The organism is Actinomadura sp. NAK00032 (assembly GCF_013364275.1).
Classification (GTDB): domain Bacteria; phylum Actinomycetota; class Actinomycetes; order Streptosporangiales; family Streptosporangiaceae; genus Spirillospora.
In genome coordinates this window covers 3,558,613-3,613,224 of the sequence record NZ_CP054932.1, presented here as the reverse complement: position 1 = coordinate 3,613,224, position 54,612 = coordinate 3,558,613, and the positions used below count along the sequence as shown (strand labels likewise).

At 73.3% G+C, this 54,612-nt stretch carries 54 protein-coding genes and 3 tRNA genes (2 of these 57 cut by a window edge); 28 read left to right on the top strand and 29 right to left on the bottom strand.

Translation table 11 applies throughout. The features are described from left to right. Positions 1 to 516: the 3' portion of an SAM-dependent methyltransferase gene (locus HUT06_RS16940; RefSeq protein WP_368406972.1), read on the top strand. Its footprint begins 345 nt before the window's first position; the window shows 516 of its 861 coding nt (coding positions 346-861); its start codon lies beyond the left edge, outside the window; it ends in the stop codon at positions 514 to 516. A gap of 3 nt (positions 517 to 519) precedes the next feature. On the opposite strand, the gene HUT06_RS16935 is transcribed toward HUT06_RS16940, so the two are convergent. Next, entirely contained in the window at positions 520 to 1,107 is a 588-nt protein-coding gene (locus HUT06_RS16935; protein WP_176196615.1) for a TetR/AcrR family transcriptional regulator, read from the bottom strand. Positions 1,108 to 1,156: 49 nt separating this feature from the next. Here HUT06_RS16935 and HUT06_RS16930 point away from each other — a divergent pair, with 49 nt between their 5' ends. The 3 genes from HUT06_RS16930 (at position 1,157) to HUT06_RS16920 (ending at position 5,859) form a co-directional block, all read left to right on the top strand. Beyond that, on the top strand, positions 1,157 to 1,945 hold the full coding sequence (locus tag HUT06_RS16930; protein WP_176196614.1) for a bifunctional 2-polyprenyl-6-hydroxyphenol methylase/3-demethylubiquinol 3-O-methyltransferase UbiG: 789 nt from the start codon (positions 1,157 to 1,159) through the stop codon (positions 1,943 to 1,945). 122 nt (positions 1,946 to 2,067) lie between these two features. Beyond that, a complete protein-coding gene (locus tag HUT06_RS16925; protein WP_176196613.1) occupies positions 2,068 to 4,020 on the top strand; it encodes a WD40 repeat domain-containing serine/threonine protein kinase in 1,953 nt (650 codons plus the stop codon). A 3-nt stretch (positions 4,021 to 4,023) separates the two neighbouring features. After that, positions 4,024 to 5,859 carry a WD40 repeat domain-containing serine/threonine protein kinase gene (locus HUT06_RS16920; protein WP_176196612.1) on the top strand — a complete coding sequence of 612 codons (1,836 nt, stop codon included), beginning with the start codon at positions 4,024 to 4,026 and terminating at the stop codon, positions 5,857 to 5,859. 102 nt (positions 5,860 to 5,961) lie between these two features. On the opposite strand, the gene HUT06_RS16915 is transcribed toward HUT06_RS16920, so the two are convergent. Both HUT06_RS16915 and HUT06_RS16910 read right to left on the bottom strand, forming a co-directional pair. Beyond that, positions 5,962 to 6,237, bottom strand: coding sequence for a DUF397 domain-containing protein (locus tag HUT06_RS16915; protein ID WP_176196611.1), 276 nt, complete (start codon positions 6,235 to 6,237; stop codon positions 5,962 to 5,964). Continuing rightward, positions 6,234 to 7,058 (bottom strand): helix-turn-helix transcriptional regulator, encoded by an 825-nt coding sequence (locus HUT06_RS16910; RefSeq protein ID WP_176196610.1) that lies wholly within the window; start codon positions 7,056 to 7,058, stop codon positions 6,234 to 6,236. Before HUT06_RS16910 ends, HUT06_RS16915 begins: the two co-directional genes overlap by 4 nt. Positions 7,059 to 7,269: 211 nt before the next feature. Between HUT06_RS16910 and HUT06_RS16905 the strand changes: the two genes are divergently transcribed. The 4 genes from HUT06_RS16905 (at position 7,270) to HUT06_RS16890 (ending at position 13,814) form a co-directional block, all read left to right on the top strand. Next, entirely contained in the window at positions 7,270 to 7,665 is a 396-nt protein-coding gene (locus HUT06_RS16905) for an ATP-binding protein (RefSeq protein ID WP_176196609.1), read from the top strand. A gap of 118 nt (positions 7,666 to 7,783) precedes the next feature. Beyond that, positions 7,784 to 11,008, top strand: coding sequence for an NACHT domain-containing NTPase (locus tag HUT06_RS16900; protein WP_176196608.1), 3,225 nt, complete (start codon positions 7,784 to 7,786; stop codon positions 11,006 to 11,008). A gap of 4 nt (positions 11,009 to 11,012) precedes the next feature. Then, positions 11,013 to 11,876, top strand: coding sequence for a viomycin phosphotransferase (gene vph, locus HUT06_RS16895; protein ID WP_176196607.1), 864 nt, complete (start codon positions 11,013 to 11,015; stop codon positions 11,874 to 11,876). Between the two features lie 399 nt (positions 11,877 to 12,275). Further along, positions 12,276 to 13,814 carry a DHA2 family efflux MFS transporter permease subunit gene (locus HUT06_RS16890; protein WP_254715228.1) on the top strand — a complete coding sequence of 513 codons (1,539 nt, stop codon included), beginning with the start codon at positions 12,276 to 12,278 and terminating at the stop codon, positions 13,812 to 13,814. A 77-nt stretch (positions 13,815 to 13,891) separates the two neighbouring features. On the opposite strand, the gene HUT06_RS16885 is transcribed toward HUT06_RS16890, so the two are convergent. Both HUT06_RS16885 and HUT06_RS16880 read right to left on the bottom strand, forming a co-directional pair. After that, entirely contained in the window at positions 13,892 to 15,427 is a 1,536-nt protein-coding gene (locus HUT06_RS16885; RefSeq protein WP_176196606.1) for an AMP-binding protein, read from the bottom strand. 56 nt (positions 15,428 to 15,483) lie between these two features. Continuing rightward, a complete protein-coding gene (locus tag HUT06_RS16880; RefSeq protein ID WP_176196605.1) occupies positions 15,484 to 15,714 on the bottom strand; it encodes a DUF397 domain-containing protein in 231 nt (76 codons plus the stop codon). Between the two features lie 192 nt (positions 15,715 to 15,906). On the opposite strand from HUT06_RS16880, the gene HUT06_RS16875 reads away from it, so the two are divergent. Beyond that, positions 15,907 to 16,596 (top strand): ATP-binding protein, encoded by a 690-nt coding sequence (locus HUT06_RS16875; RefSeq protein ID WP_176196604.1) that lies wholly within the window; start codon positions 15,907 to 15,909, stop codon positions 16,594 to 16,596. On the opposite strand, the gene HUT06_RS16870 is transcribed toward HUT06_RS16875, so the two are convergent. Beyond that, positions 16,523 to 17,962, bottom strand: coding sequence for a trehalose-6-phosphate synthase (locus tag HUT06_RS16870; protein WP_176196603.1), 1,440 nt, complete (start codon positions 17,960 to 17,962; stop codon positions 16,523 to 16,525). The genes HUT06_RS16875 and HUT06_RS16870 overlap by 74 nt on opposite strands. Positions 17,963 to 18,258: 296 nt before the next feature. Next, entirely contained in the window at positions 18,259 to 18,717 is a 459-nt protein-coding gene (locus HUT06_RS16865; RefSeq protein WP_176196602.1) for a DoxX family protein, read from the bottom strand. 117 nt (positions 18,718 to 18,834) lie between these two features. Between HUT06_RS16865 and HUT06_RS16860 the strand changes: the two genes are divergently transcribed. Beyond that, positions 18,835 to 19,299: a MarR family winged helix-turn-helix transcriptional regulator gene (locus HUT06_RS16860; RefSeq protein ID WP_176196601.1), complete on the top strand. Its 465-nt coding sequence runs from the start codon at positions 18,835 to 18,837 to the stop codon at positions 19,297 to 19,299. An 11-nt stretch (positions 19,300 to 19,310) separates the two neighbouring features. Next, the gene (locus HUT06_RS16855; protein WP_176196600.1) at positions 19,311 to 20,375 is read left to right on the top strand and encodes an FAD-binding protein; all 1,065 of its coding nucleotides are present in this window, start codon (positions 19,311 to 19,313) and stop codon (positions 20,373 to 20,375) included. On the opposite strand, the gene HUT06_RS16850 is transcribed toward HUT06_RS16855, so the two are convergent. Both HUT06_RS16850 and HUT06_RS16845 read right to left on the bottom strand, forming a co-directional pair. Then, positions 20,351 to 20,938, bottom strand: coding sequence for an HD domain-containing protein (locus tag HUT06_RS16850; RefSeq protein ID WP_254715227.1), 588 nt, complete (start codon positions 20,936 to 20,938; stop codon positions 20,351 to 20,353). The two genes, HUT06_RS16855 and HUT06_RS16850, sit on opposite strands and share 25 nt — an antisense overlap. Next, positions 20,935 to 21,453: a YbaK/EbsC family protein gene (locus HUT06_RS16845; protein WP_176196599.1), complete on the bottom strand. Its 519-nt coding sequence runs from the start codon at positions 21,451 to 21,453 to the stop codon at positions 20,935 to 20,937. The genes HUT06_RS16850 and HUT06_RS16845 overlap by 4 nt, the downstream gene beginning before the upstream one ends. A gap of 122 nt (positions 21,454 to 21,575) precedes the next feature. Between HUT06_RS16845 and HUT06_RS16840 the strand changes: the two genes are divergently transcribed. The 3 genes from HUT06_RS16840 to HUT06_RS16830 are packed head-to-tail and all read left to right on the top strand — an operon-like array spanning position 21,576 to position 25,449. Beyond that, positions 21,576 to 22,271: a FadR/GntR family transcriptional regulator gene (locus HUT06_RS16840; RefSeq protein ID WP_176196598.1), complete on the top strand. Its 696-nt coding sequence runs from the start codon at positions 21,576 to 21,578 to the stop codon at positions 22,269 to 22,271. After that, positions 22,268 to 23,644, top strand: coding sequence for a hypothetical protein (locus HUT06_RS16835; protein ID WP_217711319.1), 1,377 nt, complete (start codon positions 22,268 to 22,270; stop codon positions 23,642 to 23,644). Before HUT06_RS16840 ends, HUT06_RS16835 begins: the two co-directional genes overlap by 4 nt. 5 nt (positions 23,645 to 23,649) lie before the next feature. After that, positions 23,650 to 25,449, top strand: a complete 1,800-nt coding sequence (locus tag HUT06_RS16830) for a GMC family oxidoreductase (protein ID WP_176201418.1) — start codon at positions 23,650 to 23,652, stop codon at positions 25,447 to 25,449. A gap of 22 nt (positions 25,450 to 25,471) precedes the next feature. Here HUT06_RS16830 and fdhA read toward each other — a convergent pair whose 3' ends face one another. From fdhA to HUT06_RS16810, 4 genes are all read right to left on the bottom strand, one after another. Beyond that, positions 25,472 to 26,686: a formaldehyde dehydrogenase, glutathione-independent gene (gene fdhA / locus HUT06_RS16825; protein ID WP_254715226.1), complete on the bottom strand. Its 1,215-nt coding sequence runs from the start codon at positions 26,684 to 26,686 to the stop codon at positions 25,472 to 25,474. A gap of 162 nt (positions 26,687 to 26,848) precedes the next feature. Then, positions 26,849 to 27,505: a response regulator transcription factor gene (locus tag HUT06_RS16820; protein WP_176196596.1), complete on the bottom strand. Its 657-nt coding sequence runs from the start codon at positions 27,503 to 27,505 to the stop codon at positions 26,849 to 26,851. Beyond that, positions 27,496 to 28,653, bottom strand: a complete 1,158-nt coding sequence (locus HUT06_RS16815; RefSeq protein WP_254715225.1) for a sensor histidine kinase — start codon at positions 28,651 to 28,653, stop codon at positions 27,496 to 27,498. Before HUT06_RS16815 ends, HUT06_RS16820 begins: the two co-directional genes overlap by 10 nt. A 4-nt stretch (positions 28,654 to 28,657) precedes the next feature. Continuing rightward, positions 28,658 to 29,377, bottom strand: a complete 720-nt coding sequence (locus HUT06_RS16810) for a DedA family protein (RefSeq protein ID WP_254715224.1) — start codon at positions 29,375 to 29,377, stop codon at positions 28,658 to 28,660. A gap of 392 nt (positions 29,378 to 29,769) precedes the next feature. Between HUT06_RS16810 and HUT06_RS16805 the strand changes: the two genes are divergently transcribed. Both HUT06_RS16805 and HUT06_RS16800 read left to right on the top strand, forming a co-directional pair. Beyond that, on the top strand, positions 29,770 to 30,267 hold the full coding sequence (locus HUT06_RS16805; RefSeq protein WP_176196595.1) for a hypothetical protein: 498 nt from the start codon (positions 29,770 to 29,772) through the stop codon (positions 30,265 to 30,267). A 158-nt stretch (positions 30,268 to 30,425) separates the two neighbouring features. Further along, the gene (locus HUT06_RS16800; protein WP_176201415.1) at positions 30,426 to 30,614 is read left to right on the top strand and encodes a DUF5999 family protein; all 189 of its coding nucleotides are present in this window, start codon (positions 30,426 to 30,428) and stop codon (positions 30,612 to 30,614) included. On the opposite strand, the gene HUT06_RS16795 is transcribed toward HUT06_RS16800, so the two are convergent. After that, positions 30,611 to 31,249, bottom strand: coding sequence for a YdcF family protein (locus HUT06_RS16795; protein ID WP_176196594.1), 639 nt, complete (start codon positions 31,247 to 31,249; stop codon positions 30,611 to 30,613). The genes HUT06_RS16800 and HUT06_RS16795 overlap by 4 nt on opposite strands. 125 nt (positions 31,250 to 31,374) lie before the next feature. Here HUT06_RS16795 and HUT06_RS16790 point away from each other — a divergent pair, with 125 nt between their 5' ends. Beyond that, the gene (locus tag HUT06_RS16790; RefSeq protein ID WP_176196593.1) at positions 31,375 to 31,644 is read left to right on the top strand and encodes a hypothetical protein; all 270 of its coding nucleotides are present in this window, start codon (positions 31,375 to 31,377) and stop codon (positions 31,642 to 31,644) included. Positions 31,645 to 31,737: 93 nt separating this feature from the next. On the opposite strand, the gene HUT06_RS16785 is transcribed toward HUT06_RS16790, so the two are convergent. From HUT06_RS16785 to HUT06_RS16770, 4 genes are read right to left on the bottom strand one after another with little or no spacing between them, the layout of a single operon-like run. Further along, entirely contained in the window at positions 31,738 to 32,682 is a 945-nt protein-coding gene (locus tag HUT06_RS16785; RefSeq protein WP_176196592.1) for a ribose-phosphate pyrophosphokinase, read from the bottom strand. A 33-nt stretch (positions 32,683 to 32,715) separates the two neighbouring features. Beyond that, positions 32,716 to 33,192 carry an SRPBCC family protein gene (locus HUT06_RS16780; protein WP_176196591.1) on the bottom strand — a complete coding sequence of 159 codons (477 nt, stop codon included), beginning with the start codon at positions 33,190 to 33,192 and terminating at the stop codon, positions 32,716 to 32,718. A gap of 20 nt (positions 33,193 to 33,212) precedes the next feature. Continuing rightward, positions 33,213 to 34,010 carry an SAM-dependent methyltransferase gene (locus HUT06_RS16775; protein ID WP_176196590.1) on the bottom strand — a complete coding sequence of 266 codons (798 nt, stop codon included), beginning with the start codon at positions 34,008 to 34,010 and terminating at the stop codon, positions 33,213 to 33,215. Positions 34,011 to 34,050: 40 nt separating this feature from the next. Continuing rightward, positions 34,051 to 34,659 (bottom strand): PepSY domain-containing protein, encoded by a 609-nt coding sequence (locus HUT06_RS16770; protein ID WP_217711317.1) that lies wholly within the window; start codon positions 34,657 to 34,659, stop codon positions 34,051 to 34,053. A gap of 115 nt (positions 34,660 to 34,774) precedes the next feature. On the opposite strand from HUT06_RS16770, the gene HUT06_RS16765 reads away from it, so the two are divergent. Then, positions 34,775 to 35,455 (top strand): response regulator transcription factor, encoded by a 681-nt coding sequence (locus HUT06_RS16765; protein WP_176196589.1) that lies wholly within the window; start codon positions 34,775 to 34,777, stop codon positions 35,453 to 35,455. A 1-nt stretch (position 35,456) separates the two neighbouring features. Further along, on the top strand, positions 35,457 to 36,881 hold the full coding sequence (locus tag HUT06_RS16760; RefSeq protein ID WP_176196588.1) for a HAMP domain-containing sensor histidine kinase: 1,425 nt from the start codon (positions 35,457 to 35,459) through the stop codon (positions 36,879 to 36,881). On the opposite strand, the gene HUT06_RS16755 is transcribed toward HUT06_RS16760, so the two are convergent. Then, complete coding sequence (locus HUT06_RS16755; RefSeq protein ID WP_176196587.1) at positions 36,874 to 38,040, bottom strand: acyl-CoA dehydrogenase family protein; 1,167 nt, start codon at positions 38,038 to 38,040, stop codon at positions 36,874 to 36,876. The genes HUT06_RS16760 and HUT06_RS16755 overlap by 8 nt on opposite strands. An 86-nt stretch (positions 38,041 to 38,126) precedes the next feature. Continuing rightward, complete coding sequence (locus HUT06_RS16750) at positions 38,127 to 39,002, bottom strand: LysR substrate-binding domain-containing protein (RefSeq protein ID WP_176196586.1); 876 nt, start codon at positions 39,000 to 39,002, stop codon at positions 38,127 to 38,129. A gap of 75 nt (positions 39,003 to 39,077) precedes the next feature. Here HUT06_RS16750 and kdgD point away from each other — a divergent pair, with 75 nt between their 5' ends. Both kdgD and HUT06_RS16740 read left to right on the top strand, forming a co-directional pair. Then, a complete protein-coding gene (gene kdgD, locus HUT06_RS16745) occupies positions 39,078 to 39,992 on the top strand; it encodes a 5-dehydro-4-deoxyglucarate dehydratase (protein WP_176196585.1) in 915 nt (304 codons plus the stop codon). Position 39,993: 1 nt separating this feature from the next. Beyond that, complete coding sequence (locus tag HUT06_RS16740) at positions 39,994 to 41,148, top strand: mandelate racemase/muconate lactonizing enzyme family protein (protein WP_176196584.1); 1,155 nt, start codon at positions 39,994 to 39,996, stop codon at positions 41,146 to 41,148. A 7-nt stretch (positions 41,149 to 41,155) separates the two neighbouring features. On the opposite strand, the gene HUT06_RS16735 is transcribed toward HUT06_RS16740, so the two are convergent. The 5 genes from HUT06_RS16735 to HUT06_RS16720 all read right to left on the bottom strand — a co-directional run bounded on the left by HUT06_RS16735 (position 41,156) and on the right by HUT06_RS16720 (position 42,757). Next, positions 41,156 to 41,227: transfer RNA gene (locus tag HUT06_RS16735), tRNA-Gln, on the bottom strand. A 90-nt stretch (positions 41,228 to 41,317) separates the two neighbouring features. Further along, positions 41,318 to 41,391 (bottom strand) — tRNA-Gly (locus HUT06_RS16730). Between the two features lie 30 nt (positions 41,392 to 41,421). Beyond that, a tRNA-Ala gene (locus HUT06_RS16725) sits at positions 41,422 to 41,494 on the bottom strand. A gap of 304 nt (positions 41,495 to 41,798) precedes the next feature. Next, entirely contained in the window at positions 41,799 to 41,921 is a 123-nt protein-coding gene (locus tag HUT06_RS44590) for an LPFR motif small protein (RefSeq protein WP_254715223.1), read from the bottom strand. Between the two features lie 53 nt (positions 41,922 to 41,974). Next, positions 41,975 to 42,757 (bottom strand): putative protein N(5)-glutamine methyltransferase, encoded by a 783-nt coding sequence (locus HUT06_RS16720; RefSeq protein WP_176196583.1) that lies wholly within the window; start codon positions 42,755 to 42,757, stop codon positions 41,975 to 41,977. A gap of 110 nt (positions 42,758 to 42,867) precedes the next feature. Between HUT06_RS16720 and HUT06_RS16715 the strand changes: the two genes are divergently transcribed. From HUT06_RS16715 to HUT06_RS16705, 3 genes are all read left to right on the top strand, one after another. Next, positions 42,868 to 43,692, top strand: coding sequence for a pentapeptide repeat-containing protein (locus HUT06_RS16715; RefSeq protein ID WP_176196582.1), 825 nt, complete (start codon positions 42,868 to 42,870; stop codon positions 43,690 to 43,692). Positions 43,693 to 43,774: 82 nt separating this feature from the next. After that, positions 43,775 to 44,332: a hypothetical protein gene (locus HUT06_RS16710; RefSeq protein WP_176196581.1), complete on the top strand. Its 558-nt coding sequence runs from the start codon at positions 43,775 to 43,777 to the stop codon at positions 44,330 to 44,332. Then, positions 44,329 to 45,414: a PrsW family glutamic-type intramembrane protease gene (locus HUT06_RS16705; RefSeq protein ID WP_176196580.1), complete on the top strand. Its 1,086-nt coding sequence runs from the start codon at positions 44,329 to 44,331 to the stop codon at positions 45,412 to 45,414. The genes HUT06_RS16710 and HUT06_RS16705 overlap by 4 nt, the downstream gene beginning before the upstream one ends. Here HUT06_RS16705 and HUT06_RS16700 read toward each other — a convergent pair. Continuing rightward, positions 45,383 to 46,753, bottom strand: coding sequence for an MFS transporter (locus HUT06_RS16700; protein WP_217711316.1), 1,371 nt, complete (start codon positions 46,751 to 46,753; stop codon positions 45,383 to 45,385). The two genes, HUT06_RS16705 and HUT06_RS16700, sit on opposite strands and share 32 nt — an antisense overlap. 96 nt (positions 46,754 to 46,849) lie before the next feature. On the opposite strand from HUT06_RS16700, the gene HUT06_RS16695 reads away from it, so the two are divergent. Together HUT06_RS16695 and HUT06_RS16690 are read left to right on the top strand one after the other, a co-directional pair. Continuing rightward, a complete protein-coding gene (locus HUT06_RS16695) occupies positions 46,850 to 47,731 on the top strand; it encodes a LysR family transcriptional regulator (protein WP_176196579.1) in 882 nt (293 codons plus the stop codon). A gap of 103 nt (positions 47,732 to 47,834) precedes the next feature. Further along, the gene (locus HUT06_RS16690; RefSeq protein ID WP_176196578.1) at positions 47,835 to 49,472 is read left to right on the top strand and encodes a ubiquinol-cytochrome c reductase cytochrome b subunit; all 1,638 of its coding nucleotides are present in this window, start codon (positions 47,835 to 47,837) and stop codon (positions 49,470 to 49,472) included. 30 nt (positions 49,473 to 49,502) lie between these two features. Here the strand turns inward: HUT06_RS16690 and ctaD are convergent, their stop codons facing one another. Both ctaD and HUT06_RS16680 read right to left on the bottom strand, forming a co-directional pair. Next, entirely contained in the window at positions 49,503 to 51,131 is a 1,629-nt protein-coding gene (gene ctaD / locus HUT06_RS16685; RefSeq protein ID WP_254715769.1) for a cytochrome c oxidase subunit I, read from the bottom strand. A gap of 138 nt (positions 51,132 to 51,269) precedes the next feature. Continuing rightward, positions 51,270 to 52,247: a Ppx/GppA family phosphatase gene (locus HUT06_RS16680; RefSeq protein ID WP_254715222.1), complete on the bottom strand. Its 978-nt coding sequence runs from the start codon at positions 52,245 to 52,247 to the stop codon at positions 51,270 to 51,272. 107 nt (positions 52,248 to 52,354) lie between these two features. On the opposite strand from HUT06_RS16680, the gene HUT06_RS16675 reads away from it, so the two are divergent. Continuing rightward, a complete protein-coding gene (locus HUT06_RS16675; protein ID WP_176196576.1) occupies positions 52,355 to 53,548 on the top strand; it encodes a zinc-dependent alcohol dehydrogenase in 1,194 nt (397 codons plus the stop codon). Between the two features lie 55 nt (positions 53,549 to 53,603). Continuing rightward, positions 53,604 to 53,990 (top strand): nuclear transport factor 2 family protein, encoded by a 387-nt coding sequence (locus HUT06_RS16670; protein WP_176196575.1) that lies wholly within the window; start codon positions 53,604 to 53,606, stop codon positions 53,988 to 53,990. 11 nt (positions 53,991 to 54,001) lie between these two features. Here the strand turns inward: HUT06_RS16670 and HUT06_RS16665 are convergent, their stop codons facing one another. Further along, positions 54,002 to 54,612, bottom strand: partial view of a hypothetical protein gene (locus HUT06_RS16665; RefSeq protein ID WP_176196574.1) — the 3' portion only. 265 nt of this gene lie beyond the right edge of the window; the window shows 611 of its 876 coding nt (coding positions 266-876); its start codon lies beyond the right edge, outside the window; it ends in the stop codon at positions 54,002 to 54,004.

The window sequence follows — 54,612 nt, the reverse complement described above, 5'->3', positions numbered from 1 at the left end:
TCCCGCGTGGTCTACGTCGACAACGACCCGATCGTGCTGGTGCACGCCCGCGCCCTGCTCACCAGCACGCCCGAGGGGCGGTCGCGCTACATCCACGCCGACCTCGCCGAGCCGGAGGCGATCCTGGCGTCAGCGGAGGTGCGCGAGACGCTCGACCTGTCGCGGCCGGTGGCGCTCTGCCTCATCGCGGTGCTCCACTTCGTCCACGACGAGGAACTGGCGCGCGGCGTCGTCCGGCGGCTCATGGACGCGCTGCCGTCCGGCAGCCACCTCGCGCTCTCCACGATCACGATCGACAGCGCCCCCGACGAGGTCGGCGACGCCGTCCGCAAGTACAACTCGCGCGGAATCAACTCCAAGGCCCGCACCAAGGCCCAGGTCAGGGGCTTCTTCGACGGCTTCGAACTGATCGAGCCGGGCCTGGTGCCCGTCCACCACTGGCGCCCGGACGAGCGGGCCCGCGCGATCGACGACTCCCAGGTCTCGATGTACGGGGGCGTGGCCGTCAAGCGCTGACGGTCAGGCGAGGGCGCCGGCGATGACGGTCGCCACCATCTTGCGTACGGCCTCCGGCTCCGGCGGCGGCCCTGACCGGTCGGCGAACAGCAGGTGCGCGGCCCCGATCAGGGTGGGCGCCAGCGTGCCGATGTCGGCGTCCGGGCGGAGCCGGCCGAGGTCGCGTTCGGCGGTGAGGTAGACCGCGATCACATCCACGGCCTCGGTCAGCACCGGGACCCCGGCCGGCCAGACCCGCCGCAGCCGGACGCGCAGCGGAGCCCGGAACGTGATCAGCGGGACGATCGCGACGGCGACCGGCCCGAACAACGCGGCCAGCGCGCCGGTGAGGTTGGCGACGACCTCGCCCGTCCCGGCGGACTCGCGCAGCGCGGCGGCCTGCGGGGCCATCCGGTCGGCGCGGTCGATGACGAAGTCGGCGAGGAACGCGTCGAAGTCGGCGAAGTGCCGGTGCAGCACCCCCTTGGCGACTCCGGCCTCGTCGGTGACCGCGCGGCTGGTCAGCGCACTGGGGCCGCCCTGGAGCAGGATCCGCTCGGCGGCGTCGAACAACTGCTCCCGCACGTCGCGGAGAGCCACCCCTGTGGGCACGTCGCACCGTCCTCTCGACAAGTGGGCAAGCGCCCACTATGGTGGGCGCATGCCCACTCTATCGAACGAGCCTCATCAGGCACGCGACGTGGCGGAGTCGTTCGGCGCGGACGCCGAGCGCTACGACCGGACGCGCCCCAGCTATCCGGACGCCCTCGTGACGCGGCTCGCGGCCGTCGGGCCCGACGTCCTCGACGTCGGATGCGGGACCGGCATCGCGGCCCGCCAGTTCCAGGCGGCCGGGTGCCGCGTCCTCGGCGTCGAGCCCGACGCCCGCATGGCCGAACTGGCCGAACGCGCCGGCGTCCCGGTCGAGGTGTCCACCATCGAGGACTGGGACCCGGCCGGCCGGACGTTCGACACGGTCGCCGCCGGCCAGGCCTGGCACTGGGTCGACCCGGTCGCCGGCGCGGCCAAGGCGGCGCGGGCCCTGCGTCCCGGCGGGCGCCTGGCGGTGTTCTGGCACTCGTTCCAGCCGCCGTCCGACCTCGGGGACGCCATGGCCGCCGCGTACCGCCGCGCCATGCCGGACTCGCCGCTGTTCCAGCGCCCGCTGCCCGGCCCGGAGGCGTACTCGCTGATGTGCGACAAGGCGTCCGACGGCATCCGCGAGGCGGGCGGGTTCGGCGAGCCGGAGGAGTGGCGCTTCCCGTGGGAGCGCCGCTACACCCGCGACGAGTGGCTGGAGCAGGTCCCGACCTTCGGCCTGCACTCCCGGGTCCCGGCCGACAAGCAGCAGCAGATCCTCGCGGACATCGGCGCCGCCGTCGACGCGGCGGGCGGCGCGTTCACCATGGGCTACACCACGGTCGTCGCCACCGCGCTCCGCGACGCTTAACGGCGGTCCCGGCGCGGCCCGGGCATGCCGTGCGTCACACCCGGCGTGCTCCAGTGTCGAGGGAACAGCTATGTCTGCTAGAAAATCCACCGGTCGTGTGCGGAACCGACGACGGGTGGTTGATGGAAGCGCTGCATCCCGGGGACCCCCGGCAGATCGGCCCCTACCGGCTGGAGGCCCGGCTGGGCGCGGGCGGCATGGGTCAGGTGTTCCTCGGGGTCTCGCCGGGCGCCCGCCGCGTCGCCGTCAAGGTCGTCCGCGCCGAGTACGCCGAGGACGACCGGTTCCGGGCGCGGTTCGCCCGCGAGGTCGAGGCGGCCCGCCGCGTCGGCGGCTACCACACCGCCCAGGTCGTGGACGCCGATCCCGAGGCCGCGTCGCCGTGGCTGGTCACCGCGTTCATTCCCGGCCCGTCCCTGCGGGAGGTCGTCGGCGAGCGCGGGCCGCTCGATCCCGGCGCGGTGCGGGCGCTCGCGTCGGGGCTGGCCGAGGGCCTCGCCGCGATCCACGCGTGCGGGCTCGTGCACCGCGACCTCAAGCCGGGCAACGTCATCATGGCGGCGGACGGCCCCCGCATCATCGACTTCGGCATCGCCCGCGCGACCGACGCGACCGCGCTGACCTCGCACAACGCGGTCGTCGGCACCTACGCGTACATGTCGCCGGAGCAGGTCCTCGGCGACGTGCCGGGGCCGTCCGGCGACGTGTTCTCGCTCGGCTGCGTGCTCGCCTACGCCGCGACGGGGCGCGGTCCGTTCGACGCGGCGACGATCCCGGCGATCGTGCACCGCGTCCTGCACGAGGAGCCGGACCTGTCCGCGCTCCCGGACGACGTCCGCAACATGATCGCCGCGTGCCTCGCCAAGGAGCCGGCGCGGCGGCCCGGCCTGGACATGCTCATCACCGCGCCGGAGAGCATCGAACCGCCTCCGGACACCGGCCCGCCCGGCGGCGAGGCCGACACGCACGCCAACGCGACGCTCGCCGCGACCCGGCCGCACGACGTCCCGGCGGCGGCCCCGGCGCCGGTCGGCCGCCGCGCGCTGCTCATCGGCGGAGGCGCCGCCGCGGCGGCGGTCACGGTGGGCGTCCCGGCGGCGTTCTTCCTGACCCGCGGGGAGGAGAAGCCCGCCGCCCCACCTGCCTCGCCGCCCCGGCCGAACGGGCTGATCCCGCAGAGCGGGTCGCTCAGCGCCCCGGACGTCAAGACCCTCGACGAGGTCGCCATCAGCCCCGACGGGCGGACGGTCGCCGCCGGCGGCCTCGACGCCACGATCACGCTGTGGGACGTCGCGACCGGGCGCGTGCTCCGCACGATCCGCAAGGCGGGCTGGGTCGGCGCGCTCGCGTTCAGCCCGGACGGCGCGTCCCTGGCCAGCTCGTCCACCTCCCCCGGTCAGCTGCTGGTCTGGGACGTCGCCACCGGGCACCTCAAGGTGAACGTGCGGACCGGCGAGTTCGGCCTGAACGCGCTGGCCTACAGCCCGGACGGCCGCACGATCGCGGGCGCCAACCCCGACGCCCGGCTGTTCGACGCCGCCTCCGGCGACACCCGGGCGGAGTTCGACCTCGGCCACAGCGGCGTCAACGCGGTCGCCTTCAGCCCGGACGGCGGGACCGTCGCGGTCGCGGTCGACGGCTACTACAAGAAGCCGCCGGGCCGCACCGTCCAGCTCCTCGACGGCCGGAGGCTGCGCAGCCGCGGCCGCCTCACCGGCCACACCTCGAACGTCACCGGCGTCGCGTTCAGCGCGGACGGGCGGCGCCTCGCCAGCTGCGGCGCGGACTCGACCGTCCGGATCTGGGACGTCGCCGCCCGCCGCGCGGTGCGCGTCATCGACGCGGGCGAGGCGAAGGTGCGGGACGTGCGGCTCTCCCCGGACGGCGCGTCGGTCCTCGGCGCCTGCTCCGACCGGACCGTCCGCGTCTGGAACACCGCCACCGGCGCGCTGATCTCGACGCTCGTCGGGCACCCGCAGCCCGTCGCCAAGATCGCCCTCGCCCCCGGCGGCACGCTGGTCGCCGCCGTCGGCAGCTCGAAGCCGGACGGCACCGTCACGCTCTGGAAGGTCTGACCCGTGGATCCGCTGCGCGACGACGACCCCCGCGAGGTCGGCCCCTACCGGTTGCACGGGCGGCTCGGCGCGGGCGGCATGGGCGAGGTGTTCCTCGGCGCCTCACCGAGCGGGCGCAAGGTCGCGGTGAAGACCGTCCGGGCCGAGTACGCCGCCGACGCGGGCTTCCGCCGCCGGTTCGCCCGCGAGATCGAGGCCGCCCGCCGCGTCGGCGGCTTCCACACCGCCCAGGTCGTGGACGCCGACCCGGACGCCGCGTCGCCGTGGATGGTGACCGCGTTCGTCCCCGGCCCGTCGCTGCGGCAGGTCGTCCAGCGCCAGGGACCGCTCGACCCGGCCGCGGTGCGCGAACTGGGCGCCGGGCTCGCCGAGGGCCTCGCGGCGATCCACGCGTGCGGGCTGGTCCACCGCGACCTCAAGCCCGGCAACGTGATCATGAGCCCGGACGGCCCCCGGATCATCGACTTCGGCATCGCCCGCACGGCCGACGCGACCGCGCTGACGTCCACCGGGGCGGTCGTCGGCACGTTCTCGTTCATGTCCCCCGAGCAGGTGCGCGCCGACGCCACGGGCCCGCCGGGCGACGTGTTCGCGCTCGGCTGCGTGCTCGCCTACGCCGCGACCGGGCGCGGCCCGTTCGACGCGGCGACCATCCCGGCGATCGTCCACAAGATCGTCGGCGCGCCGCCCGACGTCGCCGGGCTGACCGACCCGCACCTGCGCGCCCTGGTCGTCCGCTGCCTGGAGAAGGACCCGGCGCGCCGGCCGTCCGTCCCGGAGATCCTCGCGGCGCTCACCGAGGCACCGCCGCGCCGCGTCCCCCGCCGCGCCGTCCTGCTCGGCGGCGCGGCCGTCGCGGCGACCGCGGCCGTGGCCGTGGCCGTCCCGGCCGTGCTGCTGTGGCCCTCGGACGCGCCGGGCGCCGGGCGGAACGTCCCGAAGACCCCGATCGGCGTCCCCAGCGGCATGACCCTGCCCAGCTCGGAGGTCGCGGTCCACGCCGTGGCGTTCTCCCCCGACGGCAAGACGCTGTGGGGCGCCGGGTTCTCCACCATCCTGCGCTGGGACCTGGCCACCGCGCAGGTGACCACGCGCAAGATCGACGACAGCGCCAAGACCTACCGGCGCCCCATGGCCATCAGCCCGGACACGAAGACCCTCGCCACCTCCAGCGAGGACAAGGTCGTCCACCTGTGGGACGTGGCGTCCGGCAAGATCCGCAAGACCTTGCCGCAGATACAGGGCGTCCAGTCGCTCGCGTTCAGCCCGGACGGCCGATCCCTCGCCGTCGCCGTCGGCAACGGCCCCCACTATGTCCAGGTCTGGGACATCGCCACCGGCAAGTCCGTCCCGATGAAGACCGACTACTACGCCAAGGCACTGACCTTCTCCCCGGACGGCAAATCCCTCGCCGGGGGCCGCGCCTATTCGGGCCGCTTCACCGTCTGGGACGTCGCGACCGGCAAGGCCACCGAGATCTCACCGCGCAACGCCACCGAGATCCCGTGCCTAGCCTTCAGCCCGGACGGCAAGACCGTGGCGGCCTCCACCGGCGGCTATTACGGGTACGAACTCCGCAGCCCGTCGGACGGTGACCTCAAGAGCACCATCAAAGACCTAGGCGGCGAGGTCCAAGCCCTGGGGTTCAGCCCGGACGGCAACACGCTGGTCACCGCCGACCAGAAGAACATCCGCCTGTGGCATGTCCCGACGGGCCGCAACACGGCGACACTCCCCGGCGACTCCGACGACGAGCAGACCATGGCCTTCGCACCCCACGGCCAGAGCTTCGCCACCACCAGCGGAACCGGCACAACCCGCCTCTGGACGTTCCAGTAGCCGCAGGTCAGCGCCCCAGATCGAGCCTCGACACTAGCCCTCTGCCCGCAAAAACAAACGGGGACGGCCTGGACCGGCCGTCCCCCTAACGCATACGCGCGGTCAGGGCGTGAGGTCGAAGGAGCCATCCTTAATGCCGACGACGAGGGACGTCCACGTGGACGGCGCGAGAGACAGCATCGGCCCCTCCACATCCTTGGAGTCGCGCAACGCCACGCCCCGGTCCGCTCTCGCGGCCACCTCCACGCACTGGCCTTCGCTGCCCTCGCTGCGGCTGCTCTTGCGCCAAGTACGGGCAGCCTCCCTGCACGTGCCGGCAGCGTCCCCGCCGTAGCGGTTCTGCCGCCCTGTCGTGCTCGCAATCGCCGGATCAGTCATATCTCTGACCTTAGCTTCTCAATCAGGGTCAGTGAATCACTCGCGGAAAGCGAATTCTCCAGCACTTGCTGGAAGGCCCAGTCGTGCCGTCGAACGTCCTCTTCCGCTTCCAAGTACCACCCCGCCGTGAGATTTTCGACCAGGACGACGGAGAGGTCACGCGTGTCAAGGATGCTGAACGATCCATTGAGCCCGGCATGCACGCCAGCCGAAAAGGGCAGTATCCGAACCGTGAGGTGGTCCATCTCGGACACCTCGGCCAAGTGCCGGAGTTGCCCGTCCATGATCTCTGCGCCTCCGATCTCCTGGCGCAGGACTGCTTCGCTGATGACGGCACTGACCTGTGGAGGGCGAGGTCTCGCGAGAACCCGTTGGCGGCGAAGCCGGACTGTGGTCATGGCATCAACGTCCACCGGTTTCCCTTGCGAGGCCCCGATCCCCATGATGGCTCGGGCGTAGCCCTCAATCTGCAGAAGGCCGGGCACCAGATGGAGTTGGAAACTCCTGATCGAATCGGCCTCGTTCTCAAGGGCGATGTAGTCGACCGTGGACGCGAGAAGCGTCCCCTGGTAGCGATGCCACCAGCCCTTGTCGGCAGCTTGATCGGCCAAGTGAAAAAGATCTTCGCGCTCCCGGAGATCAGTGATCTCATAGCGGTCGAGCATGTACTCCAGGGCCGGGCGGCGGATGCCACGCTTGCCTGTCTCAAGCTTGCTCAGAGAGGACGGCGTGCGGTGCAGCATCCGCGCCGCCGCATCGCGGGTCAGACCACGCTCCTCGCGGATGGCCTTCAGACGCTGTCCGAGCTTGCGGCTTCGCATGGTGGGACGCTGCGCTCTATCCATGACGTAATCATTACCTGACAATGCGTAACCATGGGATGCGTTCCCCAAGTTGGACATGGTGACTCGGTCACAAGTGACCGGGACCGGTTTGCCACAGGACCTCGGGACGAGGGCCGCGAACGTATCGCTTGCCGTTCCCCGTCCTGCCCATTCTTTTCGGCGACAACGAACCGGAAGGAGTGGAGTGATGACGGTGCCGACGGTGAGGTTCGATGTGCTTCTGTTGCCGGGGATGGCTCAGGCGGCCGGCCACGCGCGGCGGTGGCTCCAGGACGTGCTGGGCGACCACCCCGCGCTGGACGACGCCTCGCTCTGCATGAGCGAGCTGGTCACCAACGCGGTGCGGTACACCAAGTCAGGCAAAGGCGGACAGATTCGCGTTGAAGTGACCTACTCGAACGAACTCGTCCGCATCGACGTGATCGACGACGGCGGCGCCGAGACCGTCCCGCACCTGGCCACGGCGGACGAGATGGACATCTGCGGTCGGGGTCTCCGCATCGTCGCCCACATGGCCGGCGACTGGGGTGTCGACCAGCGAGCCGAAGGCCACGCCGTGTGGTTCGAGATGACCCGCGCCTGACGTCCGAACATGGACGCCGGAAAGCCGGGAAACGGCGCCCGGTTACTCGCCATAATGGCGGCTTCCGCTGAAATCCGGGGGTGCCGTGTCGGTCGAGGTCGCCGCTGTACGGGTGGGCATGTCGGTCACACGGCTGGCCGTTGGGCGGTGGCTCGCCGGGCGTTCGACCAGGGACGGGGCCGGTAAGGATCTCGTCGAACTGATCAAGGCCGGATTCCCGGACGAGATCAAGCGGCGGCGCGTCCAAAGGCAGTTCGAGGACATCGCGGATTCGGTCGCCGACCGGCTCCTGACCTTCGCGGGACGCGAGTTCGGCGGCCTCACCGACGGCGACCGCGAGGCGGCGCTCCACGAGGTCGTCCGCACCCTCGACAACGCCGATCTGTCGGACGAGGCACTGTTCGCCGCCGACGTCGACCCGGTGAAGCTGGCGCGCGGCCTGCGGACACGGCTGCCAGCTCGACGGGCCGAGTTCGAGTTGGGCGAAGCCGGTGCCCGGCTCTACGAGGTGGTGCTGGACGAGTGCTGCGACTGCCTCGCCCGCATCATCGTCCACCTCCCGCAGTTCGGGCCGCGCGCGTCGGTGGAGATGCTGGGCAGGCTGAGCGGGCTGGCCGACCAGGTCGGCGCCGTCCTGGCCCGGCTCCCCGCACGCACCCTCGACGCGCCGGAGGGCACGTCGGACGACGACGAGTTCACCCGCCGGTACCTCGCCTCGATCAGCGAGTCCCTCGACACGCTGGAACTGTTCGGCGTCCGGTTCGAGCGGTTCACGCGTCCGCAGACCACGCTGAGCGTCGCCTACATCAGCCTCAACGTGTCGGACGAGAGCAAGCGGGCTCCTCGCCCGTCAAGGCCGCATGCCGTGCCGGTCAGCGATTGGCGGGACGAGGTCAAGGCCGGGTCCGTCCGGGTGGAGGCGGCGTTGGGCGACCATCGGCTGATGCTGCTGCGCGGTGAGGCGGGCGGTGGCAAGAGCACGCTGCTTCGATGGCTCGCGGTCACAGCCGCCAGGGGCTCGTTCAGCGGCCCGCTGAGCGGGTGGAACGGATCCGTCCCGTTCGTCGTCAAGTTGCGCAGCCACGCGGGCAGGCCGCTGCCGCGTCCCGAAGAGTTCATCGACGACGTCGCCGGTCACCTCGCCGGGATCATGCCGCGCGGGTGGGCGCACCGGCAGCTCGCGTCCGGCCGGGCGCTGCTCCTCGTGGACGGCGTGGACGAGGTCACCGGCTCGCAGCGCCAGGCGGTCCGGGAATGGCTCAAGCGGATCGTCACCGAGTTCCGCGACATCCGGATCATCGTCACCTCGCGTCCGGCGGCGGCCGGTTCCGACTGGCTCCGCGCCGAGGGCTTCGCGACCGCCTTCCTTGAGCAGCTCTCCCCCGCAGACATCCGGACGCTCGTCCAGCACTGGCACACCGCCATCCGCGACTGCGCCGACCTGCCGTGCGAGCCGGAGCGCCTGCCGTCCTACGAGGCGCGGCTCCTGGCACGGCTTGAAGGCGCTCCTCACCTGCGAGCCCTCGCGTCCAGCCCATTGCTCGCCGCCATGCTCTGCGCGCTCAATCTCGACCGCGAAGCACTCCCCCGCAATCGCATGGGCCTCTACGGTGCCGCCCTTGAGATGCTCCTGGAGACGCGGGACTCCAAGCGCGGCATTCCGAGCGCCCTCGAACGCGAGCAGAAGATCCGCATACTCCAGGACATCGCCTGGCACCTCTCCAACAGCGCCCGAGTGGAACTGCCGAAACCGATGGTCGAGCGACTCGTCGCCGACCGACTGGCGTCGATGCCGCAGGTCCAGGTTCAACCGAGCGCGGTCTTGGACGAGCTGCTCCAGCGCAGCGGCGTCCTGCGCGAGCCGGTCCCGGGCCGCATCGACTTCGTCCACCGGACCGTCCAGGAGTACCTCGCCGCCAAACAGGCCGCCGACCTCGGCGACATGGACCTCCTCATCAGGTACGCGCACCGCGACACCTGGCGCGAGACCGTCATCATGGCCGCCGGCCACGCCAACGAGCCGTTGCGGAGGGAGCTCCTCTCCGGCATCCTGAGCCGCGCCCGCTCCGAGTCACGACGTGCCCGCACACTGAAACTGGTGGCGGCGGCCTGTCTGGAGACCCTCCCGTCGATACCGGACGACATCCGGGAGGACCTCGACCGGTGCCTGGACGACCTGATCCCGCCCCGAGACGAGGCTTCGGCCCTTGCCCTGGCCACCGGCGGCGAACCCGTCCTCACCCGACTGCCCGACGCCCTGGACGACCTCAGTGACGCCGCCGCTCGCGCGACCGTGCGGGCGGCCTGGCTCATCAATGGGCCGCATGCTCTGGACGTCTTGGCACGCTATGCCTCCGACGCCCGGCCGCAGATCCGGGAGACCGTGGGTGCGGCATGGCACTACTTCGACGCGGAGGAGTTCGCCGAACGCGTCCTGGCCCGCTCTCCCGAGGGAGGGAAGGTGACGCTGCTCCACCAGCCGCAGCAGGTGAAGGCGCTCAGCAAAGTCTCACCGCTGTCCTCCCTCTACATCGAGCAGAGTCGTTTCGAGGACTTCGACTTCCTGCTCCCGCACGCGCGAACGCTGCGCGACCTCACCCTTCACGCGGACGAGCCCAACGCCGACGCGGCGCTCCCCACAAGTTTGCCGGCCCTGCGGAAATTGAAGCTGGACTTCCCCGGCTTCGACGACCTCTCCCTTCTGGCTTCCCTCCCCCAGCTCGACGAACTCTGGCTCTCTGAGTGCATGGAGATCACCGATTACGCTCCGCTGCGGTGGCAGGAGTCGCTGACCTCTCTCTGGTTGCAGGACTGCGTACGGCTGACCAGCCTTGCCCAGCTGCCCGCCCTGGGATCGCTGCGGATGCTCGGAGTGAGCGGTTCCCAGCTCAGCGAGGGGCTGGAGGGGGTGTGCCGAGCCAATCCCGCGCTCCAGCGCCTCGTCGCGAACGACTGCGCGTGGGTACGGGACCTCCGGCCGCTCTCCGACCTCCCATTGGCCGCGCTCTACATCGGCAAATGCCACCAGGTCAGCGACATCTCACCGCTCTCGTCTCTCACCGAGCTGCAGGTACTGAATCTCATCGAAACCCGCGTCGACGACCTCACACCGCTGCGAGGACTCTCCCAGTTGGAGACCCTCTGGCTCGAAGGCTGCGGCTCCGTGACGGACCTGCGGCCACTGGCGTCCCTCCCCCAGCTGAGGGAACTCCACCTCTCGGGTACCGTGCCCGGTCTCGACCTCAGCCCGCTGGGCGGCAATCGCAAGCTCACCGTCTTCATCGATTCAGGACAGGACGTCCGGGGCGCCGATGCGCTCGGGCGGCGGCTGAGAGTCACCTAGCTCCGTGAGCGAATGGGTTCGTCGGGTGGGTGGTCATCGCGATCTCCTGAGTCGGCTGCTGCCCGGCGACGACCCGGATGACCTGGATGTACGCCAGGGGCAGTTCCACGTCGTGGTCATTGGCGCAGACCGCGTTGTGTGCCTGCCTCGGACCTCGGCGGCGGCCGAGCGGCTGCCCGCGCGGGCGGGCGTGCTCCGCGCGCTCGCCGCCCTCGACCTCGGCTTTCGCACGCCTGAGCCGGTATCGCAGGGCGGCGGCGAGGCGCCGTTCCTGGTGCTCAGCCGAATTCCCGGGGAGCCGCTGGAGGCCGACGCTCTCAACGACGCCCGTATGGTCGACTCCGTGGCGGCGCAGTACGCCGCGTTGCTGTCCGGTCTGGCCCGTGCGGGCGCCGACGAGTCGGTGCGAGCGGTCATCCCGCAGGCGCCGGAAGGCCGGTGGCGGCGGTTCGCGGAGGATGTGCGCGGGGAGTTGTTCCCGCTCATGTCCGGCGGAGGGCGGCTGCGGGCCGGGCGGGAACTCTCGGCGCTCGACGGACTTCCGCATGTCACCGGGGCAGTGGTGCACGGTGACCTTGGGGCCGAGAACGTCCTGTGGGAGTGGACGGACGGCCTGCCGCGCCTCTCCGGGGTGCTCGACTGGGACGACGTCGCCCTCGGCGACCCGGCCGAAGACCTCGCCGCCATCGGCGCAAGCTACGGCCGCGAACTGTTGGCGCGGGTGCTCGCCCTCGGCGACGCGTCAGATCGCGGACTCCTCGCCCGCATCGCAGCGATCCGCGGCACGTTCGCTCTGCAGCAAGCCCTCTACGCCGTCCGCGACGGCGATGAGGAGGAACTCGCGGACGGCCTGACCGGTTACCGCTGACCCCGGTCCGCGTCCCGAAAAGCGGGGCGGATTGCCGTGATCGCGCGACTACTTCCCGTGCGCCGACGCAGGTGAGGCGGCTCGGCGGCGAGGGCGCGGTGAGTTGTCCGGTTGTTGGCGATGAGTTCTCGGCATGGCGCCGGTCCAAAGAGGGAGCGCGGAGGGAGGAGTCCGGTGTCGTGTGCGTCACACCTCGTTGACCTCGAGTGTGGTCGAGGTCTCAGGCTGGAGGCCGGAGAGCAGGGCCGATTCGTCGGACCCCGCTGGAATACTCCCGGAGCGCGCGAAGTTTAACGGTTCGCGAAAGTGTCAGTCGCTGCAGTATTTTTGCGACCTACCCCCTGAAACGTGCCCACGGTCCTGCGTGCCCGCGTGCGGGCCCTGACGATTGGAAGAGAGTTGACCGCTCCCGCGTCCCAAGCGACGACGGCGGATGGCCCACTGAAGCAACCCGACGCCGGCGGCGGTCTCGACCGCGGCGTGCTGGCCGTGGCCGGGGTCGTCGTCCTCGGCGCGATCATGTCCATCCTGGACGTGACCGTCGTCAATGTGGCCATCAACGACCTGGCCAAGGAGTTCAACACCTCGCTGGCGACGATCCAGTGGGTGGCGACCGGCTACACACTGGCGCTGGCCACGGTGATCCCGGTCACCGGGTGGGCGTGCGCGAGGTTCGGCACGAAGCGCCTGTACATGGTGTCGATCCTGCTGTTCGTGATCGGTTCCACGCTCGCCGGCCTGGCCTGGTCGGCGGAGTCATTGATCCTCTTCCGGGTGCTGCAGGGCCTCGGCGGCGGCATGATCATGCCGGCCGGTATGACGATCATGACCCAGGCGGCCGGCCCGCAGCGGGTCGGCCAGGTGATGAGCATCGTCGGCGTGCCGATGCTGCTCGGCCCCATCCTCGGCCCGATCATCGGCGGCTACCTCGTCGACGACGTGTCGTGGCGCTGGATCTTCTTCATCAACCTGCCGATCGGGATCATCTCGCTGGTGCTGGCCGCGAAGATCCTGAAGAAGGACGAGCCGAAGCCCACTGAGCGGCTCGACCTGCTCGGCCTGATCCTGCTGTCGCCCGGCCTGGCGGGCCTGATCTACGGCATCGCGAGGGGCGCCGAGGAGAAGGACTTCCTGAAGACCGAGCCGCTGGTGTTCACGGTCGCCGGCGCGGTGCTGGTGATCGCGTTCGTGTTCCGGGCGCTGACGGCCGCGAACCCGCTGATCGACCTGCGGCTGCTGAAGCGCCGGTCGGTGGCGGCGGCCTCCGGCACGATGGTGATGTTCGTGACCGCCTTCATGGGCGCGATGCTGCTGCTGCCGCTGTACTTCCAGGTCGTGCGCGGCGAGGGCGCGATGGCGGCCGGCCTGCTGCTGGCCCCGCAGGGGCTCGGCGCGATGGTCACGATGCCGATCGGCGGCAAGCTCACCGACCGGATCGGCCCCGGGCGGGTCGTGCTCGGCGGCCTGGTCGTGGTCGTGCTGTCGGTCGCCGGCTTCGCGGCGGTGCTGCAGGGCGACACGTCCTACTGGACGCTCGGCGCGGTGCTGTTCGTGATGGGTCTCGGCATGGGCCTGACCATGATGCCGACGATGGCCGCGGCCATCCAGACCCTCGGGCACGACGAGGTCCCGCGGGCCAGCACGATGCTGAACATCATCCAGCAGGTGTCGGCGTCCATCGGCACCGCGCTGATGTCGGTGCTGCTGGCGAACCAGCTCACCGCCAAGCTCGGCGGCGGGGCCGGCGGCGAGATCGGCAGCACCGAGAAGGTGCCGCCGGCGATCATGGAGAAGATCGCCGGGCCGATGGCGGACGCGTTCCGGCACACCTACTGGTACGCGGTGGTGCTGATCGCCCTGGCGTTCCTGCCGGCGCTGCTGCTGCCGCGCAAGAAGCCGGACACCCCGGCGGTCGACGCGCCGATGCCGATGCACTAGAACGTCCCTGGCGCGTTCCAAGCCCCGGCCGGACCCCCGAGTGGGCCCCGGCCGGGGTTTCGCCTTTCACGGCCCTCTCAGGCCGTCGCAGACCGCTCGTCCGCCCAGTACTCGTCCTTCAGCAGCCGCTTGTAGAGCTTCCCGGTCGGGTGCCGGGGCAGTTCGGGCCGGAAGTCGACCGACCGCGGGCACTTGTAGTGCGCCAGGTGGTCGCGGCAGTAGGCGATCAGCTCGGCCTCCAGCTCGGGGCCGGCCGCGTCCATCGACAGGGGCTGGACGACGGCCTTCACCGCCTCCCCCATCTCGGCGTCCGGGACGCCGAACACCGCGACGTCGGCGACCTTTGGATGGACCGCGAGGACGTTCTCGGCCTCCTGCGGGTAGATGTTCACCCCGCCGCTGATGATCATGTAGGCGCGGCGGTCGGTGAGGTAGAGGAAGCCGTCCTCGTCCACGTAGCCGACGTCGCCGAGGGTGGTCCAGCCGCGGCCCTTCGGGTCGCGGGTCGCGGCGGTCTTCTCCTCGTCGCCGTGGTACTCGAACGTGGGACCGTTGCCGAAGTAGAGGGTGCCGGGCTCGCCCGGCGGCAGCTCCTCGCCCTCCTCGTCGCACACGTGGACCTCACCGAGGATGGGGCGGCCGACGGAGCCCTTGTGGGCGAGCCAGTCCTCGGAGTTGGTGTAGACGAAGCAGTTGCCCTCGGTGCCCGCGTAGTACTCGTGCAGGATCGGCCCCCACCAGTCGATCATCCGCTCCTTGGCGGGGACGGGGCAGGGCGCGGCGGCGTGCACGGCGTAGGCGAGCGAGGAGAGGTCGTAGCGGGCGCGGGTCTCGTCCGGGAGCTTCAGCATCCGGATGAACATGGTCGGCACCCACTGGCTGTGGGTGACGCGGTGCTCCTCGATGGCGGCGAGCGCCTGCTCCGGGTCGAACTTCTCCATCACCACGACGGTCGCGCCGAGCCGGTGGAAGACGAGCGAGTAGCGCAGCGGCGCGGCGTGGTAGAGCGGCGCCGGGGACAGGTACACCGAGTCGCCGCCGGCGGCGAACAGGTGCGAGATCAGCATGTAGAGCGGCCCGGCCTCGCCCATGGGCGCCTTGGACAGCGGCGGCTTCACGCCCTTGGGGCGTCCGGTGGTGCCCGACGAGTAGAGCATGTCCATGCCCTCGCACTCGTCCTCGATGGGGGTGGCGGGGTACCCGGCGACGCGCTCCTCGTACGAGGCGTAGCCGGGGGCCGTGCCGCCGAGCATGAGGCGCAGCGGCACGTCCGGCGCGGACCGCGCGGCCGTCTCCATCGACGCGCTGGTGATGAAGACCTTGGCCTCGCAGTTGCCCACGATGTAGGCGAGCTCCTCGTCCTGGAGCCGCGAGCTGATGGGGGTGTAGTAGAGGCCCGACCGCTGGGCGGCCCAGGCGATGGCCAGGTACAGCGGATGGTTCTCCAGCATGAACGCGATGTGGTCCCCCGGGCGCAGCCCCTCCGCGCGGAGCAGCTGCGCGAGCCGGTTGGACTCCTCGTTCAGTTCCCGGAAGGTGACGACCCGCCCGGAGCCCGCCATGATCACGGCGGGCTTGTCGGGCGTCTGAGCGGCGATCTGCCCCAGGTGCATGGCCGCAACCTACCGGGCCGGACCGCCGATTGGAATGCCGTTCGGTTTATCGGCCGTCAGACGAGCATGTGGTCGAAGTCGCCGTCCTTGGCTCCGCCCACGAAGGCCTCCACCTCCTCGCGCGTGTAGACGAGGATCGCTCCCTCGGGGTCCCGGGAGTTGCGCACGGCGATCTCCCCGCTGGGGAGTTCGGCCATCTCGACGCAGTTCCCGGACGGGTTGCTCCGCCGGCTCTTCTGCCAGACGAGCCCGGTGCGCCGGACGTCCGACATGTGGTGGCCGTCCATGTCTGCCCCCTCTAGGCGTCTCAGCCTCCACACGGGAGGCCGCGATCTCGCCCCACCCCACACAATGGTACGAGATGCACGTGCATTCGTTCTTGCATTCGTTCATGCAGACGGTCTTGCATCTGCACGGCTTGGGGAGCAAGATAGCGAACGCTCACCGGTGACCACTCCGCACGCCTCTGAGGTTTGACCATGACCGTTGACCAGGCAGACGAAGTCGCGGCCCCCGCCGCCATGGGGGGCGGCCGGGCGCGGCGCGCCGCCGCCGCGGTGCACCCGCACTGGCCGGATGCGGCGCCGCCGCCCGCGCCCGCCCTCCCGGCGAACCCCCGCCCGAGCGTCCCGGCCGCCGTGCCGGGCCTGGCCGGGCTCTGGCCCGCCCCGCACGCCGGCACCCCGCGCACCGCGCGGCGGGTGCTGCCCGCGGAGATCACCGCGCCGCGGGCCGCGCGCGAGTTCACGCAGGCCACGATGGACGGCTGGGGCGTCGGCGGGGACGCCGGCGCCGGAGACGTCGTCGTGGCGGTGTCCGAGCTGGTGACGAACGCGCTGCGGCACGGGCTGGAGGGCCTGCCCCAGCCGCTGCCGCTGTGCCCGATCCAGCTGGTGCTGGTCGGGCACCCGCGGCGGCTCGTCGTCTCGGTGACCGACCCGTCGGGCCGCGTGCCCGAGCCGGCGGCGAGCGAGCCCGACCGGTTCACCGAGGGCGGCCGCGGCCTGGTGGTCGTCGGCGCGATCAGCGACGCGTGGGGCTGGGCGCGGCTCGCCACCGGCGGGAAGGCCGTCTGGGCGGCCTTCGGCCTGCGGGTCAGCCCTCCAGCGCCACCGGAGCCGGCTCGGCCGGGAGGGGCCGCGACCGCTCCGGATTCTCCAGCTCGCTGAGGAACGCCTGGGCCCAGCGGTCCACGTCGTGCTCGATGACGCGGCGGCGCATCGAGCGCATCCGCCGCGCCTGCTCGGCGGGCTCGGCGTCCAGCGCGTCGCACAGCGTGCCCTTGAGCCCGTCGATGTCGTAGGGGTTCACCATGAACCCGCCCCGCCGCAGCTCGGCGGCGGCGCCGGTGAACTCGCTCAGCACCAGCGCGCCGCGCAGGTCCTTGCGGCAGGCGACGTACTCCTTGGCGACCAGGTTCATGCCGTCGCGCAGCGGGGTGACCACCATCACGTCCGCCGCCAAGTAGAGCGCGGTCAGCTCTGCGCGGTCATACGAACTGTGCAGATAGTGGATGACCGGAAACCCGATCTCGCCGTACTCGCCGTTGATCCGGCCGACCTGCTGCTCGATCTCCTCGCGCAGCAGCTGGTACTGCTCGACGCGCTCCCGGCTCGGCGTGGCGATCTGCACGAAGACCGCCTGACCCGGCTTGAGGTGGCCGTCCTCGAACAGCTCCCCGAACGCCTGCAGCCGCTGCGTGATGCCCTTGGTGTAGTCGAGCCGGTCGACGCCGAGCAGCACCGTGGCGTCGCCCAGGTCGGCGCGGATCTCCTGCGCCCGCTCCTGGACGTCCTGGCGCCCCACCAGGTCGTTCAGCTCGCCCACGTCCACGGAGATGGGGAACGCGCGGGCCCGCACGACGCGGTCGTCCCAGAAGACGTCCTGCTTGACGTAGCGGGCGTCCAGCAGCCGGCGGCACAGCCGCACGAAGTTGGCCGCCGCGCCCGGGAGCTGGAAGCCGACCAGGTCGGCGCCGAGCAGGCCCTCCAGGATCCGCCGCCGCCACGGCAGCTGCCAGAACAGCTCGACCGGCGGGAACGGGATGTGCAGGAAGAACCCGATGCGCAGGTCGGGGCGCAGCTCGCGCAGCATCGACGGGACGAGCTGGAGCTGGTAGTCCTGCACCCAGACGATCGCCTCCTTGGCCGCGACCTTCGCCGCCGCCTCCGCGAACCGCCGGTTCACGCCGACGTAGGCGTCCCACATCGCGCGGTCGTACACGGGCGGGGCGACGACGTCGTGGTAGAGCGGCCAGAGCGTCGCGTTGGAGAAGCCCTCGTAGTAGAGCTCGACCTCCCGCGCGGACTGCGCGATGGGGTGGAGCGACATGCCGTCCTCCTCGAACGGCTCGATCTCCTCGTCCGGCGCGCCGGTCCAGCCGATCCAGGTGCCCTTCCGCCGGCGCATGACCGGGGCGATGGCGCTCACCAGCCCGCCGGGGCTGCGCCGCCAGCGGGGGGCGCCGTCCGCCCCGACGATCCGGTCGACCGGAAGCCGATTGGCCACCACAACGAACTCACTACCGCGCGACACCTGCGACCCGCCTCTCCAGGAAACCCTCAGCGATCACTCATGCCCAAAAACGGTCATCTGGAACATCTTGTCACTTCGACGCTAAGGAGCGGGCAGCGGAAAAGGCGGATGTCAGGGGGCCGGGAGCGCTGAGCCGGGGGATTGGAGCGGGCCATATTGCTTTCCGGGCAGGTGACCCGTCCTGACGCTGCGGTCACGGCACCTGGGGCGCGAACCGAAAAGTTACCCAGATCACATTCGGCGGCGTCCGGGCCCGGTCGTGGCGCGCACGACCGGGCCCGGACGCCGGGGCGGGGTCAGGCGGGGACGGACTGCCGCTCGGGCGCGGCGTCGCGGCGGCGGCCCCACAGGAGCGAGTCGACGGAGAAGCGGCCCGCGCCGGTGAACGCGAACAGGAGGCAGACGACGCCGAGCACGAGCACGTACTCGTAGCCGCCCTCCTGGCCGAACAGGCCCTTGTCCATGTGGACGTACCAGAAGGCCCCGGCCATGTCGAGGGCGATCAGCACGCCGGCGAGCGGCACCAGGACGCCGGCGATGAGCGCGATGCCGCCGAGCAGCTCGACCCAGGTGCCGTACACGGCGGCGAGGTCCGGCAGCGGGATGCCGAGGTGGTCGAACGAGCGGGCGACGGCGGCGTGGCCCTCGTCGGTGAGCTTCTGCCAGCCGTGCGCGACGAAGACGACGCCGACCGCCAGCCTGCCGAGGAGCAGGCCGGTGTCGGGCAGGGCGGGGTGGCGGCGGGGTGGGAGCATGCCTCGTCTCCTCTGGTTGAAGATTCAAACTTGAACTAGCAGAACGCTAGCAGGATGATTCAAATTCAGACCATTTAGAAACTTCAAGGCTGTTTTCATGCCAACTAGAATCACCGCATGAACGAAGTGGGGGACGCCGCCCTGGAACCACCCGAGCTGCGCGCCTGGATGGCCTTCCTCGCGGCCGGCCACCTGGTCGACCACGAGGTCGAGCGGCAGCTCAAACGGGACGGCGGGCTGTCCCACGCCGAGTTCGAGGTGCTGGTCAGGCTGCGGTCGGCGGACGGCCGCCGACTCCGCATGTCCGACCTCGCGCGGGAGGTGATGGTCTCCAAGAGCCGGCTCACCTACCAGGTCACCCAGCTGGAGCGGGCCGGGCTCGTGAAGCGCACGGGCTGCGCGACGGACCGCCGGTCGGTCTGGGCGGAGCTGACCGACGACGGCGCCGCCGCCCTCGACCGGGTCCGCCCCGGGCACCGCCGCGTCGTCCGGGAGGCCCTCATCGACGTGCTGACGCCGGAGGAGATCGACCTGCTCGGCGCGGCGCTCGGCCGCGTGGCCGACCGCCTCCGCGAGCGCTAGGGCCCGGCGGGATGCGCGATTTCGGGGGCATCGTCGAGCGCTCGCCCGTGCGGGTCGTCCGGCCGGGGTCGGCGGACGAGGTCGCGGAGGCCGTCCGCGAGGCCGCCGCCGAGGGGCTGGACGCGGTCCCGCGCGGCCTCGGGCACTCCACGTTCGGGCAGTCGCTGACCTCGGGCGTATCCCTCGACATGCGCGGGCTCGCGGGCGTCCGCGAGGTCGGCGGGCGGCATGCCGTCGCCGGCGCCGGGACGAGCTGGCGCGAGGTGCTCGCCGCGACGCTGCCGCGCGGGCTGACCCCGCCCGTCCTGACCGACCACCTGGACGTGACGGTCGGCGGGACGATCTCCGCGGCCGGCATCGGCGGGACGTCCCACGTCCACGGCACCCAGGCCGACAACGTGCTCGCCCTGGAGGTCGTCGCGGGCGGGCGGGTCGTCACCTGCTCCCCCACCGAGCGGCCTGAGCTGTTCGACGCCGTGCGGGGCGGCCTCGGCGGGCACGGCGTCATCACCGCGGCGACGCTGCGGCTCGTCCCCGCTCCGGAGCGCGTGCTGTCCTGCGCGATCCCTTGCCGGAGCGCCGGTGATCTGCTGCGCGTCCAGCGCGAGGCGCGGGCCGATCACATCTCGGGCCAGGTCAAGCCGTCCGAGGGCGGCTGGCGCTTCGAGGCCAAGGCCGTCCTGTACGGGGACGGCGGCGAGCCGCCGCCCGGCACCGCCGAGACCGAGAGCCTCGCCTACCCCGACTTCGCCGACCGGATGCGCCCCGACGTCGAGGAGCTGGTCGCGCTCGGCGAGTGGGCGCGCCCGCACCCGTGGGCCATGGTGTTCCTGCCCGCGCCCCGCGCGACCGCCGTGATCGAGTCGACGCTCGCCGAGATGACGGCGGCCGGCCTGGGCCTCAGCGGCGTGATCCTGGTCAAGGCGCTCCGCACGGACTCGGTCCTGTTCAGCGTCCTGCGCACGGCCTCGCCGGGCTGCGCGCCGGTCGCGGAGATGCTCGCCGCCAACCGGCGCCTCCTCGACCGCGCCCTGGCGGCCGGCGGCACCCGCTACGCCGTCGACTCGACCGGATAGGCGGCCTGGAAGGCCAGGCGCTCGTCGGCCCCGGCGGCGAGGCGGTCGCAGACGTCGTCGAGGTCCATGAAGACCTGCCACGGCTCCTGGCCGGACGCGGCGGCGAGGACGTCCACGACCCGCTGTTCGAGATCGGGGACCCGCTTGGCCTTCCAGACCTTGTCGGCCAGGCCGACCAGGAGGTCGTCGAGGCCGATGCCGGGGCCGTCCCAGGACGCGTGGGTGCGGGCGAAGCGCGCGAGGCGCTCGGGGACGCCGTGCTCGCGCAGCAGGGCGTGCCCGGCCGGCTCGTGCCGCGCTCCGGGGCCGGACAGCTCCGCCGGGTGCAGGGCCTTGCCGATGTCGTGCACGGCCGCGCCGAACAGGACGGCCTCCGCGTCCACGGCCGCCGCCGGGTGGCGCTCGCGGACCCAGGCGACCAGGTCGGCGGCCACGTCGTGGACGGCGCGCAGGTGCGCGGCGAGGCGCGGCGGCGCGTTCACGGCGGTCAGGAGGCGGGCGGCCTCGTCCGGCAGCGGGCGCGGCCCCGGGTCGGCCAGCGCCCGGCGCAGCGCGCCGCTCACTGGGCCAGGGCGAGGAGTTCGGCGGACGGAAGGGCCGTGAGCGCCTTGCCGGGGAGCATGATCTTCGACTTGCGCAGGCCGCTGCCGATGACGACGCGCGGGGCGGCGGCGACGGCCTCGTCCACCAGGACCGGCCAGCCCTCGGGGAGGCCGACCGGGGTGATCCCGCCGTACTCCATGGCGGTGAGCGAGGTCGCGTCCGCCATCGGGGCGAACGAGACCTTGCGGGCGCCGAGGTGCTTGCGGACGACGCCGTTCACGTCGGCGCGGCCGGTGGCGAGCACCATGCACGCGGCGTAGGAGACCTCGCCGCCGCGCTTGGCGGCGACGACCACGCAGTTGGCGCTCGCGTCGAGGGGAACGGCGTAGCGCTCGCAGAACGCCGCCGTGTCGGCCAGATCCGGGTCGATCTCCGCGACCTCGGCGTCCGGTACCGCGCCGATCGCGGCGGCGACGGGCGCCGCGAGGAGGTCGTGCCGTCCGTCCGCCGGTCCCCAGTCGAGCGTGCCGAGCATCTGTGCGTCCTCTCCGTGTTCCCGGGCCACCACGTGTTTCCCGGGGCCCACCCTGCCACGGTCTTGACGCCGCGACGCGCTGCGTGGTCCAGTGGCTGAGCCACTAGACCACTGGAGGTTCCGTGCCGTCCTCGCCGATCCCCCGCGACACCGTCGTGGACTCGCTCGTCGACCGGCTGCGCGACGACGTGCTCAGCGGCCGGTACCCGCCCGGCTCCTACCTGCCGCCGGAGCGGGAGCTGGCCGCCGGGTACGCGGTGACGCGGACGTCGCTGAAGCACGCGATCGTCCGGCTCGCGCAGGCCGGGCTGCTGGAGACCCGGCACGGGGTGGGGACGCGCGTCCGCGACTACGAGCGGCTCGGCGGGCCGGAGCTGCTGCCGATGCTGGCCCGCACGGTCGGGCCCGCGTGGATGGTGGAGATCTTCGAGGTGCGGCGCGAGGTCGGCGCGCGGGCGGCGGCGCGGGCGGCGGAGCGCGCGACGGCCGCGCAGCGCGCCCTGCTGCGGGACCTGGCCGAGGAGGTCCGCGCCGCGCCGGACGCGGCCGCGGCGCAGCTCGCCGAGTGCGAGATCCACCGCGTCATCGGCGGCGCGACCGGGAACCGGGTGTACGGGTTCATGGTGAACGCGCTGCTGAACGCCTACCTGGCCGTCCGGGAGCGGTTCGCGCACGCGTTCGCCGACCCCGGCGCGGCGGCCGACCGGCTCGCCCCGCTGATCGGCGCGCTGTGCGACGGCGACCCGGACCGGACGCGGGCGGCGGCCGACGCCTACTTCGCCGAGACCGAGGCGATCATGACGCGGGGTGCGCGATGACCGCCAGGCGCACGACGTTCAGCGAGGTCATGGAGGGCGCCCTGCGGCTCGCCGGGGAGGACCGGACGCGGCCGATGCGGCTGGAGCTGGACGCCGACCTGCCCGGCGTGCTGCGCCCCTGGGGCGACGCGGAGGGCGCCCTGACCGGGCGCGTCAGCGTGCCGGGCTGGGCGGACGACCGGGCGGCCTCGGGGCGGCTGCGGGTCGCGCCGCTCGCCGCCCGCAGGATCCGCTACACGCTCGACTTCACGGCCGCCGACGGCCGCCGCTTGCGCCTGGACGGCTGGAAGTCGGTGTCGCCGCGCCGGCCCGTCCGGTCGATGACGTCGCTGCCGGCCACCGTGACCGACGCGGACGGCGCGGTGGTCGGCGAGGCGCGGCTGCGCTTCCAGCTGCGCCGCGACCTGGCGGCCTTCCTCGCGAGCTTCCGCGTCCCGGCGCGGGCCGCCGACCCGATGCGGCCGCGCTGGCGGGGACAGGCCGGGCGGCTGGAGGTCTGGTACACGACGCTGACCGACCCGGTGACCGGCACCGGCGTGTGGCTGCACCACGAACTGGTCGCACCGGACGGCGGCGGCGCGCGCGCACATGGTTGGGCGGCGGTGTTCCCGCCGGGCGAGCGGCCGGTGTTCGGGCGGTTCGGCCCGGACGAATGGAGCCCTCGCGAGGACGCCGACTTCGCCGCCGGGCCGGTCGTCCAGGCCGGCGACCGGCTCACCGGCACGGCGGGCCCGATCGGCTGGGAGCTGCGCGAGGCGGGCGGCGGGCCGCCGCTGTACACGTTCCCGCGCTGGGCGTGGGAGCGGGAGCTGCTGCCGGCGGCGCAGATCGTCCCGAAGCCGTCGGCCGCGTACAGCGGCGCGGTGCGGTTCGGCGACCGGGTCCTGGAACTGGCGGACGCCCCGGGCGCCTCGGCACGGATCTACGGGCACGGCAACGCGCGCCGCTGGGCGTGGCTGCACGCCGACCTCGGCGGCGGGGACGTGTGCGAGATCGTGGCGGCCGTCTCGACGCGGCCGGGCCTGGACCGGCTGCCGCCGCTGCCGTTCGTCCGGCTCCGGGTGGACGGGCGGGACCTGCCGTCCGGCGACCCGCTCCTCGCGGCCCTCCGGCTGCGCGCCGACATCCGCCTCCCGACCTGGACCGTCCGGGGGCGCGTCGGCGACCGGCTGCTGCACGTCGCGGTCACGCAGCGGCCGGCGCGGACCGTCGCGGTCGACTACGCCGACCCGGACGGCGCCCCGGCGGTCTGCCGCAACTCCGAGCGCGCGGACGTGCGGATCGTTCTCGCGCGCCGGGAGGGGCGCGCCTGGCGGACCGAGCGCGAATGGCGGCTGGACGGCACCGGCCACGCGGAGGTGGGCCTGCGGTGAGCACCATGGCGGGGACGGTCTCGGTCCTGCTCGGCATCGACGACGACGCGGAGCTGGCGCGCGTCACCGCCGGCGCGGAGGCGATCGCGCGGGCGCTGCCCGGCCCGGCGCGGCTCGGCCTGGCCGCCGGGACCGGCGCGCTGGACGCGCTGGCGCGGCTCGCCGTCGGGCGGCCCCTCGACCGGCTGGATCCGGCCCGGCGGGACGCGCTCTGCGCGCTGCTGGCGGCCCGCCCGGCCGCCGCCCGGGTCATCGAGGCGGTGAAGCCCCCGCTGCTGCTGGCCGCCGGGACGGGGCTGCTGCCCGGCCCGCCGGAGCCGGAGGGCCTGGTGCGCCCCGACGCGGCGCTGGACTGCACCCCGTCCGCCGGGTGGCCGGCCTGCGCGACCGCCGACGCCGTCGTGGTCGGGTCCGGCGCGGGCGGCGCGATGGCGGCGCGGACCCTGGCCCGGCGCGGCCTGTCGGTGGTCGTCCTGGAGGAGGGGCGGCGCTTCGGCGCGGCCGAGTTCCGGGAGCGCCGGCCGCTCGACCGGTTCCTCGACCTGTACCGGGACGGCGGCGCGGCGGTGGCGCTCGGCCGCCCGCCGGTGCTGCTGCCCGAGGGCCGCGCGGTCGGCGGGACGACCGTCGTCAACAGCGGCACCTGCTACCGGACACCCGGCCGCGTCCTGCGCCGCTGGGCGTCGCTCGGCGTCCCGGTGGAGGACTTCGGCGCGCACCTGGACGAGGTCGAGGCCACGCTGCGCGTCGCGCGGCAGCCGGTCGGGCCGCTCGGCCGCAACGGGCTGCTCGCGCTCGCGGGCGCCGAGCGGCTCGGCTGGCGGGCCGCGCCGCTGCGCCGCAACGCGCCGGGCTGCATGGGCAGCGCGCAGTGCGCCGTGGGGTGTCCGCACAACGCCAAGTACGGCGTGCACCTGAACGCGCTCCCTCAGGCGTGCGAGGCCGGGGCGCGCATCGTCACCCACGCGCGCGTCGAACGCGTCCTGGTCGAACGCGGGACCGCCACCGGCGTGCGCGCGCGCCGCCCCGACGGCACGGCGTTCGAGATCCTGGCGCCCCGCATCGTCGTCGCGGCCAGCGCCACGCAGACGCCCCTGCTGCTGCGGCGCTCCGGCCTCGGCGGGCATCCGGAGCTGGGCCGGGGCATGGCCGTCCACCCCGCGACGAACATGGCGGGGCGCTTCGCCGAGCCCGTCGAGTCGTGGCACGGGGTGATGCAGAGCGTCGGCATCGAGGAGCTGCACGGCGACGGAATCCTCATCGAGGCGACGGCGACGCCGCCGGGCATGGCGTCGTTCCCGCTGCCCGGGATCGGGCGGCGGCTGCGCGGCGAGCTGGCCGGCGCGCACCGCCTCGCCGTGCTCGGCGCGATGATCGCCGACGCCCCGTCCGGCCGCGTCCTCGGCGCCCGGCGCCGCGCCCTGCTCCGCTACGACCTCGCTCCCCGCGACGCCGGGCGGCTCCGCCGCGCGATGGCCGCGATGGGGCGCGTCCTGTTCGCCGCCGGGGCCGAGGAGGTGCTGACCGGGCTGGCACGCGACCCCGTCGTCCGGAACGAGGAGGCCCTGGCGCGGGCCGTCGCGGCGGCGGCGCCCGCCGACCTGCACCTGGCCGGGTTCCACCCGACCGGGACGGCGCGGCTCGGCGCCGCCGCGGCCGCCGCTCCGGTGGACCCGGCCGGGCGGCTGCGGGGCGTGCGCGGGGTGCACGTCGCGGACGCGTCCGTCCTGCCGACGTGCCCCGAGGTGAACCCGCAGCTCACCGTCATGGCGATGGCGTCGCGGATCGCCGCCGGCATCACCTGATCCCGGCACTCCCCCGCCGGGGTCAGGCAGCGGCGCCCAGGGTGCCGTGCGGGTCGAGGATGTACTTGCGCGCCGCGCCCTTGTCGAACTCGGCGTACCCCTCGGGCGCCTGCTCCAGCGGGATCACCGACGCGTTGACGTTGCGCGCGATCTGGACCCGGTCGTACAGGATCGCCATCATCAGCTGCCGGTTGTAGGACATCACCGGGCACTGGCCCGTGACGAAGTACTCCGACTTCGCCCAGCCGGTCCCGATCCGCAGGCCGAGCTGCCCCACCTTGGCGTTCTCGTCCGCCGCGCCCGGGTCGCCGGTCACGTACAGGCCGGGGATGCCGACCCCGCCCGCCGCGCGGGTGATGTCCATCAGCGTGTTGAGGACGGTCGCGGGCTGCTCCGTCCGCGCCCCCTCGTGGCCCTGGCCGCGCGCCTCGAACCCGACGCAGTCGACGGCCGCGTCCACCTCGGGGACGCCGAGGATCTGCTCGATCTGGGCGCCGACGTCACCGTGCCGCGACAGGTCGATCGTCTCGCAGCCGAACCCGCGGGCCTGCGCGAGCCGCTGCTCGTTCATGTCGCCGACGATCACGACGGCGGCGCCGAGCAGCAGGCAGGCGGTCGCGCACGCGAGGCCGACCGGTCCCGCGCCCGCGACGTACACGGTGGAGCCGGTGGTGACGCCGGCGGTGTAGGCGCCGTGGTAGCCGGTCGGGAAGATGTCCGACAGCATCGCCAGGTCGGGCAGCTTCGCCATCACGGTGTCCCGGTCACCGGGGAACTTGAGCAGGTTGAAGTCCGCGTACGGGACGACCGCGTAGCGGGCCTGCCCGCCGTGCCAGCCGCCCATGTCGACGTAGCCGTAGGCGGCGCCCGGCCGCGCCCGGTTGACGTTCTCGCACACGCCGGTGTGGCGCTCCTTGCAGTTGCGGCAGCGGCCGCACGCGATGTTGAACGGGACGCTGACGAGGTCGCCCGCCTTGACGAACTCGACGTCCCCGCCGGTCTCGATCACCTCGCCGGTGATCTCGTGGCCGAGCGTGAGCCCGGCGGGCGCGGTCGTCCGGCCGCGCACCATGTGCTGGTCGGAACCGCAGATGTTGGTGGCCAGGACCTTCAGGATGGCGCCGTGCTGCAGCTTGCGCCCGCCCTGTTCGGCCAGTTCGAGCTTCGGGAAGTCCAGGTCCTCCACCGTGACCTCGCCCGGCGCCTGGTACACGACGCCTCGGTTGGTGTCCGCCACGACCTCTCCCTCTGTTGAGAGCCGGTTCGCGGGCGCCCGGACGGCGGCCGACGCGCGCCGGCCGCCCGCGGCCGAGCGCGCTCGCGCGGGCCGCGGGGGCGTTCGCGATCGTACGACCGGAGCCATACCCGGTTTGTGGCCGTTAGTCCTATTTCGGACGGTTCAACTGCCCAGATAGCGGAGGACGGCGAGGACCCGGCGGCTGTAGCCGGCGGCGTGCGACAGGTCGAGCTTGTCGAAGATCGCGTTGACGTGCTTCTCGACCGCGCTCTGCGAGATGTGCAGGTTGGCGCCTATCGAGGCGTTCGTATGCCCTTGGGCCATGTTGTCGAGGACGTCCCGCTCCCGCGGCGTGAGGCGGGCCAGCGGATCGGTGTGCGTGCTGTGCGCCAGCAGCCGCCGGACCACCTCGGGATCGAACGCCGCCCCGCCCGCGCCGACCCGGTCGAGCGCGTCCAGGAACTCGTCCACCTGCGCGACCCGGTCCTTCAGCAGATAGCCGACGCCGGTGGTGTCGGCCGTGATCAGCTCGGTGGCGTAGCGCTTCTCCACGTACTGCGACAGCACGAGCACCCCGACCCCCGGCCAGCGCCGCCGGATCTCCAGCGCCGCGCGCAGGCCCTCGTCGGTGTGCGTCGGCGGCATCCGGACGTCCACCACCACGACGTCGGGCGGGCCCTGCTCGCCCGACGCGGCCACGGCCGCGATCAGCGCGTCGCCGTCGCCGACCGCCGCGGCCACCTCGTGGCCCTCCTCGGCGAGCAGCCGCACGAGGCCCTCGCGCAGCAGCGTCGAGTCCTCGGCCAGCATCACCCGCATGGCAGCTCCGCGGTGATCACCGTCGGGCCGCCCCGCGGGCTGTCCACGGCGAACGTCCCGTCCAGCGCGGCCACCCGGCGGGCCAGGCCCGCCAGCCCGCCGCCGGCCGGGTCGGCGCCCCCGCACCCGTCGTCTTCGATGCGCACGCCGACCATTGTCCCGGAACCCGCGACGGCGACCCGCACCGCCCGCGCGCCGGAGTGCTTGGCGGCGTTCGTGACGGCCTCGCAGACGACGAAGTACGCGGCGGTCTCCACCGCGTGCGGCGGGCGCCCCGGCACGTCGTAGTCGATCGCCACCGGCACCGCGGACCGCTCGGCCACCGTCTCCAGTGCCGCGCGCAGGCCCTCGCCGTCCAGCGCGGCCGGGTAGACCCGCCAGGTCACCTCGCGCAGGTCCGCAAGGGCCCGCTGCGACTCCTCGTGCGCCTGCTTCAGCAGCTCCGCCGCCCGCTCGTGGTCGCCGGCGCGGCGGGCCCGGCCGATCAGCATGCCGAGCGCCACGAGCCGCTGCTGGACGCCGTCGTGCAGGTCGCGCTCTATGCGGCGGCGCTCGTCGTCCACCGCGTCCACCACCTCGGCCCGCGTCACCGACAGCTGCGCGATGCGGCGCTCGTACTCCGCCAGCGGGCTCGGCCCGAGGCAGCGCCGCGCCACGCCCTTCTCCAGCGCCACCACGCCGACCAGGCCGTACACGGCGAGGAAGAGCAGCACAACGCCCACGACGGCGGTGTAGAGGACGATCCACCAGGCCGGCGGGATGCCGTCCAGGTAGTCGCCGGTGATCCACCAGCTCACCGCGAGCCGGACCCCGAGCGTCACGCCGTAGGCGATCAGCAGCAGGATCGCGGCGCCGAGCAGGCCCACCGGCACCCGCAGGACGAGGTAGGCGAGCGCCCGCAGCGGACCGTACTGGACGGCCCGGTCCTCGCCGAGGAAGGCGCGCAGCCGCCGCATCTCCAGCTCGGTAAGCAGCTCGGCGGCGTCCGCGACGGCCGCCGGGACCGCCCGCCGCCCGCGGGAGAAGGCCAGCGAGTACGCCATGAGCAGCGCCGCCCCCGCCAGCAGCACCAGCTCCACGCCGGCGGTGGCCGCGCCCAGCACGAGCCCCGCCAGGGCCCGGACGACCGCGGCGGGGCCTCGGCGCACGGCGTCAGTAGATGCGGTCACGTTCGCGTTCTCTTGCCTCCGCCCGGTGCACCCCCGCCGGCCGCTGCTCCCCGGCACCGGCCCGCCGTGCCTTCACGATACGCACCGCGAGGAACGCGACGGCCGCCACGGCGACGACCGCGAGCACCCCCTTGGAGTAGACGCCGACGTACTCCTCGACCGTCCGCCAGTTGTCGCCGAGCCCGTACCCGGCGAGCACGAACGCGGTGTTCCACAGCAGGCTGCCGAGCGTCGTGTAGGCCAGGAACACCGACATCCGCATCCGCTCGACCCCCGCCGGGACGGAGATCAGGCTCCGGAAGATCGGGATCATCCGGCCGAAGAACACCGCCTTGCCGCCGTGCCGGGCGAACCACGCCTCCGTCCGGTCGAGGTCCTCGACCTTGACCAGCGGCAGCCGCGCCGCGATCGCGCGGACCCGGTCCCGCCCGATCAGGGCGCCGATCCCGTAGAGCGCGAGGGCGCCGGCGACGCTTCCGAGCGTCGTCCACACGATCGCCGCGGTGAGGCTCATCCGGCCCTGCGCGGCCGTGAAGCCGGCGAGCGGGAGGATCACCTCGCTCGGCAGCGGCGGGAACAGGTTCTCCAGCGCGATCGCCAGGCCGGCGCCGGGCGCGCCGAGCCGGTCCATCAGGTCGGTCGCCCACCCGGCGATGCCGCCGACGGGTTCGCCGCCGGAGGCCGCGTTCATCAGTCCGATCATGCCTACGACGCTAGGAACCGGCCGGGCCCGCCACCATGGAGAGCACCGCCGACCCGTCCGGCCGGATCCCGCACCCCCACCCTGCGGAAAACCACACCCCCGGCCTCAGCCGGTGGCCGTTCTCGGCCGCAGGGGCTGATTCAGCGGAGAGTGAAACAGGCCACACCGCGCCGCGCGGTCCGGGATGCTCGTAGCCCTGGTACCCGCAGGCCGGCCCTGGTTGCGGACGTCGCCGCCGCCGGTTTCGGACGCCGGGTCCGGTCATGATCCGGGTAAAGGATCTTTTTGATCGACTTTTCCGCCGTCATACCTTTCTTGTAGCGTTCGCAGCGTTTTGTGAAGTGCATTCATGATCGGACATTCCCGCCACAAGATCATGTAAGGACGCCGCGATGCCCCTGGCGACAGGCCTGGCCGCGGCCGCGCTCCTCGGCCTGCTGACGCTCCTGGCCACCGCGCGGCACGGCAGGCGCCGACCACGCCCGGACGACGAGCACCCCGAGTCGCTGACGACCGTCCTCGGCCCGGGCGACGAGGAGTACCTCGCCTGGCTCGCCGACCACCACTGGCCGCGCGACGAGTACCTCGACCTCGAGCACGACTGGCTGGACGAGATGGCGTTCGGCGAGCCCGCCGGGCACTACGAGGCGCCGCTGTGCCCCCGCTGCGACCTGCGCCGCGAGGACGTGTGGCCGTGCCCGACCTGCGGCCGGCTCCTGCACTCCTCCTGCGGCCACGGGATGCGCCGCCGGACGGTCGACCGCCCGTACCGGACGCACGGGACCAACTCCGAGGCCGTCATCGGCGAGTGGATCTGCACGGGCTGCGCGTCCGTGGTCGGCCTGGACGTCGACCACGGCGACGAGCCCGACGGGGGCCTCTTGCGGTGAATCGCCCCGAATGCCCGATCTCGCGGCCTCCCACACGCGACGAACAGTAAAGAATTCCTCATCCACTTGCATATTTCGGACGCACAGCGGCAGGCTGCACTATGTCCTAAATCACTGGGACACCGTGGAGGAACTCCGTGACCGCTCAGCACGACATCATCTGCACGCACCAGCCGCCGTGCCCGGCGCCCGACGACCTCGACCGCGAGGCCGCCCGCACCGTGGCCAACCACCCCGAGCAGGGCTGGAGCCTGCTCTGCAACGGCATCGTCGTCTTCGAGGACACCGGCGAACTGCTGCCCGACGGCCGGGTGATCGACCCGCACCGCCCCGTCACGACCGCCTAACGGATCACGTGCCCGTCGTACCCGAGCCGGGCGAGCTCCTCGTAGGCCGCCCAGACGTCCGCCGGGACGGGCATCGGCACCTGGTACCCGCGCTCCGCGTACACCACCATCCGCTGCAGGTCCCCCACCATCAGCTCGATGGACCGGCGCTCGCAGAACGCCTCGAACCCCAGCTCCGGCGCGGACGCTGACCACTCGACCTCGGGCCACCGCCGCCGCGCCGTCGCCAGCGACCGCCGCGTCATGTAGGGCTTCGCCACCAGGATCCCCCGCCGCACCGCGACGCCCCGGCCGTCCAGCAGCCGCCTGGACGCGGTGATGTTCTCCCCCGTGTTGCTCGCCGTCTCCTCCAGCAGCAGCGCCTCCGCCGGCACCCCGTGCTCGCGCGCCACCCGCCCGAACACCCGCGCCTCGGTCTCCGTCCACCCCGAGGTCATCTTGCCGCGCCCGCCCGACACGACCACCAGCGGCGCCCATCCCGCGTGCCAGAGCCGCGCCGCCTGGACCGCCACCCGCGTGTCGTGGCACCCCAGCGCCAGGATCACGTCAGCCTGGGAGAGGGGGCCGGACAGGACGAGGTGGTCCCAGACGACCCGTGCCAGCTCGCGCGCCCGCGCGTCCACATGAGACTCCACGGGGTCATTGTCCCCGGCGGCCCGCATGTCGGACTCCCATCCGGCGGAGCCTCCCGCTAACGTTCAACTGTTTTGCTACTTACGCAAGAATCATGTGGAACTCGACCGCGAAAGGACGGTGTGGTGTGATCACAGTCCTGGTCCTCGTGTCCCTGCTGGCCCTGTTCGGCCTCTGCCTGCCCCGCCTGCTCCGCCCGATGCCCCTGAGAACCGCGCCCGACCCCCCGCCATCCGCGCCCGCGCACCCGGAGTCCATGACCGCCGAACTCGACCCCGGCGACGAGGAGTACCTCGCCGCCCTCGCCGACGAACTCTGGCCCGAGGACGAGTACCTGGAACTCGAGCACACCACCGACGGCGAAGAAGAACCCGGCGGCAGCGGCATGCGCCGCTGACCGGCCCCAGGTGAATCCCGGCCGCCGCCGGCCCGTCCCAAAGGAGTCGGGCGCCCCCTTGACCGACCCCGGCGGCGGCAAGCCGGGGGTAGGTCAGGGGGACTCGAAGAGGGCGCTCACCGATTCGCCGTTGTGGATGCGGCGGACGGCCTCGGCGAGGGCCGGGGCGATGGACAGGATGCGGAGCTTGTCGCTGCGGTCGCCGTTCGGGACGGGGACCGTGTTGGTGCAGACGATCTCCAGGACGTCGGGCTGGGCGGTGAGGCGCTGGAGGGCGCCGGCGGCGAACAGGCCGTGGGTGCAGGCGACGCGGATGGTGCGGGCGCCCAGTTCGCGGAGCCGGTCCAGCAGTTCGAGGACGGTGCTGCCCTTGGCGATCTCGTCGTCCAGGACGATGACGTCGCGGTCGGCGACGTCGCCGATGACGGAGCTGATCTGGACGCGGTCGTCGGGGAAGCGCTGCTTGGCGCCGGCGGCGACCTGGACGCCGAGGAGGCGGGCGAAGGCCGCGGCCTCCTTGGCGTTGCCGAGGTCGGGCGAGACGACGGTCGTGCGCGACAGGTCGTACCCGCGGAAGTGGTCGGCGAGCTCCCGCAGCGCGTGCAGGTGGTCGACGGGGACGGAGAAGAAGCCGTGCACCTGCGGCGAGTGCAGGGTCATGGCGAGGACGCGGCTCGCGCCGGAGGCGACGAGGAGGTCGGCGACCAGGCGCCCGCCGATGGAGATGCGCGGCGCGTCCTTCTTGTCGGAGCGCGCGTAGGAGTAGTGCGGCATGACGACGGTGATGCGGCTCGCGGACGCGCCGCGGGCGGCGTCGCACATCAGGAGCAGCTCGACGAGGTGCTCCTGGACGGGCGCGACGAGCGGCTGGATCAGGAAGACGTCCCGCTCCCGGCAGTTGGCCTGCAGCTGCACTTCCAGGCAGTCGTTGGCGAACCGGTCGACCCGGGACGGGCTCAGCGGCACCCCGAGGTGCGCGCAGACCTCGGCGGCCAGTTCCGGGTGGGCGCTACCGCTGAACACGGCGATCTCTCGCACGAACCGCTCCTCACATGATCGTCCGGGCTCATGCTAGAGGTCGGTTGTGGGGAGGGGTTCGCCGGTCTCCAGCAGCGTCTTCAGCCCGGACAGGACGTGCGGCCAGCCGTTCCTCGACATGGCGAGCAGTGCCTCGCCCGCGTGGTGGACGACGGTCAGCCTGGCGGTGGCGCCGGCCGGCTCGATGACGAAGGACACCGTGGAGCGGGGCTCCGCCATGAGCGCGCGGCGGGTCTCCTCGTCCACGCCGACGCTCTTCGCCCATTCGGGGGTGAAGGTGTGCCAGGTGTAGGACAGGCGGCGGCCCGGCTCGGCCGCCAGGACGGTCTGCTCGGGGTCGGCGGTCGTCGCGTCCTCCTCGTGCCAGGTCATCGCGGAGCCGGGCGCCCAGTCGGTCTCGAAGGCGACGCCCCAGTAGCGGCGGGTGGCGGCGGGGTCGGTGAGGGCCTCCCAGACGCGTTCGGGGGCGGCGTTGATGTAGATCGTGTAGACGAAGTCGTCCGCGGTCATCGGCCTGCTCCCGGGGTGGTCTAGGGCTTGCGGCCCACGCCGCCGTAGGCGTCGACCGGCTCGGGTTCGCCGGGCGTGTCCGGGCGCCAGTGCGTCACCGGGACGATCCCGGGCTCCTCGACCTGGAGGCCCTCGAAGAAGCCGGCGATCTGCCCGGGGGTCCGCAGCACGAGCTGCGCGTTGCCGGAGGCGTTCCACACGTCCACGATCCGGTCGGACGCCTCGCCGTGGACGACGTTCGTCCCGTCGTACATGGCGAGGTAGCTGCCGGACGGCACCGCGGACAGCAGCCGCCGCACGATCGCGTACGCCTGCTCGTCGTCGGGGACGAACTCCAGGATCCCCATCAGCGTGAACGCGACCGGCCGGCTGAAGTCGAGCGTCTCCGCGGCGCCCTCCAGGATGCCCTCGGGCTCGCGGAGGTCGGCGTGGATGTAGGCGGTGTGCCCCTCGGGGGTGCTGGTGAGCAGCGACCTCGCGTGCTCCAGGACGAGCGGGTCGTTGTCGACGTAGACGATCCGCGACTCGGGCGCGGCCCGCTGGGCGACCTCGTGGGTGTTGTCGACCGTGGGCAGGCCCGTCCCGATGTCGATGAACTGGCGGACGCCCGCCTCGGCGGCCAGGTGCCACACGACCCGGTTGAGGAACAGCCGGGAGGCGCGCGCCAGCCTCGCGACGTCCGGCAGCATGCCGAGGATCTGGTCGCCGACCTCCCGGTCCACCGGGTAGTTGTCCTTGCCGCCCAGCCAGTAGTTCCAGATGCGCGCCACGTGCGACACGCTGGTGTCGATGCCGGGGCCGGGTCTCTGCTCGCTCATGCACACCTCCTGCGGTGTCCCTTCCCGGCCCCGGCGCCCGTCAGTCCTCGTCGCCGTCGTCGTCCGGCTTTTCGGTCTGCTGGGCGAGGACCTTGCCGGACGCGGCGTCCAGCGTGACCTCGTGCTCGTTGCCGTCCTTTCCGGCGACGTCGACCTCCCAGACGGCCTTGCCGCCCTCGTGCTCGAACTCGGCGGACGTGACGTGCCCCTGGACGGCCTTCAGCGCCGCGCCGGCGGCGGCGGGCGCGGCCACCGACGCCTTGCGCAGGGCGGCGGCCTCCGCGGCGTCGTCGCGGTCGTCACGGTCGTCGGCGCGGTCGGTGAGGACCTCGCCGGTGCCGGAGTCGACGGTCACGTCGCGCCACGTCCCGTCCTGGGAGAGGACGTCGAACTCCCAGACCGCCGTGCCGTCCTCGTCGTCGAGTTCGGCCTCGGCGACGGTGCCGGGCACCTTCTTCAGCGCCGCGTCCGCCGCCTGCGCCAGCGCCACCGCCGGGGCGGGCGCCGCGCCGCCGGACGGGGCCGCGGCCGGCGCGTCCTGCGCGGTGGCGAACGCGGCCGTCGTCCCGCCCGCGGCCAGCACCCCCGCGGCGACGGCCGAGACCAGCAGCCCGCGCCCGGTGACCATGCGCCGTGCGTCGATCTTCATCGAGTTCCACCTTCCGTTCGGTTCCCCCTTGCGAACCCCACGTTGGCGTGTCTTCCTGTAGCGCTCCTGAACTAACCTGAAGCCGCCTTCAGGTGCCGTTTGGCAGGCTGGGGGCATGCGCCTGCTGATCGTGGAGGACGAGAAGCGCCTGGCCACGTCCCTCGCGCGGGGGCTGACGGCCGAGGGCTTCGTGGTGGAGGCCGTCCACGACGGCGCGGAGGGCCTGCACCGGGCGCTCGGCGGCGGCTACGACCTGATCGTCCTCGACATCATGCTGCCCGGGATGAACGGCTACCGGGTGTGCGCGGAGCTGCGGGCGGCGGGCGACGAGACGCCGATCCTGATGCTGACCGCCAAGGACGGCGAGTACGACGAGGCCGAGGGCCTCGACACCGGCGCGGACGACTACCTCACCAAGCCGTTCTCGTACGTGGTGCTGGTGGCGCGCGTCCGCGCGCTGCTGCGGCGCCGCACGCGCGGCGCCGCGCCCGCGATCGTGCTCGGCGACCTCACCGTGGACCCGGCGGCGCACCGCGTGTTCCGGGGCGGCGCGGAGGTGGAGCTGACCGCCAAGGAGTTCGCCGTGCTGGAGCACCTGGCGGCCAACGCCGGCCGGGTCGTGTCGAAGGCGCAGATCATGGAGGCCGTCTGGGACTTCGCCTACGACGGCGACCCCAACATCGTCGAGGTGTACGTGAGCGCGCTGCGCCGCAAGCTGGACGTCCCGTTCGGGCGCCGGTCGATCACGACGGTGCGCGGCGCCGGGTACCGGCTGGCCCGGGACGGGGGCGCCTGACGTGGCGCGCCGCCTCGGGTCCGTCCGGGCCCGGACGACGCTGGGCGCGACGGCCGTGGTCGCGGGCGCGCTGGTCGCCGCCGGGCTGGCGGTGGTGCTGCTGCTGCGCGCGAACCTGGCCGGGCAGACGGACCTGCGGGCCGAGGTATCGGCGCGGGAGGTCGCGGCGCAGCTCGCGGCGGGCACGCCGTACCGGAGCCTCGACCTGCCCGACGGCGAGGACCATCCCGTGCAGGTCGTCGGCGAGGACGGCCGCGTGCGCGCGGTGAGCGAGGACCTCCAGGCGATCGACGGCACCGGCTCCCCCGGCGTCCGGCCGGGCGCGGCCCCGCGCGGCGGCGGCGACGATGACGACGACCAGGGCGACGACTATCCCGGCCGCGGCGAGGTGTCGGGGGACGACCCGGGGTTCAGCACCGGCCGCGCGACGGTGGACGGCCGGACGGCCGACTACCGGTTCGCGGCGGTCGAGGTGACGACGCCGCGCGACGAGACCGTGACCGTGTACGCGGGCGCCGACCTCGCCGCGGCGCGGGACGCGACCGGCACGGTCACCCGCGCGATGCTCGCCGGGCTGCCGCTGCTGCTCGCCGTGGTCGCGGGCGTGACGTGGCTGGTCACGCGGCGGGCGCTGCGCCCGGTGGAGGCCGTCCGGGCGGAACTGGCGGAGATCACCGCGTCCGGCGACCTGGCCCGGCGGGTGCCGGTGCCGGACGCGCGGGACGAGATCGCCGGCCTCGCCGCCACGACGAACGAGACCCTCGCCGCGCTGGAGGAGTCGGTGGCGCGCCAGCGCGGCTTCGTCGCGGACGCCTCGCACGAGCTGCGCAGCCCGATCGCGTCGCTGCGCACGCAGCTGGAGGTCGCCGCCGCGCATCCCGAGCTGCTGGACGTGGACGGCCTCGTCGCGGACGTCGTGCGGCTCCAGCACCTGGCCGCCGACCTGCTGCTGCTCGCCCGCATCGACGCCGGCGAGCGGCCGCCGGCCCGTCCGGTCGCGCTCGGCCGCCTCGTCCGGGACGAGCTGGACCGGCGCGCCCCCGGCGACCGCGTCGCGGTGCGGGCGTCGGTCGAGGGGGACCCGCGGGTCATGGGCGTCCCGGGCCGGCTGGCGCGGGTGGTGGGCAACCTGCTCGACAACGCGCAGCGGCACGCGGACGCGGCCGTCCGGCTGTCGCTGCGCGAGGAGGCGGGGACGGCGGTGCTGCGCGTCGCCGACGACGGCCCGGGGGTGCCGGCCGCCGACCGCGAGCGGATCTTCGAGCGGTTCGTCCGGCTGGACGACGCCCGCAGCCGCGACGAGGGCGGCGCCGGGCTGGGCCTCGCGATCGCCCGGGACCTGGTCGCGGCGCACGGCGGGAGCCTCACCGTCGGCGAGGCCCCCGGCGGCGGCGCGCTGTTCGAGGTGCGGCTGCCGGCTACTTGAGGAGCTGGCGGGCCATCACCATGCGCTGGATCTGGTTGGTGCCCTCGTAGATCTGGGTGATCTTGGCGTCGCGCATCATCCGCTCCACCGGGAAGTCCCGCGTGTACCCGTAGCCCCCCAGCAGCTGGACGGCGTCGGTGGTCACGTCCATCGCCACGTCCGAGGCCAGCGCCTTGCACGCCGAGGAGACGAACGTCAGATCCGGGACCTTCTCCCCGCTCATCGCCCGCTCGGACTTGATCGCCGCGTGGTAGGTCAGCTGCCGCGCGCCCTCCAGCCGCATCGCCATGTCGGCCAGCATGAACTGCACACCCTGGAAATCGGCGACCGGCTTGCCGAACTGCCGCCGCTCCTTGACGTAGTTCAACGCGAAGTCCAGCGCCCCCTGCGCGATCCCCAGCGCCTGGGCGGCGATGGTGATGCGGGTGTGGTCCAGGGTGGCCAGCGCGGTCTTGAATCCCGTGCCCTCCGCGCCGATCAGCCGGTCGGCGGGGATGCGGGTGTCCTCCAAGAGCACCTGCCGGGTCGGCGAACCCTTGATCCCCAGCTTGCGCTCCTTCGGCCCGAACGACACCCCCGGATCCGACTTCTCCACCACGAACGCGGAGATACCGCGGGCGCCCGCCGCCGGGTCGGTGACCGCCATCACCGTGTAGAACTCCGACACCCCCGCATTGGTGATCCACATCTTCGCGCCGTTGAGCACCCAGGTGTCGCCGTCGCGCACCGCGCGGGTCTTCATCCCCGCCGCATCCGACCCCGCGTCCGCCTCCGACAGCGCGTAGGAGAACATCCCCTCACCACGCGCCACCGGCGCCAGGTACTTCTTCTTGAGCTCCTCGCCGCCGGCCAGCAGCACCGGGACCGTGCCCAGCTTGTTCACCGCCGGGATCAGCGACGACGAGCCGCACACCCGCGCGACCTCCTCGATCACGATCACCGTGGCCAGCGCGTCCGCTCCCGCACCCCCGTACGATTCGGGCACGTGCACCGCATGCAGATCGTTGGCGACCAGCGCGTCCAAGGCCTCCTGCGGGAACCGGGACTCCTCGTCCACCTCCGCCGCGAAAGGAGCGATCTTGGCCTCGGCCAGCTCACGCACCGTGCGCCGCAGCAGCTCATGCTCCTCCGACGGCGCATACGCCGGGTAGTCGCTCATGGTCCCTCCACCTGCCCCACCGATACTTTGACGGCAAATATTTTAACGACAAAATAATTCACCGCCCGCGCTCCGGTCAAGGCGCGTCAAAGATGCCGGAGCAGCTTGGCGAGGGCCGGGTTGTCGTTGCCGCGGCGCCAGGCCAGGCTCAGCTCGACGGGGTCCGGGACGGGGAGGTCGACCGGGCGGAACCGCAGCCCCGCGTAGCGGAGCCGGGACGCGGCGGCCGGGACCAGCGCGACGCCCCACCCGCAGTTGACCAGCGCGAGGATGCTGTGCACCTGGCTGAGGTACTGCGCGTACACCGGCGAGACGCCCGCCTGCCGGAACACGCTGATCACCAGCTCGTGGAAGTAGCGGGCCTCGACGGGCGAGTACATGATGAACGGCCGCCCGTCGAAGTCGGCGAGCGCCAGCGGGCCCTCCCCCGCCGCGAGCGGGTGGCCGTTCGGGACGGCGGCGAGCAGCGCCTCCCGCTCGGCGGGGCGCTCCGCCAGGTCCGGGTCGGTCACCGGCGGCCGCAGGAGCCCGAGGTCGAGGCTCCCCTCGGCGAGGGCGCGCACCTGGTCCCGCGTCACCATCTCCCGCAGGACGATCCCGACGTCCGGCAGCGCCGTCCGCGCGACCTCCAGCAGCCGGCCCAGCGTGGCGTAGGCGCTCGCCGCGGTGAACCCGACCGTGATGCTCCCGGCCTCCCCCGCCGACACCTGCCGGACCGACATCGCGACGTGGTCGGCCTGCTGCAGCAGCCGGCGCGCCTCGACGAGGAAAGCCCGCCCGGCCGGGGTGAGCCGGACGGACCGGTTCGTCCGGTCGAACAGCCGCACCTTCAGCTCGTTCTCCAGCAGCTGGATCTGCCGGCTGAGCGGCGGCTGCGTCATGCGGAGCCGCTCGGCGGCGCGGCCGAAGTGCAGCTCCTCGGCGACGGCCACGAAGTTCGTGAGCTGGGTCAGCGTGAACATCGATTCCCTGCGGGTATCAGTGGATGCCTTTTTCGTGTTGGACCTGGATCAATCGGCCATCCTAGCCTCGGGGGCATGACGCAGACTGCGCCCGAAGAGATCGCGACGCGGCTCGGGTCCGGGCTCCTTTCGTTCCCCGTCACGCACTTCCGCGACGACCTGTCCTTCGACGAGCCCGCCTACCGGGACAACATCGGCCGGCTCGCCGGGTACGGCGTCGCCGGCCTGTTCGCGGCGGGCGGCACCGGCGAGTTCTTCTCGCTCGCGCCCGGCGAGGTGGGCGCGGTGGTGCGCGCCGCCGTCGCGGAGGCGCCGGACGGCCTGCCGGTGATCGCGCCCGCCGGGTACGGGACGGCGGCGGCCGCGGCGATGGCGCGCGAGGCCGAGGAGGCGGGCGCCGACGGGGTGCTGCTGTTCCCGCCCTACCTGACCGAGGCGTCGCAGGAGGGCCTGATCGCGCACGTCCGCGCCGTCTGCGCCGCGACCCGGCTCGGCGTGACGCTCTACAGCCGCGCGAACGCCGTCTACCAGGACGCGACGGTCGCCGCGCTGGCCGAGGAGTGCCCGAACCTCGTCGGCTTCAAGGACGGCGTCGGCGACCTGGAGCTGATGACGCGGATCAGGTCCCGGCTCGGCGACCGGCTCGTCTACATCGGCGGGCTGCCCACCGCGGAGACGTTCGCGCTCCCCTACCTGGAGATGGGCGTCACCACCTACTCCTCGGCGGTCTTCAACTTCGTCCCGGAGTTCGCGCTCGCGTTCTACGCCGCCGTCCGCGGCCGCGACCGGGCCGAGGTGGCGCGGCTGCTCGCGGAGTTCGTCCTGCCGTACTGCGACATCCGCAACCGCCGCAAGGGCTACGCGGTCAGCATCATCAAGGCGGGCATGCGGGTCACCGGGCACCCCGCCGGGCCCGTCCGGCCGCCGCTCACCGACCTGACCGACGCCGAGACCGCCGAACTGGCCGAACTCGTGAAGCGAGTGCGCTGAGATGACGGCCGTCCCCGCCGGCGCGGCCACCCTCGACCGGATCGCCTGGATCGAGCTGTCGTCGGTGACGCTGCCGCTCGCCGTCCCGGTCAGCGACGCCAAGGTGCTGACCGGGCGGCAGCGGCCGATGACCGAGGTCGTGTTCCTGTTCGCCGAGATCGGCACCGCGGACGGCCACGAGGGCATCGGGTTCGGCTACGCCAAGCGCGCCGGCGGCCCCGGCCAGTTCGCGCACGCCGCCGAGGTCGCGCCCGCCCTCATCGGCGAGGACCCGAGCGACATCGGGCGGCTCTGGACGAAGCTGGTGTGGGCGGGCGCGTCCGTCGGCCGCAGCGGGCTCGCCACGCAGGCGATCGCCGCGATCGACATCGCGCTCTGGGACCTGAAGGCCAAGCGGGCGGGCCTGCCGCTCGCCAAGCTCCTCGGCGCGCACCGCGACTCCGTCCGCTGCTACAACACCTCCGGCGGATTCCTGCACGCGCCCCTGGAGGAGGTGCTGGAGAACGCGGAGGCGTCCGCGGCCGCGGGGATCGGCGGCGTCAAGATCAAGGTCGGCCATCCCGACCACGCCGCGGACCTGCGCCGGGTCACCGCCGTCCGGGAGCGGCTCGGCGACGCGTTCCCGCTGATGGTGGACGCGAACCAGCAGTGGGACCGGCCCGCCGCGCGGCGGATGGGCCGCGCGCTGGAGGCGTTCGGCCTCACCTGGATCGAGGAGCCCCTCGACGCCTACGACGCCGCGGGCCACGCCGCGCTCGCCGCCGCGCTCGACACGCCGATCGCGACCGGCGAGATGCTCACCAGCGTCGCCGAGCACTGCGAGCTCATCGCCAAGGGCGCCGCCGACGTCCTCCAGCCGGACGCCCCGCGCATCGGCGGCATCACCGCCTTCCTGAAGCTCGCGACGCTCGCCGACCACCACCAGCTGCAACTCGCGCCGCATTTCGCGATGGAGATCCACCTGCATCTGGCCGCCGCCTACCCGAGCGAGCCGTGGGTGGAGCATTTCGACTGGCTCGACCCGCTGTTCAACGAGCGGCCGACGATCGAGGGCGGCCGGATGCACGTCCCGCCGCGTCCCGGCCTCGGCATCACCCTCACCGACCGGGCCCGCGCCTGGACGACGGCCCGCACCCGCGTCGACGCGCCCGCCTAGCCATGGGCTGCCGGAGCAGGGTTCGAACCTGCATGACGTGATCCAGAGTCACGCATCCTGCCGATTGGATGATCCAGCATGGGTGCCCGCGGGCGGGCGGTGGCGTCCGCCCGCCTCGGGCACGTGCAGAACCGGCCGGGGGTCGTTACTCCCGCCGGGCCCAGTCCAGAGCCGCACCCGGGAATCGAACCCGGTTCCGCCTGGGTGGAAGCCAGGTGCCTTAACCATTTCGGCCTGTGCGGCTTGCGGCGGAACAAGGAGCATTCCGCCGAGTGGATCGGGCCGGACTCGAACCGGCAACCTCCCGCTTGCAAGGCGGGCGCTCTTCCCATTGAGCTACAGACCCGTGATGAACATGAAAAGACCGCCAGAAAGGTCATCCTGGCGGTCTCCGGGGAACCTTCGCGGTCCTATCCGGAGACGCCTCCGACGGCGGCGGCATCGTGCCACTGCCCGGTGCCGGAGCGCTGCGGCGCCGGCCCAGTGCTGATCATGGCCACCCCCACCGCTCCTCCCCGTCGCTTGCGTTCGGTTTGACACTCATAGAGTGCGGCATCCCGCGGCCGGCGCGCAAAGCATTTTCCGGCATACGTCCGCCCCGGGCCGTATCGCACGAATGGCCCGGGGCGGACGTCCGGATATCGCGGCCTTTACCGGTGGGTGCGGGTGCGGCGCCCGGGGGTCAGGAGGCGCTGCAGGACCCGGAACGGGAGGGTCACGATGCTGACGATCGTGCCGATGATGGCGCTGAGCGCTGCACTGATGCGGCGCATTGTGTTTCACTCCTTCAGGTCGTCCTGTACGACCCGTACCCCCGTGTCGGGATTTACACCGGCTTTGCTCCGATGACGACCGTGGCATAGAACTCCTCGGACGTCCGGACGGCGGCGGACAGCCCGCCCCGCTCGACGGCGGCGACCGCGTCCGGGACCTGGCGCTCGCTCGTCTCGAACAGCAGGTGGCCGCCCGGGACCAGCCACCGCGCCGCCTCGGCGGTGACGCGGCGCAGCACGTCCAGGCCGTCGGGGCCGCCGTCGAGCGCGACCCGCGGCTCGTGGTCGCGCGCCTCCGGCGGCATCAGCGCGACGTCGCCGGTCGGCACGTAGGGGACGTTGGCGAGCAGCACGTCGACGCGGCCGCGCAGCGCGTCCGGGAGCGGCGCGAACAGGTCGCCCTCGTAGGCGTGGCCGCCGAGCGGCGCGATGTTGGCGCGGGCGCACCGGACGGCCGCGGGCTCGACGTCGGCGGCGTGCAGGGCGTACTCGTCCAGGCCGGCGACGAGCGCGGCGCCCAGCGCGCCGGAGCCGCAGCACAGGTCGACGACGACGGGGCGCGGCGGGGCGAGCGCGGCCGCCTCGCGGACGAGGAACTCGGTGCGGCGGCGGGGCACGAACACGCCCGGCTCGACGGCGATCCGCAGGCCGCGGAACTCCGCCCAGCCGAGGACGTGCTCCAGCGGCAGCCCGGCGGCGCGCCGGTCCACCATCGCGGAGGCGTCGCCGGGCGTGGCGGCGGTGGCGAGGATCAGCCGCGCCTCGTCCTCGGCGAACACGCAGCCGGCGGCGCGCAGCCTGGAGGCGATCGCGGACGCGGTGAGGGGTGTCGTCATGGGGTTCCGGACTGTACAACACGTGCGACGGCACCGGGCGACGGCACCGGGCGACGGCACCGCGTCCGTCCCGAGCAGGGGCCGCGTGGCCCGACAATGGAGCGTTGTCCATGAGTCGGAGGCGCGGGGTGTCGGAGAGGGCGGCCGGTCTGAAGGCCGACTGCGCGAGCTGTTTCGGTCTGTGCTGCGTCGCGCTGCCGTTCGCGAAGTCGGCCGACTTCGCGGTGGACAAGGCCGCGGGCGAGCCGTGCCGCAACCTGCTGGACGACTTCCGCTGCGGCGTCCACGCCGACCTGCGGGGGCTCGGCTTCCGGGGCTGCACGGTCTTCGACTGCTTCGGCGCGGGGCAGAAGGTGTCGCAGGAGACCTTCGCCGGACGGGACTGGCGTGCCGACCCCGGCGTCGCGCGCCGCATGTTCGCGGTGTTCCCCGTCATGCGGCAGCTGCACGAGCTGCTCTGGTACCTGGACGAGGCGGCGGCGCTGCCCGCCGCCGGGCCCGTCCGCGCCGAGCTGCGGCGGGCGTACGCGGACGTCGACCGCCTCACCCGGCGCGATCCGGCCGGACTCGCCGAGCTGGACGTCCCGGCCGTGCGGGCGGAGGCGAACGCGCTGCTGCTGCGCGCGAGCGAGCTGGCCAGGGCCGCCGTGCCGGGCCGCCGCGCCGACCGGCGGGGCGCCGACCTCATCGGGGCGCGGCTGAAGGGCGCCGACCTGCGCGGCGCGAACCTGCGCGGCGCGTACCTGATCGGGGCCGACCTGCGGGGCGCCGACCTGCGCTCGGCCGACCTGATCGGCGCGGACCTGCGGGACGCCGACCTGCGCGGCGCCGACCTCACCGGCTGCCTGTTCCTCGTGCGTGCGCAGCTGGACTCGGCGCGGGGCGACGCCGCGACGCGGTTGCCGAGCACGGTCGAACGCCCAGCGCACTGGTGACCCGCGCCCCCCTGATCTTGTTTAGCTCCCCGGTCAAGGGGCATTTCCGCACCGCACGTCATCGGGGGGTCACGTGGCGCGGGTGAGATGGTGGGGTACGGGGCTCGTGGCGCTGGCGCTGCTGGTCCTGGCCGCGGGGCTCCCGCTGCTCGACAGGGCCCTCGGCAGCGGCGGCAGGCCGATCGCGGCGGGCACGGTGCTGTCGGTCGGGGCCGAGCGCGACGGCGTCCGGCCGGTCTCGTTCACGGTCCCGTCCCCGGGCTGGGTGCTCGACCGGGCCGAGTCCTCGCTGACCAGCGACATCGAGCTCGCCAACGCGGGCGTCGGCCTGTACGTGCGGATCGTCGTGCCGCTGGCGCCGCTGGACGCGCGCGAGCTGTGGGACGGCCTCGGCCGCATCGTCGCCGCCGGCGGGCACTCGCGGCTGCGCGCGGGGCCCGTCCCGATCACGACCGCGCACGGGCTGACCGGGCTGACCGGGCGGCTCGCCGGGCGCGAGCGCGTCGGCATGGCGACCGTGTTCGCGCGGGCCACGCTCGGCGCCACCGTGACGGCGTCGGGGCCGCCGGAGGCGTACCGGCGGCTGGCCGCGGAGGTCGAGGCCCTGGTGCGGACGCTGCGGATCTCGGCGCCGTCATGACCCGCCGGCCCGCGTTCTGGCTGTGGGCCGCCGCGTGCCTGCTCGGGGCCTGGACGGCCTTCCGCGGGATCGGCGCGCAGGTCGCGGCGTTCCCGGCCGGCGCGATCCTCGGGTTCGCGCTGCTGGCGCCGGCGCTGGCGGCGGGCGTGTGGGCGCTGCGGCGGCTGCACCCGATCCGGTCGCTGCCGCTCGGCTACGCGCTCATCACGGTGGCGTGGGGCGGGCTCGCCGCGTTCGGGCTCGCGCTGCCCGCCAACTCGGCGTTCCAGGCCGTCCTCGGCAAGACGGCGGGGCCGGGGTTCACCTCGGTGTGGGGCGCGGCGATCATCGCGCCGGTCGACGAGGAGGTCCTGAAGCTGCTCGGGGTCGTGGTGCTGGCGCTGATGGCGCCGGCCGCGGTCCGCGGGCCGCTCGACGGCTGGCAGTACGGCGCGCTCGCCGGCCTCGGCTTCCAGTTCGCGGAGAACTTCCTGTACGTGCTGAACACGATCGTGCTGACGGGCGCGACGCAGGACGCCAACGCGGCGCTGTTCACCTTCGGCAGCCGGGTGGTCGGCGGGGCGTGGTGGAGCCACTGGGCGATGACGGCGGTCGGCGGCGCGGGCCTCGGCTGCCTGCTCGGGAGGCCGTCGCGGACGAGCGCCGCGATCGCGGGGGCCGCGTTCACGCTGTCGATGGCGCTGCACTCGTACTGGGACGCGCCCGTCCTGCCCGGGGTCGTGCTGATGCCGGTGAAGGGCGCGCCGATCCTGCTCGCCGCGGTCGTCGCGTACCGGCTCGCGCGGCGCCGGTACCTGGCGCACTTCCGGCGGACGGTGCACGCGGAGACGGCGAAGGGCGTCCTCATCCCGGGCGAGGGGCACGTGCTCGCGTTCCGCAAGTGGCGCCGCAAGGAGCGGTGGGGCGTGCCGGCCGGGGAGCCGCGCCGGCTGCTCGCCCGGCTGCGCGCCGACCAGCTGGCGCTCATCGAGGACGGGCTCGGCGGGCTGGAGCCGGACCCGCTGGCCGCCGACCGGCTGCGGGCCGACATCCGGCTCGTCCGGCACCGGCTCAACGCGGCCGCGGACCCGCGGGCGGCCTGACCGCGCGCAGCCCGGCCGGGAGGACGGCGGCGCACACGCCGGCGGCGATGAACAGCGCGGTGCCCGGCCCCGCCGCCGCGAAGGCGCCCATGACGGCGACGCCGAGCGCGGCGCCGAGCTGCCGGGCCGCGTTGAGCAGGCCGCCGGCCGCGCCGGCCGTCCCCTCGGGCGCGGCGGTGACCGCGAGGACGGCGAGGGCGGGCAGGGCGAACGACACACCGAAGCCGGTGCAGAGCAGTCCCGCGACCAGTGCCGGGTAGGTCGCGCCCCGGGCCAGGACGGCGCCGAACAGCACGCCTCCGGCGGTCAGCAGGGCGAGGCCCGCGAGGACGGGGCGGCGCGGCCCGGTGCGCGCGACGATCCGCCCGGTGAGCAGCGGGTTGACCGCGAACGGGAGCGTCATCGGCAGGAACGCCAGGCCGGTCTCCAGCGGTGTGAGGCCGAGCGTCCGCTGGAACACCAGCGGCAGGACGAACAGCACGCCGGTCATCACGAAGTTGACCGCCGCGCCGGCCGCCAGCGCGAACGCCATCCCCGGCGCGCGCAGGACCGCGGGCACCAGGACCGGCGCCGCGCTCCCCCGCTCCCGCAGCGCGAACGCGGCGCCGGCCGCGACCGCGCCGGCGCCCGAGCACGCCGCGTGGACGCCCGCGCCGGCGCCGAGCGCGATGAGCGCGTCGGTCAGCAGGCCGGCCGCCGCGCACGCGAGGAGCTGCGCGGGCCTGTCGATCGAGCGCGGGCCGCGCGGGCAGGTGACCGCGCGCCCGGCGGCGAGCGCGAGCACGAGGGCGGCGAGCGGCATGTTGACCAGGAAGATCGCGCGCCAGCCGGCGAGGCCGACCAGGGCGCCGCCCGCGATCGGCCCGGCGGCGAGCGCGGCGCCGCTCGTCGCCGCCCAGGCCGCGACCGCGCGGGCGCGTTCGGCGGGTACCGGGTAGAGCCGCGCGATCAGCGCCATGGACGCGGGCACGCACCCGGCGGCGGCGACGCCGAGCACGGCGCGCAGTGCGACGAGCGTCCACAGGTCCGGGGCGGCGGCGCAGAGCAGCGACCCGGCGCCGAAGACGGCGATGGAGGCGCCGAACACCCGGTGCGCGCCGTGGCGGTCGGCGACCGCGCCCGCCGACGGCAGCAGCGCGCCGAGCACGACCGTGTAGCCGGTGACGGCCCACTGCAGCCCCGCGACGGACGCGTGAAGGGACCGGGCCAGGTCGGGTTCGGCCACCGACAGGACGGTGGTGTCGAGCAGGACCATGAAGTAGCCGAGGGAGATGCCGAGCAGGGCGGAGCGCCGCTTCGCGGCGGACCCCGCCGGAGCGGGTGCGAGGACTGTGCTCATGGCCGCCCAGTCTGGGAACGGGGGCCGCCGCGCTCCACCGGCTGCGCCGCACGGGGCGTTCGGAATATCCGAACGCTCCGCACGGGTTCCCTCGGCATGGAACTGCGCCAGCTGCGGACGTTCGAGGCCGTCGTCGCCCACCGGACCGTCACCGATGCCGCCGCCGCCCTCGGGCTCGCGCCGTCCTCGGTGTCGGAGCAGGTCCGGGCGCTGGAGGCGGCGCTCGGCGTGGCGCTGTTCGAGCGCGGCCCGAAGGGGATGCGCCTCACCCCGGCCGGGGAGCGGATGCGGGAGTGGTCGGGCCGGCTGCTGGGGCTGGCCGAGCGGGCCCGCCGCGAGGTGTCCGGGGAGCGGCCGGTGCTGCGGCTCGGCGCGCTGGAGTCGATCGCCGCGACGCACGTCCCCGGCGTCCTCGCGCGGCTCGCCGAGCGGCGGCCCGGCCTGCGGGTGCAGGTCCGGTCGGACGCGGCCCGCGACCAGTTGCTGGACGCGGTCGCCGCCGGGGACCTGGAGGCGGCGCTGCTGCTGGACGCCGGCGACGGCGTCGGCGGGCTCGGCTTCGCGGCGCCGGCCGCGCCGCTGGACTTCCTCGACCTGGAGCCCGTCCCGCTCGCGCTGGTCGCCGCGCCGGACCACCCGCTCGCGGGCGCGCCCCGCGTCACCGCCGCCGACCTGCGCGGCGAGCGGCTGCTGGTGAACGTGCCGGCGTGCTCGTTCTGGCTGGCGGGCGAGCGGCTGCTCGGCCCGGCCGTCGAGCGCGTCCGGGCGGGCAGCGTGACCGTGATGAGCTCGTGGGCGGAGCGGGGGCTCGGCGTGGCGCTCGTCCCCGAGTTCGCCGTCCGGGACCGGCTCGGCGGCGGCGCCCTCGCCCGGCTCGCGCTGGACGCCCCGGCGCTCAGCCTGCGGCTGGTCTGGCGCGCCGACCGCGAGACCCTTCCCGGGCTGCGCGAGGTGCTCTACGCGGCGGCCGCGCCCTGAGGGCCGGACGGGGCCGCAGGCGCCCGTACACCGGCGTTTGCGGTGATCCCGCCCGGGTACCCGCCCAGCGAAATTGCTGCTCGGGCCTGGGGAGAAGTGCGCGATGGCGGGACGGAACGGCCGGTCGAAGTCCGCGAGGGCCGGCGACCTGGCCCAGGGTGTCAACGACCGGCTCGGTTCGACCTCGTTCCTGAGCCAGAACATCAAGAAGGCGTTCCCGACGCACTGGTCGTTCCTGCTCGGCGAGATCGCGCTCTACTCGTTCATCATCCTGATCCTCACGGGCGTCTTCCTCACGCTGTTCTTCAAGCCGAGCGGCGGTGTGCAGATCTACGACGGCTCGTACGCGCCGCTCAAGGGCGTGGAGATGAGCGACGCGTACGCCTCCACGCTGCACCTGACGTTCGACGTGCGCGGCGGGCTGCTGATGCGGCAGATCCACCACTGGGCGGCGAACGTGTTCCTCGCGGCGATCGTGGTCCACCTCATGCGGATCTTCTTCACCGGCGCGTTCCGCAAGCCGCGCGAGATCAACTGGGTGATCGGCGTGTCGATGTTCGCGCTGGCGCTCGCCGAGGGGTTCGCGGGCTACTCGCTCCCGGACGACCTGCTGTCCGGCACCGGCCTGCGCATCTTCCAGGGCATCCTGCTGTCCATCCCCATCGCCGGGACCTACCTCAGCCTGTGGGCGTTCGGCGGGGAGTTCCCGGCGAGCGAGGAGTTCATCCCGCGGCTGTTCACGGTGCACATCCTGCTCATCCCGGGCATCCTGATCGCGCTCGTCACCGTCCACCTGATGATCCTCTGGCACCAGACGCACACCCAGTGGCCGGGCCGTGGCCGGCGGGAGATGTCGGTGAGCGGCGAGAAGACCTTCCCGCACTTCGCCACGCAGAGCGCGGGCTACTTCCTGTTCACGTTCGGCGTCCTGTCGGGGCTGGCGGCGTTCTTCCAGATCAACCCCGTCTGGCTGTACGGGCCGTACGGGCCCGACGAGGTGTCCTTCGGCTCGCAGCCGGACTGGTACGTCGGGTTCCTCGAAGGGTCGCTGCGCATCATGGCGCCGCTGTCGACGACCGTCGCCGGGCACGACATCGCGTGGAACGTGCTGCTGCCGGCCGTCGTCCTGCCGGGGATCTTCTTCACCCTCATGGGGCTGTACCCGTTCCTGGAGCGCTGGGCCACCGGGGACGAGCGCGTCCACCACCTGCTGGACCGGCCGCGGAACGCCCCCACCCGGACCGGGATCGGCGCGGCGGCCGCCGCCTGGTACATCAACCTGCTGGCGGCGGGCGGCAACGACATCATCGCCGACACCTTCAAGATCCCGCTGTTCTGGACGACATGGTTCTTCCGCGTCGGGTTCTTCGTCGCCCCGGTCCTCGCGTTCGCCATCGCCCGGCGCGCCTGCCTGAGCCTGCAGCGCCGCGACCTCCAGACCCGGGAGGAGGGCGTGGAGAGCGGCCTGATCTCGCTCAGCCCGGAGGGCGGCTTCGAGGAGCGGCACGAGCAGCCGTCGCGGGACGCGGAGGCCGTGCTGCGCACCCGGCGGCCCGGCGAACTGGTCGCCCCCTACCCGAACCACATCATCCCGCTGCCGACCCCCGACCGGGCCCGCACCCAGGTGCGCACCCGCGCCAACCGCTTCTACCTCGACTACCAGTCGGAGTCGTATGGCGGCGGCCAAGGCGACCTGGAGAAGCCGCCGCAGGACGGCGGATCGCAGGACGGGGGCGGCTGACCCGCGCCGGTCAGGATCCCTTGGGGAGCGTCAGGAGCCCTTGGGGGGCGGCGGGAGCGCCGGCTCGGCCTCCTGCGGCGGCTCCAGCGGCGGGTAGTGCAGGTCGAACGCCGGGCGCACCGAGCGGATCCGGGGCATCGTCGTGAAGTTGTGGCGGGGCGGCGGGCAGGACGTCGCCCACTCCAGCGAGCCGCCGGTGCCCCACGGGTCGTCGGTGCCGACCTTCTCGCCGTGCCGCCAGGTCCGCAGCACGTTCCACAGGAACGCGAACGTCGAGGCGCCGAGGATGAACGAGCCGATGGACGAGACGAGGTTCAGCGTCGCGAACTGGTCGGGGTAGTCGGCGTAGCGGCGCGGCATGCCCTCGGCGCCGAGCCAGTGCTGGACGAGGAACGTCGTGTGGAACCCGATGAACAGCGTCCAGAAGTGGATCCTGCCCCAGCCCTCGTGCAGCATCCGGCCCGTCATCTTCGGCCACCAGAAGTAGAACCCGCCGAACATGGCGAACACGACGGTGCCGAACAGGACGTAGTGCAGGTGCCCGACGACGAAGAAGGAGTCGGTGAGGTGGAAGTCCATCGCCGGCGAGGCGAGGATGACCCCGGTCAGGCCGCCGAACAGGAACGTCACGAGGAACCCGAGCGCGAACAGCATCGGGGCCTCGAACGTGAGCTGCCCCTTCCACAGCGTCCCGACCCAGTTGAAGAACTTGATCCCGGTCGGCACGGCGATCATGAAGGAGGTGATGGAGAAGAACGGCAGCAGCACCCCGCCGGTGGCGAACATGTGGTGCGCCCACACCGTCATCGACAATCCGGTGATCGAGATCGTCGCCGCCACCATGCCGAGGTAGCCGAACAGCGGCTTGCGCGCGAACACCGGGAGGATCTCGGTGACGATCCCGAAGAACGGCAGCGCCGCGATGTAGACCTCGGGATGGCCGAAGAACCAGAACAGGTGCTGCCACAGCAGCGCGCCGTGGTTCGAGGGGTCGTAGATGTGCGCGCCGAGCTTGCGGTCGGCCTCCAGCGCGAACAGCGCCGCGGTCAGCACCGGGAAGGCGATCAGCACCATCAGGCTGGTCAGCAGCACGTTCCAGGTGAAGATCGGCATCCGGAACATCACCATGCCGGGCGCGCGCATCGCGATGATCGTGGTGATGATGTTGACCGAGGTCAGGATCGTCCCGAAGCCGGACAGGATCAGCCCCATGATCCACATGTCGGGGCCGAGGCCCGGCGAGTACGTCCCGGAGGTCAGCGGCGAGTAGGAGAACCACCCGTAGGCGGCGGCGCCGCCCGGCATGATGAACGACGCCATGACCATGAGCCCGCCGAACAGGAACAGGTAGTAGGTCAGCGCGTTCATCCGGGGGAACGCCACGTCGGGCGCCCCGATCTGCAGCGGGACCAGCACGTTCGCGAACCCGGCGAACAGCGGCGTCGCGAACAGCAGCATCATGATCGTGCCGTGGATGGTGAACAGCTCGTTGTAGGTGTGGTTGCTCACCACCTGCTTGCCGGGCTCCATCAGCTCGGCCCGCATGAGCATGGCCATGACCCCGGCGGCGAGGAAGAACAGGAACGACGTCGTGAGGTACAGGTAGCCGACCATCTTGTGGTCGGTGGTGGCCAGGATGTGGCCGATCCTGGTCCCCATCCGGTGCCGCGCGAGCGCCTCGGCCACGCTCGCGTCGTCCCTGCCCTGCACAGCCGTCATCGACGGCCTCCCTCCCGCGTCGGAGCCCAACGGGCCACTTGCCGCAGGGGGGCCGTTCAAACGGCCGGGCGCCGACCGTCAGCTCCCGCCGCCGCGGGGGTCCGGGGCGAACGGGGCGGCCCGGCCCAGCCGGTCCAGCATGATGCCCTCGCGCAGCGCCCACGGGCAGATGTCGAGGCGGTCGAGCCCGAGGACGTCCATCACGCCCTCGGCCACGATCGCGCCCGCGAGGATCTGGTGGGCGCGCGACGCCTTCACCCCGCGCAGCCGCGCCCGCTCCTCGTCCGGCAGCTTCGCCAGCCGGGGGATCCAGCGGTGCAGGTCGCGGCGGTCGAGGCGGCGCTCCCGGAACGGCCCCGCCTTCGCCTTCGGCGCGCCGCACAGCCGGGCCAGCTGGGTGAAGGTCCTGGACGTCGCGGCTGCCCGCACCGGGGCCGGGCGCGCGGCGATCCCGGCGGTCGCCTCGGTGAGCACCGACCGCACGTGCGCGGACAGCGCCCGGCGGACGCGCTTGCGCACCGGCGGGCGGGGCGGCAGGTGGTGCCGGGTGAGGCGGCCGGCGCCGAGCGGCAGCGACAGCGCGATCTCCGGTTCCCGGCCGGCGCCGTAGGCCAGCTCCAGGGAGCCGCCGCCGATGTCGGCGAGCAGCAGCGGGCCCGCCGACCACCCGTACCAGCAGCGGGCCGCGAGGAACGTCAGCCGCGCCTCCCGCTCGCCGCTGAGGAACCCGAGCTCGACGCCGGTGGCGGCGCGGACCTCGGCGGTGACGTCGGCGCGGTTGGCGGCGTCGCGCAGCGCGGACGTCGCGAACGGCACCAGCTCGGCGACGCCGAGGGCCGCGGCGGCGGCCGCCGCCTCCCGGACCGCGGCGATGAGCCGCCCGACCGCGGGCCGCCCGATGACGCCGTGCCGGTCGGTGGCCTCGGCCAGCCGGACCGGGCTCTTCACCGACCGGACGGGCAGCGGCGGGTGCCCGGGGTCGAGGTCGGCGACCCGCAGGTGCGCCGAGTTGGAGCCGATGTCGAGCACGCCGAGGCGCAGGGGGGCGTCGTCCATGGGTCTGCTTTACCCCGCGTTGACCTCCTCAGTCCGGCGACGTTTCGGCGCGCCCGTCGGGGTAGGGCCGCCGGGGAGACGGGGCCACCGCCGCTGAGGAGGAGCAGATGAAGGCCGTCACCTGGCACGGCAAGCGCGACGTCCGCGTCGACAGCGTGCCCGACCCGGAGCTCAAGGAACCGGACGACGCGATCATCCGGGTGACCTCGTCCGGCATCTGCGGGTCGGACCTGCACCTGTACGAGGTGCTCGGGCCGTTCCTCACCGAGGGCGACATCCTCGGCCACGAGCCGATGGGCGTCGTCGAGGAGACCGGACCGGACGTCGCGCACATCAAGCCGGGCGACCGCGTGGTGATCCCGTTCAACATCTCGTGCGGGCGCTGCCACATGTGCGGGATGCAGCTGTACGCGCAGTGCGAGACGACGCAGGTCCGCGAGCACGGCATGGGCGCGGCGCTGTTCGGCTACACCCGGCTGTACGGGCAGGTCCCCGGCGGGCAGGCCGAGTACCTGCGGGTGCCGCAGGCGCACTTCGGGCCGATCAAGGTGCCGGACGGCCCGCCGGACGAGCGGTTCGTCTACCTGTCGGACGTGCTGCCGACCGCGCGGCAGGCCGTCGAGTGGGCCGCGATCCCCGAGGGCGGGTCGGTGACCGTGCTGGGCCTCGGCCCGATCGGGCAGATGGCCGCCCGGATCGCCCGGCACCGCGGGCACCGCGTGATCGCGGTGGACCTCGTGCCGGAGCGGCTGGAGATGGCGCGCCGGCACGGCGTCGAGGTGATCGACTCCGACGCCGCCGACGACGTCCCGGACGCGGTGCGCCAGCTCACCGGGGGCCGCGGCACCGACTCGGTGATCGAGGCCGTCGGGATGGAGGCGCACGGCTCGCCGGGCGCGAAGCTGGCGCAGACCCTCACCGGGCTGCTGCCGGGCAACTCCGCCGCGCCGCTGATGTCGCGCGTCGGGGTGGACCGGCTCGCCGCGCTGACCACCGCGATCGAGATCGTCCGCCGGGGCGGGACGATCTCCGTCATCGGCGTGTACGGCGGCATGACCGATCCGCTGCCGATGCTGCGGATGTTCGACAAGGGCATCGGGCTGCGGATGGGCCAGGCGCACGTCAAGCGGTGGATCGACGAGCTGCTGCCGCTGGTCTCCGACGACGCCGACCCGCTCGGCGTGATGGACCTCGCGACGCACCGCTGGCCGCTGGAGAAGGCGCCGCAGGCGTACGAGATGTTCCAGAAGAAACAGGACGGCGCGATCAAGGTGCTGCTGCAGCCGGGCGGCGCGGCCTAGGCTTTCGGCACGCCCCCGGGGGCGTGCCGATCACCCGAGCCTGGAGGTGGGCCCGATGCACCCGTTCCGCGCGGCCATTGAGAAGGGCGACATCGACGCCCTCCCGGCGCTGCTGGCCGAGGACGTCACGTTCCTCAGCCCGGTGGCGTTCGCGCCGTACGAGGGGCGGGCCGCCGTCACCGCGATCCTGCGCGCGGTGACCCGGGTGTTCACCGGCTTCCGCTACGTCCGGGAGATCAGCGACGGCAGCGACCACGCGCTGGTGTTCAAGGCGCGGGTGGGCGACCGCGAGGTGCACGGCTGCGACTTCCTGCACCACGACGACGCCGGGCTCATCGACGAGTTCTGCGTGATGGTGCGCCCGCTGTCGGGCGCCCGCGCCCTGTCGGACGCGATGGGGGTGGAGTTCGCGAACGTCCGGCGGGAGATGGGCCTGGCCTGACGCGCCCCGCCTCACCGGGAGAGCCCGAGGACGGTCCAGCTCGCGAACGCCGACAGCGGGTAGAGGGCGGGCGCGGGCCAGCGGGCGCGCCCGCGCGCGAAGACCACGGCGGCGAGCGCCGGGACGGCGAGCGGCACGAAGGCGGCGGCCGTCCACGGGCCCGTCCGCGCGGAGGAGGCGAGCAGCGCCGCCGGCAGCACCGGCGCGGCCAGCACGCAGGCCACCGCGCCGCCGAGCCCGAGCGTCGCCGTATAGGCCCGCTCCCCCGGCTGCGGCGCGCGGGTGGTCTTCCCGGCGAGCTCCGCGTAACCGCCCGCGAGCACCGCGATGAGCACGCCGGTGAGCACTGACGCGTCAGCGCCGTGCCCTGCCCCGTCCAGGTACCCGGCGTACAGGTACAGGTGCAGCAGGACGGGCGCGGGCAGGCTCACCAGCAGCCCGGCGATCAGCCTGTCCGGGCGGGGCCGCCCCCACCTCAGGTGGACGCCGAGCACCGCGGCGGCGTAGCCGAACTGGGCGAGCAGCACCCCGGCGCGCCACGGCCACGCCGCGTGCGACGCGACGAGCACCGCGGCGCCGGCTCCGTACAGGACGGCGAGGTCGCGGACGCCCACCGCACCGG

Coding starts and splice junctions, on each gene's coding strand:
- HUT06_RS16930 (WP_176196614.1), top strand. CDS start 1,157: ATGCCCACTCTATCGAACGAGCCTCATCAGGCACGCGACGTGGCGGAG.
- HUT06_RS16925 (WP_176196613.1), top strand. CDS start 2,068: ATGGAAGCGCTGCATCCCGGGGACCCCCGGCAGATCGGCCCCTACCGG.
- HUT06_RS16915 (WP_176196611.1), bottom strand. CDS start 6,237: ATGACTGATCCGGCGATTGCGAGCACGACAGGGCGGCAGAACCGCTAC.
- HUT06_RS16910 (WP_176196610.1), bottom strand. CDS start 7,058: ATGCGAAGCCGCAAGCTCGGACAGCGTCTGAAGGCCATCCGCGAGGAG.
- HUT06_RS16905 (WP_176196609.1), top strand. CDS start 7,270: ATGACGGTGCCGACGGTGAGGTTCGATGTGCTTCTGTTGCCGGGGATG.
- HUT06_RS16900 (WP_176196608.1), top strand. CDS start 7,784: ATGTCGGTCACACGGCTGGCCGTTGGGCGGTGGCTCGCCGGGCGTTCG.
- HUT06_RS16885 (WP_176196606.1), bottom strand. CDS start 15,427: ATGCACCTGGGGCAGATCGCCGCTCAGACGCCCGACAAGCCCGCCGTG.
- HUT06_RS16880 (WP_176196605.1), bottom strand. CDS start 15,714: ATGGACGGCCACCACATGTCGGACGTCCGGCGCACCGGGCTCGTCTGG.
- HUT06_RS16875 (WP_176196604.1), top strand. CDS start 15,907: ATGACCGTTGACCAGGCAGACGAAGTCGCGGCCCCCGCCGCCATGGGG.
- HUT06_RS16865 (WP_176196602.1), bottom strand. CDS start 18,717: ATGCTCCCACCCCGCCGCCACCCCGCCCTGCCCGACACCGGCCTGCTC.
- HUT06_RS16860 (WP_176196601.1), top strand. CDS start 18,835: ATGAACGAAGTGGGGGACGCCGCCCTGGAACCACCCGAGCTGCGCGCC.
- HUT06_RS16855 (WP_176196600.1), top strand. CDS start 19,311: ATGCGCGATTTCGGGGGCATCGTCGAGCGCTCGCCCGTGCGGGTCGTC.
- HUT06_RS16845 (WP_176196599.1), bottom strand. CDS start 21,453: ATGCTCGGCACGCTCGACTGGGGACCGGCGGACGGACGGCACGACCTC.
- HUT06_RS16835 (WP_217711319.1), top strand. CDS start 22,268: ATGACCGCCAGGCGCACGACGTTCAGCGAGGTCATGGAGGGCGCCCTG.
- HUT06_RS16830 (WP_176201418.1), top strand. CDS start 23,650: ATGGCGGGGACGGTCTCGGTCCTGCTCGGCATCGACGACGACGCGGAG.
- HUT06_RS16820 (WP_176196596.1), bottom strand. CDS start 27,505: ATGCGGGTGATGCTGGCCGAGGACTCGACGCTGCTGCGCGAGGGCCTC.
- HUT06_RS16810 (WP_254715224.1), bottom strand. CDS start 29,377: ATGATCGGACTGATGAACGCGGCCTCCGGCGGCGAACCCGTCGGCGGC.
- HUT06_RS16805 (WP_176196595.1), top strand. CDS start 29,770: ATGCCCCTGGCGACAGGCCTGGCCGCGGCCGCGCTCCTCGGCCTGCTG.
- HUT06_RS16780 (WP_176196591.1), bottom strand. CDS start 33,192: ATGACCGCGGACGACTTCGTCTACACGATCTACATCAACGCCGCCCCC.
- HUT06_RS16775 (WP_176196590.1), bottom strand. CDS start 34,010: ATGAGCGAGCAGAGACCCGGCCCCGGCATCGACACCAGCGTGTCGCAC.
- HUT06_RS16770 (WP_217711317.1), bottom strand. CDS start 34,659: ATGAAGATCGACGCACGGCGCATGGTCACCGGGCGCGGGCTGCTGGTC.
- HUT06_RS16765 (WP_176196589.1), top strand. CDS start 34,775: ATGCGCCTGCTGATCGTGGAGGACGAGAAGCGCCTGGCCACGTCCCTC.
- HUT06_RS16755 (WP_176196587.1), bottom strand. CDS start 38,040: ATGAGCGACTACCCGGCGTATGCGCCGTCGGAGGAGCATGAGCTGCTG.
- HUT06_RS16750 (WP_176196586.1), bottom strand. CDS start 39,002: ATGTTCACGCTGACCCAGCTCACGAACTTCGTGGCCGTCGCCGAGGAG.
- kdgD (WP_176196585.1), top strand. CDS start 39,078: ATGACGCAGACTGCGCCCGAAGAGATCGCGACGCGGCTCGGGTCCGGG.
- HUT06_RS16740 (WP_176196584.1), top strand. CDS start 39,994: ATGACGGCCGTCCCCGCCGGCGCGGCCACCCTCGACCGGATCGCCTGG.
- HUT06_RS44590 (WP_254715223.1), bottom strand. CDS start 41,921: ATGCGCCGCATCAGTGCAGCGCTCAGCGCCATCATCGGCACGATCGTC.
- HUT06_RS16720 (WP_176196583.1), bottom strand. CDS start 42,757: ATGACGACACCCCTCACCGCGTCCGCGATCGCCTCCAGGCTGCGCGCC.
- HUT06_RS16715 (WP_176196582.1), top strand. CDS start 42,868: ATGAGTCGGAGGCGCGGGGTGTCGGAGAGGGCGGCCGGTCTGAAGGCC.
- HUT06_RS16705 (WP_176196580.1), top strand. CDS start 44,329: ATGACCCGCCGGCCCGCGTTCTGGCTGTGGGCCGCCGCGTGCCTGCTC.
- HUT06_RS16700 (WP_217711316.1), bottom strand. CDS start 46,753: ATGAGCACAGTCCTCGCACCCGCTCCGGCGGGGTCCGCCGCGAAGCGG.
- HUT06_RS16695 (WP_176196579.1), top strand. CDS start 46,850: ATGGAACTGCGCCAGCTGCGGACGTTCGAGGCCGTCGTCGCCCACCGG.
- HUT06_RS16690 (WP_176196578.1), top strand. CDS start 47,835: ATGGCGGGACGGAACGGCCGGTCGAAGTCCGCGAGGGCCGGCGACCTG.
- ctaD (WP_254715769.1), bottom strand. CDS start 51,131: ATGGGGACCAGGATCGGCCACATCCTGGCCACCACCGACCACAAGATG.
- HUT06_RS16680 (WP_254715222.1), bottom strand. CDS start 52,247: ATGGACGACGCCCCCCTGCGCCTCGGCGTGCTCGACATCGGCTCCAAC.
- HUT06_RS16675 (WP_176196576.1), top strand. CDS start 52,355: ATGAAGGCCGTCACCTGGCACGGCAAGCGCGACGTCCGCGTCGACAGC.
- HUT06_RS16670 (WP_176196575.1), top strand. CDS start 53,604: ATGCACCCGTTCCGCGCGGCCATTGAGAAGGGCGACATCGACGCCCTC.